45 protein-coding genes (1 of these 45 running past the window's edge) are annotated in these 57,671 nt (G+C 68.6%); 18 read left to right on the top strand and 27 right to left on the bottom strand.

Annotated elements, in window-relative coordinates; genetic code table 11:
• The 4 genes from GON06_RS03730 to GON06_RS03715 form a co-directional block, all read left to right on the top strand.
• Positions 1–264 carry the end of a YhgE/Pip domain-containing protein gene (locus GON06_RS03730; RefSeq protein WP_332837139.1) on the top strand. The gene continues 1,920 nt to the left of window position 1, outside the view, so the window shows 264 of its 2,184 coding nt (coding positions 1,921–2,184); its start codon lies off the left edge, out of view; it ends in the stop codon at positions 262–264.
• A 104-nt stretch (positions 265–368) separates the two neighbouring features.
• The gene (locus tag GON06_RS03725; protein ID WP_157310962.1) at positions 369–3,014 is read left to right on the top strand and encodes a penicillin acylase family protein; all 2,646 of its coding nucleotides are present in this window, start codon (positions 369–371) and stop codon (positions 3,012–3,014) included.
• 9 nt (positions 3,015–3,023) lie between these two features.
• Entirely contained in the window at positions 3,024–3,788 is a 765-nt protein-coding gene (locus tag GON06_RS03720) for an alpha/beta fold hydrolase (RefSeq protein WP_157310961.1), read from the top strand.
• 342 nt (positions 3,789–4,130) lie between these two features.
• The gene (locus GON06_RS03715) at positions 4,131–5,093 is read left to right on the top strand and encodes a Fic family protein (protein ID WP_232528141.1); all 963 of its coding nucleotides are present in this window, start codon (positions 4,131–4,133) and stop codon (positions 5,091–5,093) included.
• Between the two features lie 111 nt (positions 5,094–5,204).
• Here GON06_RS03715 and GON06_RS03710 read toward each other — a convergent pair whose 3' ends face one another.
• From GON06_RS03710 to GON06_RS03680, 7 genes are all read right to left on the bottom strand, one after another.
• Positions 5,205–6,533 carry an MFS transporter gene (locus GON06_RS03710; protein ID WP_332837138.1) on the bottom strand — a complete coding sequence of 443 codons (1,329 nt, stop codon included), beginning with the start codon at positions 6,531–6,533 and terminating at the stop codon, positions 5,205–5,207.
• A 76-nt stretch (positions 6,534–6,609) separates the two neighbouring features.
• The gene (locus GON06_RS03705) at positions 6,610–8,358 is read right to left on the bottom strand and encodes a heparinase II/III domain-containing protein (protein ID WP_157310960.1); all 1,749 of its coding nucleotides are present in this window, start codon (positions 8,356–8,358) and stop codon (positions 6,610–6,612) included.
• A 133-nt stretch (positions 8,359–8,491) separates the two neighbouring features.
• On the bottom strand, positions 8,492–10,147 hold the full coding sequence (locus tag GON06_RS03700; protein ID WP_157310959.1) for a hypothetical protein: 1,656 nt from the start codon (positions 10,145–10,147) through the stop codon (positions 8,492–8,494).
• A 25-nt stretch (positions 10,148–10,172) separates the two neighbouring features.
• The gene (locus tag GON06_RS03695) at positions 10,173–13,310 is read right to left on the bottom strand and encodes a GH92 family glycosyl hydrolase (protein ID WP_157310958.1); all 3,138 of its coding nucleotides are present in this window, start codon (positions 13,308–13,310) and stop codon (positions 10,173–10,175) included.
• Between the two features lie 2 nt (positions 13,311–13,312).
• On the bottom strand, positions 13,313–14,293 hold the full coding sequence (locus GON06_RS03690; protein ID WP_157310957.1) for a carbohydrate ABC transporter permease: 981 nt from the start codon (positions 14,291–14,293) through the stop codon (positions 13,313–13,315).
• Entirely contained in the window at positions 14,293–15,255 is a 963-nt protein-coding gene (locus GON06_RS03685; protein WP_157310956.1) for a carbohydrate ABC transporter permease, read from the bottom strand. The genes GON06_RS03690 and GON06_RS03685 overlap by 1 nt, the downstream gene beginning before the upstream one ends.
• A gap of 73 nt (positions 15,256–15,328) precedes the next feature.
• Positions 15,329–16,699, bottom strand: coding sequence for an ABC transporter substrate-binding protein (locus GON06_RS03680; RefSeq protein WP_157310955.1), 1,371 nt, complete (start codon positions 16,697–16,699; stop codon positions 15,329–15,331).
• Positions 16,700–16,893: 194 nt separating this feature from the next.
• On the opposite strand from GON06_RS03680, the gene GON06_RS03675 reads away from it, so the two are divergent.
• The 3 genes from GON06_RS03675 to GON06_RS03665 all read left to right on the top strand — a co-directional run bounded on the left by GON06_RS03675 (position 16,894) and on the right by GON06_RS03665 (position 23,935).
• A complete protein-coding gene (locus tag GON06_RS03675) occupies positions 16,894–17,961 on the top strand; it encodes a LacI family DNA-binding transcriptional regulator (protein WP_157310954.1) in 1,068 nt (355 codons plus the stop codon).
• Positions 17,962–18,221: 260 nt separating this feature from the next.
• Entirely contained in the window at positions 18,222–21,971 is a 3,750-nt protein-coding gene (locus GON06_RS03670; RefSeq protein ID WP_198346591.1) for an Ig-like domain-containing protein, read from the top strand.
• 68 nt (positions 21,972–22,039) lie between these two features.
• Positions 22,040–23,935, top strand: coding sequence for a hypothetical protein (locus GON06_RS03665; protein WP_157310952.1), 1,896 nt, complete (start codon positions 22,040–22,042; stop codon positions 23,933–23,935).
• A 12-nt stretch (positions 23,936–23,947) separates the two neighbouring features.
• On the opposite strand, the gene GON06_RS03660 is transcribed toward GON06_RS03665, so the two are convergent.
• Genes GON06_RS03660 through GON06_RS03625 form a run of 8 tightly spaced genes read right to left on the bottom strand, consistent with a single transcriptional unit; the run spans position 23,948 to position 34,592 of the window.
• Positions 23,948–26,971 carry a glycoside hydrolase family 2 TIM barrel-domain containing protein gene (locus tag GON06_RS03660; protein ID WP_157310951.1) on the bottom strand — a complete coding sequence of 1,008 codons (3,024 nt, stop codon included), beginning with the start codon at positions 26,969–26,971 and terminating at the stop codon, positions 23,948–23,950.
• Positions 26,971–28,281 carry an FAD-dependent oxidoreductase gene (locus GON06_RS03655; RefSeq protein WP_198346590.1) on the bottom strand — a complete coding sequence of 437 codons (1,311 nt, stop codon included), beginning with the start codon at positions 28,279–28,281 and terminating at the stop codon, positions 26,971–26,973. The genes GON06_RS03660 and GON06_RS03655 overlap by 1 nt, the downstream gene beginning before the upstream one ends.
• Before the next feature lie 46 nt (positions 28,282–28,327).
• Positions 28,328–28,717, bottom strand: coding sequence for a monovalent cation/H(+) antiporter subunit G (mnhG, locus tag GON06_RS03650; RefSeq protein WP_157310950.1), 390 nt, complete (start codon positions 28,715–28,717; stop codon positions 28,328–28,330).
• A complete protein-coding gene (locus GON06_RS03645) occupies positions 28,714–28,983 on the bottom strand; it encodes a monovalent cation/H+ antiporter complex subunit F (protein WP_157310949.1) in 270 nt (89 codons plus the stop codon). Before GON06_RS03645 ends, mnhG begins: the two co-directional genes overlap by 4 nt.
• A complete protein-coding gene (locus GON06_RS03640; protein ID WP_157310948.1) occupies positions 28,980–29,564 on the bottom strand; it encodes a Na+/H+ antiporter subunit E in 585 nt (194 codons plus the stop codon). Before GON06_RS03640 ends, GON06_RS03645 begins: the two co-directional genes overlap by 4 nt.
• Positions 29,561–31,120, bottom strand: coding sequence for a Na+/H+ antiporter subunit D (locus GON06_RS03635; RefSeq protein WP_157310947.1), 1,560 nt, complete (start codon positions 31,118–31,120; stop codon positions 29,561–29,563). The genes GON06_RS03640 and GON06_RS03635 overlap by 4 nt, the downstream gene beginning before the upstream one ends.
• On the bottom strand, positions 31,117–31,665 hold the full coding sequence (locus tag GON06_RS03630) for a Na(+)/H(+) antiporter subunit C (protein ID WP_157310946.1): 549 nt from the start codon (positions 31,663–31,665) through the stop codon (positions 31,117–31,119). Before GON06_RS03630 ends, GON06_RS03635 begins: the two co-directional genes overlap by 4 nt.
• Positions 31,665–34,592: a Na+/H+ antiporter subunit A gene (locus tag GON06_RS03625; protein ID WP_157310945.1), complete on the bottom strand. Its 2,928-nt coding sequence runs from the start codon at positions 34,590–34,592 to the stop codon at positions 31,665–31,667. Before GON06_RS03625 ends, GON06_RS03630 begins: the two co-directional genes overlap by 1 nt.
• A 91-nt stretch (positions 34,593–34,683) precedes the next feature.
• Between GON06_RS03625 and GON06_RS03620 the strand changes: the two genes are divergently transcribed.
• Positions 34,684–36,171: a hypothetical protein gene (locus GON06_RS03620; protein WP_332837137.1), complete on the top strand. Its 1,488-nt coding sequence runs from the start codon at positions 34,684–34,686 to the stop codon at positions 36,169–36,171.
• Between the two features lie 68 nt (positions 36,172–36,239).
• Here GON06_RS03620 and GON06_RS03615 read toward each other — a convergent pair whose 3' ends face one another.
• Positions 36,240–37,298 (bottom strand): LacI family DNA-binding transcriptional regulator, encoded by a 1,059-nt coding sequence (locus GON06_RS03615; RefSeq protein WP_157310944.1) that lies wholly within the window; start codon positions 37,296–37,298, stop codon positions 36,240–36,242.
• Positions 37,299–37,357: 59 nt separating this feature from the next.
• On the opposite strand from GON06_RS03615, the gene GON06_RS03610 reads away from it, so the two are divergent.
• On the top strand, positions 37,358–38,590 hold the full coding sequence (locus GON06_RS03610; RefSeq protein WP_157310943.1) for an MFS transporter: 1,233 nt from the start codon (positions 37,358–37,360) through the stop codon (positions 38,588–38,590).
• 42 nt (positions 38,591–38,632) lie between these two features.
• On the opposite strand, the gene GON06_RS03605 is transcribed toward GON06_RS03610, so the two are convergent.
• The 3 genes from GON06_RS03605 to GON06_RS03595 all read right to left on the bottom strand — a co-directional run bounded on the left by GON06_RS03605 (position 38,633) and on the right by GON06_RS03595 (position 42,263).
• Entirely contained in the window at positions 38,633–40,282 is a 1,650-nt protein-coding gene (locus GON06_RS03605; RefSeq protein WP_157310942.1) for an ABC transporter substrate-binding protein, read from the bottom strand.
• A 62-nt stretch (positions 40,283–40,344) separates the two neighbouring features.
• A complete protein-coding gene (locus GON06_RS03600; protein WP_157310941.1) occupies positions 40,345–41,298 on the bottom strand; it encodes a carbohydrate ABC transporter permease in 954 nt (317 codons plus the stop codon).
• The gene (locus GON06_RS03595) at positions 41,292–42,263 is read right to left on the bottom strand and encodes an ABC transporter permease (protein WP_198346589.1); all 972 of its coding nucleotides are present in this window, start codon (positions 42,261–42,263) and stop codon (positions 41,292–41,294) included. Before GON06_RS03595 ends, GON06_RS03600 begins: the two co-directional genes overlap by 7 nt.
• A 237-nt stretch (positions 42,264–42,500) precedes the next feature.
• Between GON06_RS03595 and GON06_RS03590 the strand changes: the two genes are divergently transcribed.
• Genes GON06_RS03590 through nucS form a run of 3 tightly spaced genes read left to right on the top strand, consistent with a single transcriptional unit; the run spans position 42,501 to position 45,608 of the window.
• On the top strand, positions 42,501–43,529 hold the full coding sequence (locus GON06_RS03590) for a LacI family DNA-binding transcriptional regulator (RefSeq protein WP_157310939.1): 1,029 nt from the start codon (positions 42,501–42,503) through the stop codon (positions 43,527–43,529).
• Positions 43,530–43,542: 13 nt separating this feature from the next.
• Positions 43,543–44,889 carry a serine hydrolase domain-containing protein gene (locus GON06_RS03585; protein WP_157310938.1) on the top strand — a complete coding sequence of 449 codons (1,347 nt, stop codon included), beginning with the start codon at positions 43,543–43,545 and terminating at the stop codon, positions 44,887–44,889.
• Positions 44,890–44,912: 23 nt separating this feature from the next.
• Positions 44,913–45,608 (top strand): endonuclease NucS, encoded by a 696-nt coding sequence (gene nucS, locus GON06_RS03580; RefSeq protein ID WP_332837136.1) that lies wholly within the window; start codon positions 44,913–44,915, stop codon positions 45,606–45,608.
• On the opposite strand, the gene GON06_RS03575 is transcribed toward nucS, so the two are convergent.
• Entirely contained in the window at positions 45,605–46,768 is a 1,164-nt protein-coding gene (locus tag GON06_RS03575; protein ID WP_157310937.1) for an AI-2E family transporter, read from the bottom strand. The genes nucS and GON06_RS03575 overlap by 4 nt on opposite strands.
• A gap of 142 nt (positions 46,769–46,910) precedes the next feature.
• On the opposite strand from GON06_RS03575, the gene GON06_RS03570 reads away from it, so the two are divergent.
• The 4 genes from GON06_RS03570 to GON06_RS03555 all read left to right on the top strand — a co-directional run bounded on the left by GON06_RS03570 (position 46,911) and on the right by GON06_RS03555 (position 50,471).
• A complete protein-coding gene (locus GON06_RS03570; RefSeq protein WP_157310936.1) occupies positions 46,911–47,891 on the top strand; it encodes a DUF389 domain-containing protein in 981 nt (326 codons plus the stop codon).
• A 19-nt stretch (positions 47,892–47,910) separates the two neighbouring features.
• Complete coding sequence (locus GON06_RS03565; protein ID WP_157310935.1) at positions 47,911–48,624, top strand: HAD hydrolase-like protein; 714 nt, start codon at positions 47,911–47,913, stop codon at positions 48,622–48,624.
• Between the two features lie 87 nt (positions 48,625–48,711).
• On the top strand, positions 48,712–49,101 hold the full coding sequence (locus tag GON06_RS03560; RefSeq protein ID WP_157310934.1) for a hypothetical protein: 390 nt from the start codon (positions 48,712–48,714) through the stop codon (positions 49,099–49,101).
• Positions 49,102–49,148: 47 nt separating this feature from the next.
• Positions 49,149–50,471, top strand: coding sequence for a hypothetical protein (locus tag GON06_RS03555; protein ID WP_157310933.1), 1,323 nt, complete (start codon positions 49,149–49,151; stop codon positions 50,469–50,471).
• A gap of 69 nt (positions 50,472–50,540) precedes the next feature.
• Here the strand turns inward: GON06_RS03555 and GON06_RS03550 are convergent, their stop codons facing one another.
• Positions 50,541–50,747, bottom strand: a complete 207-nt coding sequence (locus GON06_RS03550; protein WP_157310932.1) for a cold-shock protein — start codon at positions 50,745–50,747, stop codon at positions 50,541–50,543.
• 572 nt (positions 50,748–51,319) lie between these two features.
• Between GON06_RS03550 and GON06_RS03545 the strand changes: the two genes are divergently transcribed.
• Positions 51,320–52,876, top strand: a complete 1,557-nt coding sequence (locus tag GON06_RS03545) for an SLC13 family permease (RefSeq protein WP_332837135.1) — start codon at positions 51,320–51,322, stop codon at positions 52,874–52,876.
• Between the two features lie 31 nt (positions 52,877–52,907).
• On the opposite strand, the gene GON06_RS03540 is transcribed toward GON06_RS03545, so the two are convergent.
• From GON06_RS03540 to GON06_RS03515, 6 genes are all read right to left on the bottom strand, one after another.
• Positions 52,908–53,726 carry a hypothetical protein gene (locus GON06_RS03540; protein ID WP_157310931.1) on the bottom strand — a complete coding sequence of 273 codons (819 nt, stop codon included), beginning with the start codon at positions 53,724–53,726 and terminating at the stop codon, positions 52,908–52,910.
• On the bottom strand, positions 53,723–54,418 hold the full coding sequence (locus GON06_RS03535) for an ABC transporter ATP-binding protein (RefSeq protein WP_157310930.1): 696 nt from the start codon (positions 54,416–54,418) through the stop codon (positions 53,723–53,725). The genes GON06_RS03540 and GON06_RS03535 overlap by 4 nt, the downstream gene beginning before the upstream one ends.
• Positions 54,415–54,813, bottom strand: coding sequence for a GntR family transcriptional regulator (locus GON06_RS03530; RefSeq protein WP_157310929.1), 399 nt, complete (start codon positions 54,811–54,813; stop codon positions 54,415–54,417). The genes GON06_RS03535 and GON06_RS03530 overlap by 4 nt, the downstream gene beginning before the upstream one ends.
• A 98-nt stretch (positions 54,814–54,911) precedes the next feature.
• The gene (locus GON06_RS03525; protein WP_157310928.1) at positions 54,912–55,286 is read right to left on the bottom strand and encodes an SHOCT domain-containing protein; all 375 of its coding nucleotides are present in this window, start codon (positions 55,284–55,286) and stop codon (positions 54,912–54,914) included.
• 70 nt (positions 55,287–55,356) lie between these two features.
• A complete protein-coding gene (locus GON06_RS03520) occupies positions 55,357–55,818 on the bottom strand; it encodes an ASCH domain-containing protein (protein ID WP_332837134.1) in 462 nt (153 codons plus the stop codon).
• Between the two features lie 9 nt (positions 55,819–55,827).
• Positions 55,828–56,259, bottom strand: a complete 432-nt coding sequence (locus GON06_RS03515) for a VanZ family protein (protein WP_157310927.1) — start codon at positions 56,257–56,259, stop codon at positions 55,828–55,830.
• A 162-nt stretch (positions 56,260–56,421) separates the two neighbouring features.
• Here GON06_RS03515 and GON06_RS03510 point away from each other — a divergent pair, with 162 nt between their 5' ends.
• Positions 56,422–57,363 (top strand): capsular polysaccharide synthesis protein, encoded by a 942-nt coding sequence (locus GON06_RS03510; RefSeq protein WP_157310926.1) that lies wholly within the window; start codon positions 56,422–56,424, stop codon positions 57,361–57,363.
• Positions 57,364–57,671: the final 308 nt, after the last annotated feature.

The raw sequence follows: 57,671 nt of genomic DNA, 5'->3' as shown, positions 1-57,671 counted from the left end.
ATCTCCAGCTCTGGTGGTGCCTACCCGCTGCAGGTGCTGCCGCAGTGGTTCCAGAACATCAGCCCGTGGCTGCCCGCCACGCACGCGGTGAGTGCGATGCGCGCGGCGATCGCCGGCATCTACCGGAACGACTACTGGGTGCAGCTGGGCTGGCTGGCGCTGTTCGCCGTGCCGGCGCTGCTGCTCGGGCTGCTGCTGCGCCTGCCACTCATCCACGGCAACCAGAAGATGCTGCGCGCGCTGGAGTCCACCAAGCTGATGTGACCAGGGTTAGGATGCCAGGGCAAGCGTCTTCCCCCGGGACGCAGCCCCGATCGCGTGAGCCCCCGACTCACCTCCCCGACCTGTATCGAGAGTGTGCTCCTCTGATGACCGCAGAGACCCCGGCATCCGCCGTACGCCCGTCCGCCGGCGCCCGCTTCGGGCGCGTCGTGTTCGTGATCCTGGCGATCATCCTGGTGATCGCCACCGCCGCAGCGTTCTTCCTCGCATGGACCGTGCAGCGGTCGTTCCCGCAGACCGAGGGTCAGACCTCGCTTGCGGGCCTGCAGTCGGAAGTTCTGGTGCAGCGCGACGATCGCGGCATCCCGACGATCACGGCGAACTCGACCGACGACCTGTTCTTCGCCGAGGGATACACGCACGCCCAGGACCGGTTCTTCGAGATGGACTTCCGCCGGCACACCACCGCCGGGCGCCTGTCCGAGATGTTCGGCGAGTCCCAGGCCGGCACCGACGCCTTCCTGCGCACGCTGGGCTGGCGCAAGGTCGCCGAGAAGGAGGTCGAGAACCTCGACGAGACCACCCTCGGCTACTACGAGGCGTATGCGAAGGGCGTGAACGCCTACCTCGACTCCCGCAGCGGTGCTGAGCTCTCGCTCGAGTACGCCGTCCTCGGCATCCAGAACCCGGATTACAAGCCGGAGCCGTGGGAGCCCGCAGACTCCGTGGCCTGGCTCAAGGCGATGGCCTGGGACCTCCGCACCAACATCGAGGACGAGACCACGCGCGCCCAGCTCGCCGCGACGCTGGACCCTGCCGAGGCGAAGCAGACGCTGGAGCAGCTGTATCCGTCGTACCCGTTCGACCGGAACCCGGTGATCGTTCCCACGATCTCGAAGGTGCCCGCCCTCGCCACGACCGCCGACACGGCGGCGTTCACCGCGAGCGAGGGGCAGGATGCCGCGCAGGCGCTGGACTCGGTGGAGTGGCAGCAGGCCGACAGCGTGATCGAGGCGGCGAGCATGCTGCTCGGCAATGTCGGCGAGGGCATCGGCTCGAACTCGTGGGTCGTCTCGGGCCAGCTCACCGAGACCGGCCAGCCGCTCCTCGCGAACGACCCGCACCTCGGCGCCGCGCTGCCCTCGGTCTGGTACCAGGTGCAGCTCAAGTGCGCGAAGGTCTCGGAGGCCTGCCCGTTCGACGTCGGCGGCTACTCGTTCTCGGGACTGCCCGGCATCGTGATCGGCCACAACGCGAAGATCGCCTGGGGCTTCACCAATCTGACCACCGACGTGACCGACCTGTACGTCGAGAAGGTCGAGGGCGACCAGTACTGGCGTGACGGCGCGCTCGTGCCGATGGACGTGCGCGAGGAGACCATCAAGGTCGCGGGCGGCAAGGACATCCCGCTGACGATCCGGTCCACCGTGCACGGGCCGATCATCTCCGGCCTGACGCCAGACTTCACCGGCATCGCCGAGAGGCCCGAGCTGGAACAGGGCAAGGTGACGACGGATGCCGGCACGGTGGTGCCCGGCAACCAGGCCGGTGCTCCCGCGACCGGTGACTACGCGGTCAGCCTGCGCTGGACGGCACTGGATGCGGGCACCACGGCGAGCGCGATCTTCGCGCTGTCCGAGGCGCAGGACTTCGACCAGTTCCGCTATGCGGCATCCCTCTTCGACGTGCCGGCGCAGAACCTCATCTACGCCGACAAGAAGGGCAACATCGGCTACCAGGCTCCTGGTCGCCTGCCGATCCGCGGCGCCGGCGACGGCTGGCTGCCGCAGCCGGGCTGGGACAGCAGCTACGACTGGGTCGGGTACATCCCGTTCGAGAAGCTGCCCGTGTCGTACAACCCGGCCTCCGGGTACATCGTCACCGCGAACAACGCGATCGTCACCGACGACTACGAGTACTTCCTCTCCAAGGACTGGGACTACGGCTACCGAGCCGCGCGCATCGCGCACCTGATCGAGCGGAAGTCGGCGGCCGGCCCGCTGTCGGCGCAGGACCTGCGCGACATCCACATGGATGACGAGATGTGGATCGGCAAGCAGCTGACCATCGCGATGCAGGACGTGACCGTCGACGGCAAGGGGCCGAAGGCCGCGGTGAAGCTGCTGCGCACCTGGGACGCGCAGAACACCGCCGACTCCTCCGCCGCGGCGTACGCCAACGTGCTGTGGTCGAACCTGGTGCAGAACATCTTCGCCGAGCGCGAGGACCCGCTGCCGATCACCGGCCAGGGCCGCCTGTTCACCGTCGTCGGCGCGATGCTCGAGAACCCGGACGACCCGCTGTGGACCAACAAGAAGCTCCGGGTGAACAGCATGGATGAGATGCTCGCCTTCTCGGCAGAGCAGGCATATGACGAGCTGGCGAAGCTGCAGGGTGAGAACATCGCCCGCTGGAACTGGGGCAGCCTGCACGCGCTGACGCTGCGCAGCGCGACGCTGGGCAAGTCGGGCATCGCCCCGATCGAGATGCTCTTCAACCGCGGCCCGTACACCGTCAGCGGCGGAGCTTCCGTCGTGAACGCGACCGGCTGGAACCTCGGCGAGTCGTACGAGACGACCACCGTCCCCTCGATGCGAATGGTCGTCGACCTGTCTGACTTCGACCGCTCGAGCTGGATCCACCTGACCGGCGCCAGCGGGCACGCCTTCAACGAGCACTACACCGACCAGACCGAGGACTGGGCGGCGGGCCGTCAGGACCGCTGGGCGTTCTCGAAGAAGGCCGTGGCGAAGGCGTCCGTCGACACGCTGGTGCTCACGCCGAAGGGCTAGATTCGCGGTATGCCGGAACGCCTGCTCGCGCCAGAGGAAACGCCCGCGACGATCACGGAGTTCTCGTACGGCGGCGCCGATCTGATCGCCGAGGACTTCGGCGAGGGCTCCGGGCCGTTCGTGCTGCTGCACGGGATCGGGATGGGCCGCAGCGTCTACGTGGACCTGGTCGCGCGGCTGCGCGGCCGGGTGATCGGCCTCGACCTGCCGGGGTTCGGTGAGGCGCCCGAGCCGAAGCGCACGCTCACGATGGAGCGTCACGCCGACCTCGTGGCCGCGTTCCTGCGCGATCGCGGCATCATGGATGCCGTGCTGATCGGTCACTCCATGGGCAGCCAGATCGCCGCCGAGGTCGCCGCCCGGCATCCACAGCTCGTCGCCGGCCTGGTGCTGGCCGGCCCCACCGTGGACAGCGCCTCACGCAGCATCCGGGTGCAGGCGCGGTACCTGTTCGTCGATCTGCTCGGCGAGAAGCCGCTCGTGCTCTGGCGAGGTGCGCGGGAGTACCTGCGCGGCGGGCCCAACCTGGTGCGCAAGATGCGCGCCACCGTCGTGCACCAGCCCGAGAGGGCCTACGCCAGGGTGACGTGCCCGACGCTCGTCATCCGCGGCGAGCGCGACCCGCTCGCGCCGGTCTCGTGGTGCCGTCAGATCCTCGAGGCGATCCCGGATGCGAGCCTCGTGGAGATCCCGGATCACGGGCACGGCACGCTGATCAGCGACTCGGAGCTCGCCGCGTCCGCGATCACGGCATTCGCGGATGGCCTGCGCTGAGTCGCGGCAAACCCGAGTTTCGCATCCGATACTCGTGTTTAAACACCCTAAACCTTAGTAACGAGTGTAATACTCGTGGTTATGGCGCACTCCGCGAACGCGACCGCTTGGCACGACTGGCCCGCGCAGGGCAGCGAGACTCTGCCATGGCGCCAGCAAGTGCGCGGCGGCACGAGAGAGGACCGGATGCTGTCGTCGGTTGACGCCGCCGTTCCGCCCATGATCGCCACTCTCGACTACACATCCCCAAAGGAAGCTGTCGTCGCTTCAGAGTCGGCCCTGCTTTCCGTCGCGCAGGCCGACACAGACGCAGAGGGGCATTCGGCAGCGATGAGCCGATTCATGATGCGGACGGAGTCTGTCGCGTCGTCGAAGATCGAGCGCATCACGGCATCGGCGGTCGACTACGCCAAAGCCCTCGCAGGAAGCAGGTCGAACAGCTCGGCCACCAGCATGGTGGCAGCCAGCACTGCCCTGCACGACCTCGTCATCGGCGTCTCCGACCGAGGACGCATCGAGCTGGACGATCTTCTGGCCGCGCACCAAGCACTCATGAAGGACGATCCCGTCGAGGCGGACTACGCCGGTCGGCTGCGAGACATGCAGAACTGGATCGGTGGCAGCGACTACTCCCCGCGGAACGCGCTCTACGTGCCGCCCGCGCCGACCCGCGTTCCCGCCCTGATGGGCGATCTCATCGAGTACCTCAACCGAGACGATGTCCCCGTGATGGTTCAGGCGGCGATAGGACATGCACAGTTCGAGACGATCCACGCGTTCACCGACGGGAACGGGCGCATCGGCCGCGCACTGGTCTCTGCGGTGTTCAGGCGCCGCGGTGTCACCCGAAATGCCGTCGTACCGCTGGCGAGCGGCTTGCTCGCCGAACGCGAGGACTACTTCGCAGCGCTGGGCTCCTACCGGCAGGGGGACCCGGCACCGTTGATCCTCTTGTTCGCCCGGTCTGCGCGTGCTGCGGCAGTCTGCTCACGGGACTCGATCAGCCGCATCAAGGCGCTTCCCGAGGAATGGAGTGCGGAACTGCGCCCACGAGCCGGGTCGGCTGTCGCCGCGCTGATCCCCGCGTTCTACGATCACCCCGTCATGACCGCCGCCGAGATCGAAGAACGTTCCGGGTCCTCCGAGCAGCAGACCTACAAGGCCATCACGCGGCTCGGCGAGGCAGGATTCATCCAGGAGATCACCGGCCGCAAGCGCGACCGCGTCTGGGTCGCCGCGGAACTGCTCGCGGAACTCGATGACCTCGACCGGCGGATTCAGCACGAGATGGTGCGTCAGTCCTGATCCGGTCCGGCGCAGGCCGATGCCCGAGGGCACGAGGCCCCGGGCATCCGTCGGTCAGCCGAGCCTCAGCCGCAGACGCCGAGTGACTCCGCATCCGTGATCTCCGCGACATCATGCGGCGACGGGGGCGACCGCCGTGCTCGCGCGCCGCGCGATCAGCCAGATGCCGGCCGCCGCGCCGAGGAAGATCAGCCCGAGCGCCACCCAGCCGGCGAAGCCGAAGGTGATCGCAGTGGCATTGACGACGATCGGCGCGCCGAGGGCGCCCAGCGAGAAGCCCATCCCGAACACGCCCTGATACGCGCCGGCGCGCACCGGATCGGCCAGCTCGAAGCTGAGCCCCCAAGCGCCGGCCTGGGAGAGGATCTCCGCGAAGGTGTGCGTGATCGTGGCGACCAACAGCACCACGATCGCCGTCCACGCCGGCAGGCCCGCGGCGAGCGCGTAGATCACGCAGGATGCTGCCATCAGCCAGCCCGCGATCATCGTGACCCGGCCCGCCACCCGAACGTCATGGGTGCCGCGCGATGCCCGCACCTGGAACAGCACGACCAGGGTGGTGTTCACCACCACGAGCACGGCGACCAGCACGGTCGGCGCGTTCGTGTCGCGCGTGATCCACAGCGGCACGCCCAGCTCGGCGACGCCGAACTGCATCCCGAACACAGCCGACAGCGCGCTCAGCAGAAGGTAGCGCGGATCGCGCCACGGCGAGCGCCGGTGCCAGTCCCTGCGCTCAGCCACAGCCGCGGCGGTCGCCTCCGTGTTGATCGATCCGGTCACCGTGCGCACCGTGTCGGTCGTGGGCCGCGGCGGAGCATCCACCGCCGGCGACAGGCGCAGCAGCGGCACGGATCCGGCGGCGCAGAGCAGGCCCGCGAGGGCGATCACGATCCGGTACGACTCCGGAGTGCCCAGCGCCAGGGCGATCGCTCCGATGCCCGCACCGAGCGCGATCGACAGGTTGGTCACGGTGCGCAGCACCGCGCGCGCGTGCACCCGCCGTTCGGGCGCGAAGCCGCGGGCGATGATCGCCGACCGCGCGGAGTGGCTCATCGAGTCGAAGAACCCCGAGAGCGAGGCCAGCACCAGCGCTGTGACGAAGTCTCCGGCGAAGGCGTAGCCGGCCAGCAGCAGACCGCCGAGCGCCTCGAAGGCGAACGTCAGACGGCGAGCGCTCCAGCGGTCGGCGAGCCAGCCTCCGAGGAACGACGCGACGACACCGCATCCGCTCGACACGGCCAGCACGACGGCCGCCTCTCCGGCGCCGAGACCGAGGATCTGCGTGAAGAACAGCACGGTGACGGCGAAGAACACCCCGCGCCCGACGCGGGAGACGACGGTGGACAGCACCAGTGCGCGCAGCACCGGGTCGTCGAGACTCGCGGCGATCCGCGTAAGGAGGGAGGGCTTCTGCGCGGTGTCGGGGGCGGAGGTCACCCTCAATCCTGACATGCGGCAGCCGGCGACGATGCGACGGCTAACCCGCTCCGGGTGGCGCCGTCCCGGTGGCGCGTCAGTGCACGGGCACTGCCGAGATGGTGCATCGCGCGGACGACGCCGTCCGCTCGAGGTCCAGGAAGTGGGCTGTCGCGGCATCGCCGGCGTGTGTGAGGAATCCTGCACTGCGCAGTCGGGGGATCCACCCCTCCGACCAGGTCACCTGCAGCGCGCCGTCGTCGCCGCGGATCACCGCGCCGTGCTCGGTGACCTGGATCGGGAACAGCGAGACGAGGCGATCGACGATCTCGACCGGTTCGTCGGCGGCGAAGTCGTCATCGATGGTGAGAGTGCCGCCCGCGAACGTGAAGGTGCGGCGGACAAGCTGCAGACCGCCCAGATCGTAGGCTGACGTCAGATCGAGTGTCAGGCGTCCCGCTTCCTCCGACACCTCTTCCACCACGGCTGCCGCTCCACGCCCATGATGCTGCCGCACTCCCGCGATCATCGGCACGCTGTGACCCTGCGCTCCCGCCGAATAGGTCTCGTACCGTGTCTCGGGCAGGAAGTAGAAGCCGTCGTAATACCCCATGCCCAGTTCGCTCAACAGGGGATCGCCGTTCACCGCGAGCACGAACGAGCCGAGGTCGTTGTGGTTGTGCGGTTCGTCATTGTCACCGCCCTTGGCTGCAAAGCCCACCTCGTCGGCACCGGATCGGGCGCGCGCCGTGAACCACGCGGCGTCTCCGAACCACGTCGCCGGCGTTTCCGTGTCAGTCACCTCGTCGGCGGCATCGCGGGCCCAGGCGAACTGACGGACCACCGGGCCCCAGTTGTGGTCCCACCCGGCGGCGGCCCAGAATTCGCGCGGCACCGCGTTCGACGGGTCGAACCGCTCGGTGAGCGCCGCCAGCGCGGGCGTGACCATGCCGTACGGTTCGGCATCCGAGAATGCGGCCACTGCACGCCCGCCCAGCGCGACGTTGCGCGGGTACCGGGTGATCGCCGTCAGCTTCTCGTGATCCTTACCCGCCCACAGGTCGACGCCGGTGCGCTGACGCAGCGCCTCGGCGTAGTACGCGAAGTGCCCGAACCCGTAGTTCCAGTAGTTCAGGCCCTCGATGCAGATGCCGTCGTCGCCGTAGCCCGCGAGCAGCGCATCCATCGCCGCGGTGCATCGGTCCAGGATCCCCTCGAGCCCGTCCGTCTCCAGGTACATCGCGGCGATGCCGACGCTCGCGGCGCACACGGAGGACCAGTTCGTCTCGACGGTCTCCCAGAACCAGGCCCGATCGCGGAACGGGCCGAGCACGCGGCGCTCGATCTCGCGGTGGGCCCTGGCGACGAGGAGCGGATGCAGTCGTTCACCCAGCAGCGCGATGATCTCGGCGAGAGCGAAGGCGGTCTCCGCCGAGAAGAGATCGATGATCTCGTCGTGCGGGATCTCGGGCCGCGGCGACGAGAGCTCGGGGATGTGCGCGGGAAGTGCCCAGGTGTACTCGTCGCAGATCGCCCAGATGAGGTCCTCTGTCGCCGAGATCGGCACCTCGTCGCTGAGCAGTGCACCGATCGCGGCGGCGAAGAGCCGACGGCGGATGCCGAAGTAGACGTCGCTGTGCTCGGTACGGTCGCCGTCCACGTCGTACCGGTGATGCACCCGGAAGCCCGGGGATGCGATCGGCGTGCTCGCCTCGGCGAGCGCGCGATCGACGAACGCCTGCGCCTGCTGGGCGATCCGGCGATTTCGGATGGGCTCTCGCCAGCGCTGCGGATCACGTGCCTCGGCGAACACGGCCTCAAGGGTTCCGCCGTCCAGGGTCGTCATCACCGGCTCCGTTCGTCGCGGTAAACGCATTCCTTCTCATCCTGTCAGCTCGAACACGACGGCTGTCGAAGGCGATCAGACTCGATCACCTCACTGCTCGATGATGAGCAACGTGCCCGCTTGGGATCCACGCTCACTTCCATGCCTGCGCAGCCTCGATACGGATGCGGTGATCGACCGGCGTCACGAGCGCGATCACGATCCGGGCGCATCCGGGTGCGATCGGCGGCGCCTCACGCAACTGCCACGCCCGGTGGGCACGCGCTCCGCCGGTGATCCGCGCTGCATGCGTCTCGGCACGCAGCACCAGAGACTCGCCCTCGAAGAAGAGCTCCTGTCCGGCCTCGAGCCGGATGGTGAGATCACCTGATTCTGCGACCAGACCGGCGTCCACGTCGATCAGCAGCTCGGCGAGCGCGCCCGCCGGCCCCGACGCCGCCACGTGCACGTCTATCGCTGCATCGCCGAGATCGACCTGCGCCCCCACATCGAGCGGCTCCAGCCGACGCAGGCCTCGTCGCTCGACGGCGGTATCCCATCCGTCGGGCGCCACGGGCTCGCCGAGCGGCAGCTCGTAACCGGGCCTCCGCCCTCGCGGTCCTCGTGATGCGACCAGGATCCTTCCCTCGCCGAACTCCGCCGACTTCGGGAGGAATTCGCCCACGCCCTGCACGGCCTGGAAGAACCGGACGGCGTGCAGGCCGACATCGCCGAACTGCGCCCCCAGGAACGCGGCATCCTTACGCACGGTCGCGGTCAGGTCCCCGGAGCGGAACCGGGCAGCCTGCTTCCTCGGGAACACCGCCCAGAACCGGTTGTCCCGCGGGTCGTCCGCATCGTCGTCGAACTCGCATTCGAAGTACGCCTGCGCCCAGGCCTGCCAGAACACCACCGCGGGCTCGCGGGGACCATCCGCAGCGGCCAGGGCGCCGGCCAGCTGCGTCAGCACCCCGTCGCCGGAGAGCGCTCCGGCGGCGAGGCACACGTCCGCGAGCGACACCGGCACCACGCGCATCCCACGGTCCTGTCGGCTGGACAGACCGGTGTCGGCACGCAGCCGGGAGTCCAACAGGAGCATGTCCGTGGCCAGGCTGGCCAGAACCGCCTCCAGCGCACCGGGGGTTCCGCGCGTCAGATGCAGCAGCAGCAGCGCACGGTTGGTCACGGCGTCGTAGACGACGACACTGCGTTCGGGGTAGAAGCCCTCAGAATCGATGTCCAGACCCTCGTCGAGGATCGCCCGCATCGCGGGCTCCCATCCCGCGGCGGCCTCCGGCAGCAGCGCGCCCGCGAGCGCCGCCGCCGAGGCGATCACCCAGCGGTGGTTCGGCGTGTGAAACCCCGCGGTGAGTAGCACCGGAACCGTCTCCTCGAGCAGGCGCAGCACGCAGCGCTCCCACTCGACGAGCTCGGGCGGCATGCCGTCCCGGCGCAGCAGCAGGAGAGCCGCGGCGAACAGCTGCAGGGCGAATGCAGTGTCCGGCGCCGAATCCGGATTGCAGTGCACGAGATCGATCAGTCCCGATCCGCGCCGCGCCCGCAGCTCGTAGCGCGCGGCCGCTGTCGCGCGGTCGGCCAGTTCCGCCCGGCGCTCCGCACTGAGCGAGGAATCCAGCAGCAGCAGGGCGGCTCCGCTGGAGAGCGCCGCAGTGGCGTTGACCGCCGCATCGGCTATGCCGAGCCGCGGGTTGTGGCACGCGCCGTCATCGATACGGGACGGATCGCGCACCTGCAGGTACGACTGCTGCCGGACCTGAGCCGCCAGCTGACGGAACATCCGAGCTGTCATCGCCTTCTCCTTCCGCGTCACGTGCTCAGCGCACGAACGTCGCCGGATGCAGGAACTCCAGCTGCCTCAGGTCGAGGGCGTCGTCGAGTGCCGTGAATCGCAGCGCCTGCACCGCACGATCCTCTCCGCAGATGAACGGTCGGGTCTGCACATTCCATCGGAACTGCTCCCCGCGCCGCTCGTCGAGCAGAGTCCATTCGCCGTCGACGAGACCGTCGAGCCGCCAACCGGCCCGCCCCGCTGCGCCTGTGGTCACGGTGTAGAGCACTCCGACCGCCGTGGTGTCGAACCTGCACTCGACGCTCTCACCGGAGCAGAGCAGGACGCCATCATCCGAGGAATCGTCGAAGGGGATGCCGGCGTCGACCGGCGTCGCATCGACGAGCTGCTCCGGGAGCGCCCCGGGCGGGGACAGGGAGAACGGACCCTCGCTGGCCCAGGCGACGGGTTCCGGTCCGAGATCGATGTCGATACGGATGCCGCGGCGCAGCATCTCGATCGGAACCGACGCCCTCCGCCAGACCTCGCCGTCGATGCGCACCGCCTGGATGTGCACGTTCTCCGGCGCGAGATCCGACACGGAGATGACCGTGCTCCCTCCGCAGGCCGGGCGGAGCTCGGCGCGGGGCACCGACGGCGAGGTGATCAGGTACTCCCCGGAAGCGGGGGTGAGCGGATACAGGCCGATGCTCGCGAACAGATGCCAGGCGGCCATCTCGCCGTTGTCCTCGTCGCCGGGGAATCCCTGGCCGATCTCGGAACCGAGGAACATGCGACGCACGCTCTCCCGCACGACCGCGTCCGCCTTGTGCGGTGCGCGCGTGAACGCGTACATGAACGGAATGTGATGCGCCGGCTGATTCGACAGGCCGTACATTCCCATCCGCAGATCACGCGCCTCGGTCATCTCGTGGATGACCCGGCCGTAGGCGCCCTGCACGTCAGCGACGCCGGTCTCCGGCGTGGCGAAGTACGCGTCGAGCGCGGCCTCCAACCCGTCCGGTCCGCCGAGCAGGGTCGCGAGCCCATGGCCGTCGTGCGGCACGCTGAAGCGCATTCCCCAGGCGTTCGTCTCGGTGTAGTCGCCGCCCCAGACCGCAGGATCGAAATCCGCACGATGCCGGCCGCCAGCATCCCGTCCGACGAAGAACCCGCGCGTCTCGTCGAACAGCGCGACATACGACGCAGCTCGTGCAGTGAAGTACCGTGCACCCGCCACGAACTCGGAGTGTCTCGGGTGCCGCGGATCCGCGGCCAGCCGCTCGGCCAGAGCCGCGATGCCGAAGTCGTTGATCGCGCCCTCGAGGGTCCAGCTGAGCCCCTCCGGCGTAGCCGTCGACACGTAACCGCGGAAAGGCGCGGTTGCGCTCTCGGCACGGCCCACCTCCGGACGGACGGAACGCGTGGTCGCGTTGCGCAGCGCCGAGTCATACGCCTCCTCGAGGTCGTTGAGCTCGACTCCCGCGGCGACGGCGTCTGCGAGCACGATGTCGCTGCTCGTGCCCACCATCGCGTTCGCCGGACCGGGCGATGACCACCGCTCCATCCAGCCCGCCGCGCGATAGTGCTCCACGAAACCGTCCAGCATCGCGGCTGCCTGCTCTGGCACGAGGAACGAGTAGGCCGGCCACACGGTGCGATAGGTGTCCCAGAACCCGTTGTTCACGAAGGACTCCCCTTCGCGCACGGCACATCCCGTCATCGCCTCGCCGTGTGGAGCCATCGGCGTGTTCGCGACGTCGGCATGCACCCAGCGTGGGACATCGACGGTGCCGGCGTTCTCACTCGCGCGGTTCGGGTAGAGGAACATCCGGTACAGGTCCGACGCGATCTCGGCCTGCTGCGATCGCTCGCCCTGCACGCGCACCAGGTCGAGCAGGGGCTCCCAGCGGCCGCGGTTCGCCGCCACGATCGCGTCGAAGCTTCGGCTGAAGGGCGCCTCCTGTGCGAGCGTCGCCCTGGCCTGCTCGATGCCGATGAACGAGGTCGCGATGCGCACCTGCACCGCGCCTGAACCCTCCACGCCGACCGACGCCGACACCTGCTCACGTCCCGGGGCGGTGCCCATCGTCACACCCGACAGCGGTCGGTCGACGGCGATCGCGAAGTACATCCGCGGCGCCTGCGCAGCGGCGGGGCGGTGATAGGAGTCGGTCCAGCCCGTGAACGGCACCATCCGGTCGTCCGGATGATGCACGAGCCGGCCGTCGTGATCGATCTGATCGATCACGAAGCCGCCGCCGTCGGGGAGGGTGAGTCGCGCGACGAGAACGCGATCGGTCGTGGTGAGTTCGGCGCGGATGCCGCCGGCGAGGTCCGCCGACCACAGGTGCGGGCCTGCGTGCTCGTCTTCGTGCGTGAACCCCAGGGCGCGGGCCTCGCGGTCAGCGGACGCCGCGGCGCCGAACGCCGTCGGCATGATCTGCACGACCCCACGGTCTCCCATCCACGGGCTCGGCGCATGCGATGTGGCGAGCGCCTGCAATCGCAGCGCGTCACCCGCGTGGTAGCGGTAGGGCCAGGAGTGCGACCCGGCATCCGTCACCGGGATCGCGAACGTGAAGCCGTGCGGCACGGCGACCGCCGGGATCGTGTTGCCCCTCGACGCACGTTCGGCCGAGTGCGTGCCCCGACGCGTGTCCACGAGATCCACTCGCGCAGCCGCGGCGGGCTCATGCTCGATCCGGACGTCGCTGACCCAGCCGCTCGCATCCGTGCCCGAAGAAGACGCACGCAGCCGGATGCCGGTGACCCGCCTGCCCACGATCGGTGCCAGATCGATGCGGCGGATGTTCCACTGGTCGCAGGTGAGGGCTCGCGACTCCCGCTGCCCCGCGGGAGTCGCCGGATATCCCGCCTGATCGACAAGTCCTGGGGCGATCGATCCGTCGTCGAGCTGAAGCTCGACCGCCACGGCTGTGGCCGCGAACGCGGATCCATCGCGCACCTCCGCCGCTCCGCCGCGGAGTTCGGGGAAGACGACATAGGTGAGCAGCTGCCCCGGCTCGATCACGACATCGACGGATCGCAGCGGGATCGTGAGATCCGCGTCGGCATCGGCGTCCTCCAGCCGGTAGCGGATCGCCTCCGCGTCGGTGAGGCCACGTGCCGGACCGGCGGCGGGGGGAGCTTCCGGCCCGCCGCTGAGAATCAATTCCTGCATCGTCAGCCCTTGATCGCTCCGGATTGGCCCGCGCTGCGCAGGAACTGCCGCTGGAAGACCAGGAACAGCACGATCGGAACGATCACCGAGATGAACATTCCCGCCATGAGCAGGCTGATCTCGGTGGTCGCTGAGACCTTGTACAGGCCGACCGAGAGCGGCTGCAGTTTCGGATCCGGCAGCACCAGCAGGGGCCACATGAATTCCTTCCAGGCGCCCACCAGTGTCAGCAGCGACACCACCCCGATGATGGGCCTCGACATCGGCAGCACGATCCGCCAGAACACGGTGAACGATCCGGCGCCGTCCACCTTCGCGGCCTCGAAGACCTCGGCGGGCAACTGAGCGAAGAAGTTGCGCATCAGCAGCACGTTGAACGCGTGAGCGGATGCCGGCAGCCAGACCGCCCAGTACGTGTTGATCAGGTTGACCTGGATCAGAGGCAGGCTGAGGATCGTCAGGTACAGCGACACGAGCGACACGACGCCCGGGATGAACAGCGTCGCCATCACGGCGCCCTCGAGGAACTTCGCGTACCGCGGCCGCAGGATGGCGAGCACGTAGCCGCCGGTGAGCGCGACGAGCAATCCGAAGAACCAGTTGCCTGCGGCGACCCAGACGGTGTTGAACAGGTACTGGCCGATGTCGATGCCGGTCCATGCCTCGGCGAGGTTCTCCCATTGGATGCCGCTCGGCCAGAGCGCGAACGGCTGCGTGACGATGTCACTCGTCGTGGACACCGCGGATTTCGCCAGCCACAGCACCGGTCCGACGGCGATGATCGCGAGGAACGCCAGCACGAGCACCGCGAGCACGGTCAGTGTGAGACGAGTGCGGGGCCTCGCCCGTTCGGCGCCGGAGAGCAGCGTGCGCTCGGCGAGCTCGGCCTCGCGATCCCTGCGGGCCTGTTCCCGTGCCGCACGGCGGCGGCTCTGTCCCCTCTGCGCGGTCGGGGTGAGCACGACGGCTCTGGTCTGGCTCATCACTTCGCCCACTTCCTTGTCAGCCACAGGTACGCGGCGGAGAGCAGGCACAGGAACACCGCGAGCATGAGGCTCAGTGCCGTGGCCTTTCCGTAGTCGCCGGCGATGAACGCGTAGCGGAAGATCAGCATCAGGATCGTGGTGGTGGAGTTGTTCGGTCCGCCGCCGGTCATCACGTACGGTTCGGTGAACACCTGGAAGGTGCCGATCACCTGCAGCAGCAGCATGAAGAGGATGACGGTGCGCAGCTGCGGCAGAGTGATGTGCCAGAACCGGCGCAGCACCTTCGCCCCGTCGACCTCGGCCGCCTCGTAGAGCTCGGGCGGCACGGCCATGAGCGCCGCGAGGTAGATGATCACGGTGCCGCCGAAGCCGGCCCAGGTGGCCTGCACGACGATGGACGGCATCGCCATCAGCGAGCTCTGCAGCCACGGCAACGGCCCGAGCCCGAACCATCCGAGCACCGTGTTGAACAGGCCGTTCTCGCTGGGGTCGTAGAACTGCTTCCAGAGCAGCACCGACACCACCGGCGGAATGATGACGGGAATGTAGGCGAACACGCTCGCGATGGTCCTGGTGCGACGCAGCTCTGCGATGAACACCGCGAGCAGGACGGGCACCGGGAACCCGATGATCATGGCGAGCACGGTGTACCAGATGGTGTTGAGCACCGCGGTGCCGAGCAGCGGATCAGCGAGCACCCGCGTGAAGTTGTCCAGACCGACCCACGTCGCGGGTCCGACGAAGTTCGTCTTCTGCACGCTCAGCAGCAGACTGCGCAGAATCGGCCACCAGCCGAACACTCCGAAGGAGATGACCATGGGAAGGGCGAACAGCAGCATCCCGGGGCCGCCCTTGCTCACCCACCGGTGGAAACGGCTGCGCCGGATGCGCTCCACCGGCGGTCGCGCCGGCTGGGCACCGGTGCTCGGGGCCGGCGGCGCCTCGCTGATCATGGTCATCATCCCTCCTTCGGACGTGCTCGGGGGCGGACGCGTGCGCCCGCCCCCGAGGTGTTGCGTGTTGGTACGGCGCTTACTGCGCCTGGTCGATCAGAGCCTGCGACTCGGTGTTCGCCTGCTTCAGCGTCCCCTCGGTGTCGGTATCCTTCTCGGTCAGCACCTTCTGCACGGCGGCGTCGAGTAGTGCGTAGGTCTCCTGCGCGGCGGTCAGTGGCTCAGGCACGATCTTGAGCTCGGACAGGCTGTCGAAGTAGGGCGCGAACTGCTCCTGGTCGACATCGACGTAGTCGGCGATCCAGCCGAGGTAGGTGTCGTACTGCTCCTGGTTGAAGACGGGGAGCATCGGGGCACCGACAGGCTGGCCTTCCTCGGACCTGGCTTTCGCGGTCTCGATGGCGAAGTCCTTGTCGGTGTAAGCGCGCAAGTACATGAACTTGATCCACTTGACGGCGGCCTCGGCCTCGGCCTCCGTCGCCTTCGGCGAGACGACCTGGATCGTTCCGCCGCCGAGCGTGCCCAGGCCGTCGTCGGACTGCGGGAGCCCTGCGATGCCGAGATCCGCACCGTTCATGCCGCGGTTGCCCACCAGGTCGTTGTAGACGTCGGCGCCGAGCACGGTCTGACCGATCTGCCCCGCGGCGACTGCGGTGCGCATGTCGTCCTGTGTCATCAAGAAGTTCGAGCCTGCGGCGTTGTCATCCCAGCGCACGCCCTGCAGGAAGTCGAGGGCCGCCTGCGGCCCCTCGCTGTCGACCTCGGCCTTGGTGCCTTCCTCGTTCTGAATGCGGCTGCCGAAGCCGTAGCTCATGCCGGTGAGCAGCCAGCCGCCGGAGTTCTGGGTGGTGGCGATCGAGAAGCCGGTCTGCCCAGTCGCCGTGGCGATCTTCTGGGCGTTCTCGGCCACCTCGTCCCAGGTCGTCGGCGGATCGTCGGGATCAAGGCCCGCCTGCGTGTAAAGCGCCCGGTTGTAGACCAGACCGAGCGTGTACGCCGCACTGACGATGCCATAAGTCTTGCCCCCGATGACGGCCTGCGCCTGTACGTCGGGGTTCAACTCGGCGAGCGTCTTGTCGCCATCGATCAGCGAGGAGATGTCGTAGACCTGGCCGTTCTCGGCGAGCTGGCGGATGTTCGTGTAGGGCACGCTCATCGCGGTCGGCAGGGTGCCGCCGGCCACGAGCGCGGAGAACGTGGTCGGGTCCCACGTGGTCTCGGTCGGTTCGATGTCGATGTTCGGGTTCGCCTTCTCGAACAGCTTGATCCGGTCATCCCAGATCTTCCTGCTCTCGGGCTTGTCGCTGGACGGGTAGCCGGAGACCGAGATGGTGACCTTCTGGTCCGCCGACGCGGCGTCACCGCTGTCGCTGGAACAGGCCGACAGGGCGACCGCCGCGATGCCGACGGCCGCCAGGCCGGCGACGACGCGCGTGGTGTGCTGCAACATGGATACTCCTTCGTATGAGTCGCTGATGGTGCGATCAGGCGGGTGCGGGACAAGTTGGGAAACCGCTTGACCAGATTCATCATGCACATCGATCGCGGCTGTGTCAAACGGTATTCCGATGTTTCATGGCCCAGCAACCCATTTCACTGGGAAACCGATAGACTCTCTCGGGACACCGGAGCGCAGGAGGACCCATGGCCCGCAAGGCGACCACACTGGCCGACGTGGCGGCAGCCGCGGGGGTCTCACTCTCGACGGCATCCAAAGTGCTCAACGGCACAGGGCGCGCCTCGGAGGAGACCAGGGCCCGCGTGCGTGAGACCGCAGAGCGCCTGGACTTCCGCCCCAACGCCCTGGCGCGCTCTTTCGCCAGCGGGCAGAGCGAACTCGTGGGGATCCTCATCGAGGATGCCTCCGAGATCTTCTCCAGCATGGTGCTGCGCGGCGCCGAGCGGCGGCTGGCTGCCGCCGGACTCGCCACCCTCATCCTCGACGCCCAGGAGGACCGCCGCCTGCGCAGCCAGCAGGTCCGGGCGCTGGACGCCCGGCGAGTCGACGCCGTGCTCGTGATCGGCTCCGGACCCGACTACCCGTATCCGTCGATCACGCATGAGATCTCGTGCCCGGTCGCCTACGCGTTCTGCACCTCGGATGCGGCGACCGACCGCGCTTTCCTCCCCGATGACCGCGGCGCAGGGCGCATCGCCGCGGAGCATCTGATCTCACTCGGACACACGAGGATCGCCCACATCACCGAGGGCAGCGAGTACGGCTCCGCGGAACGATCGCGGGGGTTCCTCGAGGCGCTCGCCGATGCCGGTCTGCAGCCGGCGACCGGTGCGCCCATCGCGGGCGACTGGTCCAAGGAATGGGGTTTCCGCGCTGCGAGCGACCTCATCGACAGCGGCGCGGAGTTCGACGCCATCTTCTGCGCCAACGACCCCATCGCATACGGGGCGTTCGCGGCACTGCGCTCGCGTGGACTGCGCGTGCCTGAAGATGTCGCCCTGGTCGGCCACGACCACTTCCTCCAGGAACCGAAGTGGCGACGCAGCGAGTTCCTCACCACCATCGACCCCGATCTGACCGGGCTCGGCAGCACGGCAGCCGAGTTCCTCATCGATCCGTCCGCCGCCTCGGACACCGGGACGAGCACGATCACCCCGATGCTGTACGTCGGGCGCACGACCGTCGCCCCGACAGACGGTCCCCCGCGCACGAACGCTGACGACCTTCTCGCCGTGATCGACCACCTGATCTGACCGCGGGAGGGCAATGCGCCACGTCGCCGACGTGTTGATCTTGAAGCAGTCTCAGTCGCTCCGCCGAACGGAACGCGCAGAGGGGCGGGGCAGCGAACTGCGCACCGGCGTCGCGGCTAGGCCATGATCAACCGCTTTCGCATTGCAGAGCGGCACCCCTTGATTAACACTTCCAGGCCCTGCTAGCGTCAGTGCTCGTCAGGTGGGAAAGCGTTAGCCCAAGCGGGCCGACGCCCCGCGTCATGTACGAGGGAGTGCACATGGAACATCAATTGCCGAGCCGTGCCAGACGGCACGGACCCTGGACCGCTCTGTTGGGAGTCGCGGCCATCGCCGCATCCCTTCTCACCCCGCTGTCGGCGACCGCCGGCATCGCGGAATCCGACACCTTCGCCTCCTGGAAGCCGTACGTGAACGGCGGCGCCGATGTCACCAGCACGGCCGACACCGCGACCTTCCACGGCGGAGCGGCCTCGCTGAAGCTCGTCGACACCACCCCCAAGGCCGCGAACGTCTACGGCGGCGTCCTTCAGTCCGTCACCGTCACCCCTTCCACCACGTACGAGTTCTCGGCATGGGTCAGGGCACAGGACGTCCCGACGACGGGCACGCTGCAGTTCGTGCTGAGCCCGGACTGGACGGTCCGGCAGACGTTCCCGGGCGGTACCTACGACTGGACCCGCACCACCTGGACCTACACGACCACCGCGACCCAGACCGCGATCAACTACCGCATCATCCAGCAGAACACCGGCACGTACTGGCTCGACGACCTGTCGATCGTCAAGCAGGGCACCTCCGAGAACCTCGTCGCCAATCCCGGCTTCGAGGACTACACCAGCGTTCCTCCGCAGACGGATCCCACGCTGTCGATCAAGACGGCTGTGATGCTGTTCGACGACCAGGGCACGAACATCCAGGTCGCCAGCAACCGCGCATCCGTGCAGTGGACGCTCTCGGATGCCGCGGGGGCGACGCTCGACTCCGGTGACGTTGCGACCAGCGCGGGCACCGCGACGCTGAACCTCACCGGCCTCGCCCGCGGCTACTACGATCTGCACCTCTCGGTGGACGGCGGCGCGCTGGTGCGCGACACGTCCTTCGCGATTCTCGGCGATCGGGACGGCACGCACGACACAGCGTTCGCGGTGTCGGATCACTTGCAGACGAAGGTCGCCCAGGCGGACGTGTTCGGTGAGCTCGGCGCCGCCAGCGCGCGCTTCGACCTCAGCTGGTCCAGCGTCGAGCAGGTCAAGGGCGAGTACACCTTCGACACCGCCCGTGATGCGAAGATCCAGGCGATCATCGACCAGGGCTCCCGACCGCTGCTGATCCTGAACTACCGCAACAAGTTCTACGACAACAACCTCACGCCATCGACACCCGAGGGCATCGCCGGTTTCGCGGCCTATGCGGCCGCCGTCGCCGAGCACTACGGCACGACAGTCGACTACGAGGTCTATAACGAGTACAACATCGGCTTCAACAACGGCCTGTGCGGTCGCACCGCGGACTGCTACATCCAACTGCTCGCGCCGACGTACGCCGCGATCAAGGCCGCCGTGCCTGAAGCGACTGTCGTCGGCCCCGCTCTCGCCGGTATCGACCTGCCCTGGTTCACCCGCCTCTTCGAACTCGGAGGGCTGGACTACCTCGACGTGGTCTCGGTGCACACTTACGACTACCCGTACGCCCCTGAGGGACGCGGCGAGGCGAAGCAGGCCCAGCTGGCCCAGCTGATCCGGGACTACAACGACGGCAAGGACAAGCCACTGTGGATGACGGAGTTCGGCTGGTCGACGGCCACGGCGATCAACACCGATGCCGAGCAGGCGAAGTACCTCGTGCGCGGCTCCGTGCTGCTGCAGGCCGCGGGCACCGACAAGATGTTCGTGTACGACCTGCTCGAGGACGGCACCGATGATGCGAACCGCGAGCACCGATTCGGGTTGCTGCGCAATGGCGGCGAGGGACTGACATCGCTCGCCCCGAAGCAGGGCTACGTCGCTTACGCGGTGCTGACCCGGATGCTGGACGGGCTGGCGTACGTCGGCCCCGGCGACACCGAGACCGGAGCCTACGCCTACGAGTACTCGGGTGCAGCGGGCTCCACCTGGGTCCTTTGGGCGACGAGTCCGAAGACCGTGCACGTGCACGCCGACCAGGACGTCACCGTGACGTCGATGTTCGGCGCGAGCACCACCTACACCCCGGAGAACGGCATCGTCGAGCTGACCCTCGGCGACCAGCCGGTGTACGTCTCGGGCGGCGGGGTCACAGATGTGACCTCGCCGCTCGCGGCGAGCTTCTCGGCGGACGCACCCGACGTCGTCGCTCTCGCCGAGGGCTTCGGCGTCAAGGTCACCGTCGACAACACCGCTCGCCCCAACGCGTCCACCGACACGATCACCTTCCGCACCGGAACGACCCTGGTGCGCGTCCCCTCGAAGCCGGGCGAGGCGACCTCGGCGACCCTCGTCGCACCGGCCTTCGACTCGGTGGGCACCACGCAGGTGGCGATCGACGTCGAGCGCTCCGGGTCCGCCGTCGCACACATCGACGTGCCGGTGAAGGTCGTCGACAACCAGGCGACCGTGACCGCCAAACCCCATTTCGCCGCGAAGACCGGAACCTCCCAACTGCTCGTCACCATCGAGAACCGCAGCGCGGAGACCCCGCTGGTGGTCGGCCAGCTGACGTGGGAGGTGGGCGACCTGAGCGGAAGCGCACCGACGAACGTGACCATCGCGCCGGCCTCCACCGAGCAGCTGACCTTCGACATCACCGGTTACGCGCAGTGGACGCCGTACGACTACTCGGCATCGGCGACGTTCTCGGATGGCGTGGTGCGCACCGTCACGGGAAAGACGGCCTTCGCCCCCGTCACCCCGGAGGGGTCGGAGCACTCCGCGGCGGACCTCGGCAAGACCGGCACCTTCATCCGGCTCTCGAACGAGACCGAGCCATCGGTCGGCGGCACGATGTGGGTCGGGCGCACGGCTGACGGCATCGTCGTGCACGCAGTGATCACCGATCCCGCGCACGATCCGGCCGGTGCGGCATCGCAGCTCTACAACGGGGACTCGATCCAGCTCTCCCTGGCGCCCGGTCTACCCGAGGCCAACGGCCCCCGCGTCGAGTACGGCGTGGCGCTCCTGGACAGCGGTGTCGGAACGTACCGGTTCTCTTCCCCCGCTGCCCCCGTCGAGCTGCCCGGGACGACGGTCGTGCGCGACGAGAATGCCAAGACCACCACGTACACCGTGCCGATCAGCTGGGCGCAGATGGGCATCGACCCGGCATCCGAGGTGCTCTCATACTCCTTCCTCGTGAACGACGTCGCGAACGACGTGCGGATGGGATACATCGAATGGGCCTCCGGCATCGGCAAGACGAAGGATGTCACCCAGCACCTGCCGCTCGCGTTCGCGGACGCGCCCGAGCCGCAGGTGCCTGCAGCCGAGGCGGTCGAAGTGACCGGTGGCGATGCCGTCGCCGCCGGGGACGACATCGCCCTCGCCGCGACCGTCGGTCCGGCGGGCGCCGTACAGGAGGTCACCTGGACATCGTCGGATCCCGCTGTCGCGACTGTCGACCCGGACGGCACGGTCCACGGCGCCGCCGAGGGGGCGGTCACGATCACGGCAGCCGCTGCGTCGGATGCCACTGTCACCACGAAGCACGCGGTGCGCGTGCTTCCGGTGGCCTGGACCTCGACGTCCTATGAGAAGGGTGCCAGAGTCAGCCACGAGGGCGCCGTGTACGTGGCCCAATGGGCGGCCGGCGCCAAGGACATCCCAGGCGCTTCGGTCAAGGGCCCCTGGGCCGAGGAGGGAGCCCCGACCGAATGCGCCGCCGGCGACGGCGGAGCGTGGACGGCTTCTGGCGTCTACGAAGCCGGGGCCTCCGTGATCTGGAAGGACCACCGCTGGGACGCTCAGTGGCGGTCCAGAGGCGACGAACCCGGCACCGGCAAGAAGAGCCCCTGGAAGGACGCCGGCGCCTGCTGATGCACCGGCTGCGCGCGGGCGGACCTCCACAGGGATCCGCCCGCGCGCACGACAGAATGAGGAACACCATGACGGCAGCAGACGCAGCAGTTCTCGCATCGTCGAGCGGGAGGACGACGGAACACGTGGACGACCTGGTCGAGGCGCTGATCGCCGCGGCCGTCGCCGCGGGGGATGCCGTCTACGATCCGCAGTGGGATCTGCCGCTCGTCGCCGCGCCGTACAACCCGATCCACACGAAGATCATCAGCGGCGAGGCGCACTTCGTGCGCAGCGGTATGGACTACGCGCTCGCGCTGTTCGAAGCAGGGCGCACTGAGCGCGGCGAGCGAGTGCTGAACGCTGTGCTGCGCCTGCAGGACGCCGATCCGACCAGCGCCACATATGGCGTGTGGCCGTACTGGGCCGAGGAGCCGCTCAGCGAGATGTCGCCCCCGGACTGGAACTGGGCGGACTTCATCGGCGAGCTCATCGCACTGGTGCTGTACCGGCACGGCCGGACGCTGACCCACGGCACCGCCGATGCGGCACGGATCGGGCTGCGCAGGGCGGCCGAATCGATCATCCGTCGCAACGTCGACATCGACTACACGAACGTCGCGGCGAAGGGTGCGTTCGTCCTGCTCGCCGCGGGTGAGCTGCTCGCCGACGAGCAGCTCACCGAGCACGCCCGCGACCACCTGGGCCGGCTGCATGCGCGGCTGCAGGAGGGGCGCACCTTCGCGGAGTACAACTCCCCGACGTATTGGCACGTGGTGCAGCAGGCCCTGACGAAGATCCGCCAGTACGTCGGCGACGAACAGGCGGCTGCACAGGCCGCGGCGCTCGAGCGTCTGGCCTGGGAGCACTTCCTCGCCCGCTGGCACCCGGCGACGGGACGGTTGTCCGGCCCGATGGCGCGCTGCTACGACACCGACATCCGGCTCGACAAGGGCGAGCTGCGCCCGCAGGGCGTTCGGATGATCCTGCAGCGCGTCGATCCGGCGCACTGGACGATCGCCGGCAGTTCCGACATCACGCCCGCGATCGGGCGAGCGCACGATGCGGTCGTCGACTACCGCATCCCGGACGACCTGCTCCCGCGTCTGTCCGCCGCGCCCGATGGCATGGTCGTCGAGCGGTTCTCGCAAGTGCACCATCTGGACGAGGAGTTCGCCGGCGTCTCCGCAGCGGATGTCCGGGAGCGGGATGCGGTGACCCTGCCCGCGGTCGGCACGACCTGGTTCGACGGACCGCGCACGCTCGGGACGATCGCGCACAGTGACACCTGGCTGCAGCGACGTCCGCTGCTCGGGTTCTGGGCCGAGCCCGGCGACGACCCGCTCGATCTGCACACGCCGATGCGTTCAGTGACCGCCGAGGCGATCCGTGACGGCCACGCGTTCTCGGCCGGAGTCTTCGGCTCCGCGCAGCGCGACGGAACGGTGCTGTGGACCTTCGGACTGGCCTGCCCCGGCGGCGATGAGCATATCCATCTGGACGGCATCCGTCCCGGAGAGGCCCGTGCCACCACGCGGCTGCTGGTCCGATTCACGATCACCGGTGTCGAGGAGACCGCGACCGTGCTCGTCGACGGAGCGCCGCTCGCCGCCGGGAAAAGCGCCGAAGGGCGCGATGTGGCGGTGCGGACGCCGGCCGTGCAGCTGGACTGGACGCTCGCCGCTGCCGGGTTCCGCGATCAGCGACCGCCTGTCCGGGTGACCCGCGCACTCGACACCGTCCTGATCGACGTCCTCTGGCTCGACGCCGATACCGCGGAGGAACTCGTGTTCAGCGAGCTCGGGACGGCGTTCGCCGCCGGCACGCTGCGCATGGCAGCGCCGGATGCGACGCGCGAACCCGCCGCGGCGGAAGTCATGACCGACGGCGACGTGATGCGTCTGGCTCACGTCGAGCTCGCTCTCGCGGCGAGGACGACGGTCGGCACCCATCGCGATCACGCGCTCGCGCGGCGAGGTCGCTGACCACCGCGTGCATCACTCAGGCAACGCCGAGAACGCGAGCAGTGTCCGCAGGGTGTGCGGCCGGAGGGCGTGCTCCGGCCGCACGTCGGGTCCGCACGACCGTGTGCCGATGCCGTGCATGCCGAGCTCGATGCTGAGATGAGCCGCGCGCGGCGGGGGAAGCAGATGCGGATGCGACGCCGCAGCCAGCTCCTGTGCATCCCAGCGCCGCAGCGAGAAACCTGGATCGCCCGCCAGCACGTCGATCCGCAGGCCAGAGCGGCCGGGAGCCGTCAGCAGCAGGCGCCGAAGGCCGCTGCGGTGCCCCGACTCCTGCGGGCGCGCGACGTTCGGCGCCAGGTCGTCGATCGATGCGCTCCAGCGGCCGAGTCGCACCCCGTCCATGAGGTCGGGGTACGACTCCCCCGGTCCCAGGCCGTACCACTCGGCCATCCAGTCGTCATCGGGAAGCTGCAGCCGCCAGGCTGCGCGGGGCCAGATTCCATCGTTGCTCGGGTGGACGGGACGCAGCGTGACGTCGCAGAGCGCGATATCGCCCTCCATCGACCACACGAACTCGGCGTCGACGCCCTCGCCTGTCCCGGCCGGCATCCACCGGTCGATCGTGTGCGCGCCCGTTTCAGTGCCTTCCCGCAGGACCGTGCGCCTCTGCAGTCGGTCGAGACCGCGCCAGCGCCACCGCTCAGCAGCGGACACCCCATGCACGCCGGAGCCCTCGCCGACGTTGCCGGGCGACGGCGGAACCGTCTCGTACTCCAGCGGTCCGCGCCCCAGATCGTTGTCGGTCGGCGCGCGCCACAGCTCGATGACGGACGCCGTGACGGGCACGCCGCCGATGTCGAGCGGATCGCCGGTGGACGCATCGAGCCGAACTGGCGCCGGCGGCTCACCAGAGAACGTGCTGCGCGGCGCAGCGGGCGCCGTCGAGCGGACCGCCTGCTGCCACCACGAGATCACGTGTCCTGCGGGCGCCCACGGAACATCCTCTGCCAGGACGACCTCGAGCGTCACCGTGAGTTCGCCAGCGCGCCGTTCCTCCTCCAGCAGCCGGGTCAGCTCGCCGGGCTCCTCGACGGTCAGGCGGTCGCCGGCCGGGACGGGCGGAGCAGACACCGTCCCCCGTCCGATCTCATCGCCGTCGAGCGCGACCGACCACTGCACGCGGAGATCCGACGTGTCCGTGAACACGCGCTGCGAGCGAATCTCGATCCCGGCATCCGTGCATTCCGCGGTGACTGGAGCGAACACCTGAGCGTACGCGACCAGCCCTGCCCGCACCCTGTCGTCGCCCGCGACCAGACCGTCGGCGCAGAAGTTGCCGTCGTGCACCTCCTCGCCGAAGTCCCCGCCGTACGCCGGGAACGCCGTGCCGTCCTCGGCTGTGGCTCGAAGGGTGTGATCGCGCCACTCCCACACGAAGCCGCCGAGGATGCGGTCATCGGCGAGAATTCGGTCGGCGTAGCCGGCGAGCCCGCCCGGCCCCGTTCCCATCGCGTGTGCGTACTCGATCAGGAGATACGGCAGCGTGCGCGCACGATGCTCTTGATCCGCAGTGATGCGGGACGCGGGATGCGAGGCGACGCCGACGGGTCCGGTCTCGGCGAGGGCGGCGTCGATCTCCTCGTACGTCGGGTACATGCGGGCGTAGATCTGGGTGTGCTCTGTGGAGTAGTCGCCCTCGTAGACGACAGGCCGGCCGGGATCACGACGCTTCGTCCAGTCGATCATCGCCGCGATGTTCTGACCCGTGCCGCTCTCGTTCCCAGGCGACCAGATGATGATGCTGGGGTGGTTCTTGTCGCGCTCGACGGTGCGCTGCATGCGATCCAGCAGATCGTCGGCCCACGCCGGGTCGTCGACCGGATTGCCGCCCCATTCCGGCTCCGCGTGCAGGAACGCATGCGTCTCGAGGTCGCACTCGAGCAGGACCCATAGTCCCAGCTCGTCGGCGAGATCGAGCAGACGTGGATGCGGCGGGTAATGCGAAGTGCGGATCCCGTCGACATTGTGCTGCTTCATCAGAATCAGATCGCGGCGAGCGCGTTCCTCGTCGAACACGCGCCCGTGGTCGGTGTCGACCTCATGCCTGTTCACCCCGCGGATCGTGATCGGCCGCCCGTTCACCTCGAGCACCCGTCCGCGGATGCGCACCGTCCGAAATCCCAGTCGCAGCCGGACCGTCTCCGCTCGCGAGACGACATCCGCGTCGTACAGGAACGGCACTTCCGCAGACCAGGGCTGCACGGCACCGACGCGCAACGGACGGACGGACGCCGCATCCGCCCAGGTCTCCTCGACACCCAGCTCAGGGATACGGAGCGTGATCGGCCACGCGTCCGGCCCGGCCACGATCTCCGGGTCGATGGTTCCGGTGCCGCTCCCGTGGTCGAACCCGGCACGCAGCCAGACGTCGTCGATGCACCCGGAAGGGCGGTGCAGCAGCACGATCTCGCGGAAGATCCCCGGCATCCACCACTGGTCCTGATCCTCGAGATAGGTGGCACTCGACCACTGCCGCACGCGGGCGACGACGAGGTTCTCCCCCGGCCGCAGCAGGTCGGTGGCGTCGAACTCGTGCGCGAGACGCGAACCGGTGCACGCTCCCAACCGCTGGCCGTTGATCCAGATCGTCGCCTCGGACTCGATCCCCTCGGTGCGCACGATCACGCGGCCGCCGTCGAACCAGGCGGCGTCCAGCACGAAGGTGCGCCGGTAGGTGCCAGTCGGGTTGTGATCGGGCACGTGCGGCGGGTCGAGCGGTATGGGCAGCACGACGTTGGTGTATTGCGGTCGCCCGTACGCGCCGTCGCCGGAGAGCACCCAGTGAGACGGCACGGCGATACGATCCCAGCCCCCATCGTCGAAGTCCACCGCGGGCGACCCTGCAGGGCTCTCCCCATCGGTCCGGAGCGCGAACGCCCAGGTGCCGCTGAGGTCGATGCGGGCAGTATCACTGGCGAACCATGCGCGTGCCGGCAGCAGCCGCTCAACTGCCTGCGAACGACCGTCAGGCAGGGACTGTTCAAGTGTCGTCATCACCTTGCCGCGCCTTCAGGCTCGGGAACGATCGCCCCGTGCCTGCGCAGCAGCGCCCGCAGGTCGTCAACGGGCACGTCGTCGATCGCCACCCCGCGTGCGGCGGCGAGCGCCGCGGCGGCACCGGCCGCCTGACCCGTGGCCATGGCGCTGGCTTGCACGCGGTAGGCGGAGTTCGCCTCCTGGTCACCCGCGATGCAACGGCCGGCGACGACGATGTTCCTGTTCTCCTTCGGGATCATCGCCGACAGCGGGATCGTCGCGACGCGACCCTCGGCGAGATAGGTCTTGGCGATCCCGTTGCCGTCGGGCCGGTGGATGTCGATCGGGTAGTAGCTGAAGCACACCGCGTCGTCCCAGACCTCGCCGCTGAGATACTCGGCGCCGGTGAGACGGCGGATGCCGTCGATCGTGCAGGTCTCCCGGATGCCGACCTCCGTCGCTCCGTATGACACGGTCAGGCCCTCCAGGCCCGGGAGTGGCTTGAGGAAGCGGAAGATGCGCAGCAGCGCCGCGCGGCCGGCGGTCTCCGCCTCGGTGCGGCCGGCAGACGTCGACCCGTCGATCCCCGTGAGGTGGATCGCATTGTCGCCCTTCTTCCGCATGAACGGCTCCAGCACTCGTCCGTGCGCGCCGAAGTCACTCGGCAGGATCCGCCCTTCGGCGATGGCCCGGTCGTACTCCTCGTTCAGCACGTCGTAGTCCAGGGCATCCGCGTCGTAGCCGTCCAGGAGGATCGCCATCGTCCCCGGCTGCTTGGCATCGTTGCGCAGGCGCGTGAGACCGGCGAGCCCGACCGCATCCGCGTCGCCTGAGCAGTCCACCACTCGCGCCACCCGAATGCGCTGCAGGCCCTCCTTCCCCGCCAGCACGGCATCCCAGCCGCCGCCTCGCCAGCTGAGCCCGGCGAGCATGGTGTGCAGGCGCAGGTCGACACCGGACGCCGCGACAGTCTCGCTCTGGATCGCCGCGTACAGCGGAGCATTCACCCGAAGCTGCAGGCGCCAGTGCGGCAGGTCGGTGCGGGAGAAGTCGGGCAGCTCCGCCCCTTCGAGCTCCATCGTGGCCAGGACCATCTCCCAGCCGATCCCGGCGATGACCTGCTCCCCCCAGGCGTGGAACAGCCCGGGGAAGTTGATGCCGGCGGTGGTCGTCGTACCGCCCAGCATCCCGTTCTTCTCGATCAGGACGGTCCGCGCACCTGACCGCGCCGCCTGGATCGCGGCGCTGACTCCTGCAGGACCCCCGCCGACGACGAGGACGTCGGCGTCCGCGTCGACGTCCTCGATTGAAACGTTTGAATCATTCACGAAACCAGCCTATGGCCGCGTGAGGGAAACCGCTATCCCTTTTTCCTCAGCCCGCGCCCGGCGGCGTCGTCTTCGACTCGGCGTACTCGTCGACCACGAGCTCGCGCTCATCGACCGATCCGTTGCGGTAGGCCTGCCGGCCCACCATATGCGCCGACAGCGGCGCCGTCGCGAACTGCATCAGCACCACCGGGGCGACGATCACCAGCCCGATCAGGATGCCGCCGACGCTGCGCTGCGACAGCGCGATCGCGATGCAGATCACCAGCAGCCCGAGCACCTGCGGCTTGGTCGCCGCGTGCAGGCGTGACGGGACGCCCCGGAAGTGCAGCAACCCGACCGCCGCCGACAGGCACAGGAGTGCTCCGATGAGGATCAGCACCAGCACGACGACGTCGAGGACGGCGTCGGGGATCTCGAGTCCGAACACGTTCATGAGGGGGTGTTGTCCCTTCGTGCCACGAACCGCGCCACCGCGATCGATCCGAACACGCCGATCATCGCGATCACCAGCAGCACGGGGATGTTGCGCGTGTGCCCATTGATCGCCATCTCGGCGCCCAGCACGCACATCACCTCGGTGAGCAGCACGTCACTCGCGACGGCGCGGTCGAGGATCGACGGGCCCCGCACGATGCGGATCAGCGTGAGGACGGCGGCGACCCCGAAGACCACCAGGATGATGCCCAGAAGGATGTTCATCGGCGAGCTCCTTCCCCGACGCGCGTCGCCTCGTCCGCCTTCAGCGCACGGTACTGCGCCGGCGTCCCGAGCGCGCGCACGATCCGTCGCTCCCAGCGGAGCACCTCGGCCCGGAACTCCTCGACATCCGCCTTCGTGTGCACGCCGATGACGTGCAGATAGAGGATGCCGCGGTCGCGGTCGGCCTCGATCACGAGCGACCCGGGGATCAGCGACGACGTGACCGACACGTGCGTCATGATCAGGTCGTCGGCGTACCGCAGCGGCACCGCGATGATCGCGGCGCCCGGCTGGCGGCGGAAGTCGAACACCTGGATGGTGACGCTCAGCGCGCCCATCACCACGGCCCACAGGAACTGGACGACGAACAGGAACGCGTACCAGACGTTGATCCGGCCGGACAGCTCCACCGTCGGCAGCCGGAACACCCGGGTCACGAAGACCGCCACGACCAGGCCCGTCACGAAGGCCAGTGGCGTGAACTGGTGCCAGAGCAGCATCCAGAGCACGACGAGCCAGGCGAGGAAGGGCAGCTGAACCCAGATGTCGTGGGCGAGGCCGCGGCGCGATTCGGGACTCATCCGCTCGCCTCCTCATCCAGCTGCACGAGGGTCACCGGCTGCAGCAGGCCGGTGCCGATGCGGTCGCACAGCGCGTACAGCGGGCCGGCGAAGATCGTCAGTACCAGTGTCACCCCGACCATGCCTCCGGTCGCGATCGTCATGATCGCGGGGATGCGGCGGCGCTCCTGCTGCTCGTCGGCCGCCGGTGCGCCGGCGAGGTAGCCGTGCCTGCTCTCGCCCTCTTCTGCCGCGTCGTCGTCCTCGCGCCAGAAGGCGAGGTTCCAGGCGCGCATCAGCGCGTAGAGCGTCAGCAGCGAGGTCAGGATGCCGCCGCCGATCAGCACGTAGAGCAGTGGCGTGCCGACATCCGCCGCTGCCTGGAACAGGCCGATCTTGCCGATGAAGCCCGAGAACGGCGGCAGGCCGCCGAGGTTGATCGCCGGCACGAAGTACAGCACGGCGAGCACCGGCGCCGCCTTCATCAGGCCCTTCACCCGCAGGATGCTGGTGCTGCCCGCTCTGCGCTCGATGAGACCGACCGCGAGGAACAGCGTCGTCTGCACGACGATGTGGTGCACGATGTAGTACACCGTTGCGCCCACGCCCGCCTCGGTCGCGATCGCGAGGCCGAAGATCATGTAGCCGACATGGCTGACCAGCGTGAACGACAGGATCCTCTTCAGCTCTGCCTGCGCGACCGCGCCGAGGATGCCGATGATCATCGTCGCGAGGCCCACGATCATCAGCAGCGTGTCGATGCTGTTCTGCGCGAACAGCTGCGTCTCGGTGCGGATCAGCGCGTACACGCCGACCTTCGTCAGCAGGCCGGCGAACACCGCGGTCACCGGGGCCGGAGCGGTCGGATACGAGTCGGGCAGCCAGAACGACACCGGGAAGATCGCCGCCTTGATGCCGAACGCGATCACCAGCATGAGGTGCAGCACCAGCTGGGTGTCCTGCGGCAGCTGCGCCACCCGCTCGGCGACCTGCGCCATGTTCACCGTGCCGACGGCGCCGTAGATCGCCGCGATCGCGGCGAGGAACAGGATCGACGACACCAGCGAGACGACGATGTACACCGACCCGGTGCGGATGCGGGACTCGGTGCTGCCCAGGGTGATCAGCACGTACGAGGCGACCAGCAGGATCTCGAATCCCACGTAGAGGTTGAACAGGTCGCCCGCGATGAACGCGTTGAAGATGCCGGCGGCGAGGATCAGGTACGACGGGTTGAAGATCGAGGTCGGGGTGTCCTCCGCGCCGTCCGCGGCGCCCTGGCCGATCGAGAACAGCAGCACCGCGAGCAGCACGATCGCCGAGGTGAGCACGAGCAGGGCCGCGAACCGGTCGACGTAGAGCACGATGCCGAACGGGATCGGCCAGCCGCCCACCGAGACGGCGATCGGCGTGCCGCTGCGGTCGACGACGACCAGCAGGATCGCCGCGATCACCGAGACGGATGCCAGGGTGATCGCCGACACCAGCACCTGCAGCCGCGGACTGCGCCCGAAGACGAGCGTGATCGCGGCGCCCAGCAGCGGCAGGGCGACGAGCAGCGGGACGAGCGCGGTCATGTGCGGTCCCCCTCGTCGTCTCGGCGCGCGTCGAGCGGCGCAGCATCCGCCATGTCCACCGGAGCGTCGTCCCGGATGCCGGGCACGTCGCGCATGTGCAGCACCGTGATCGGCGCGGTCTGCTCGCCGACGAAGTCGGTGGTCGCGTCGTCGTCGCCGATGTCGGACTCGTCGTCGAAGACCTCCTCCTCCGAGATCGTGCGCTCGCGGATGGCGATGTCCTCCTCGTCGTCCTCGACGGTGTCTGCCTGGCCGAGCTGCCAGGAGCGGTAGATCAGTGCGAGCAGGAACGCCGATACGGCGAACGTGATCACGATCGCCGTCAGGGTCAGCGCCTGCGGCAGCGGATCGCTGAGGTCGCCGTCCTCGCCGAAGAACGGAGCCTTGCCCGGCACGCCCATCACGATCAGCAGCAGCAGGTTCACGGCGTTGCCGAGCAGCAGGAATCCGATCAGCACGCGGGTCAGGCTGCGCTCCATCATCGCGTAGACGCCGCAGGCGAACAGCACGGCCATCACGATGATCAGGGTGAGCGACACGTCCATCAGATGTGCACCCCCCGCTCGCGCATCAGAGCCGTCTGCCGGTCGACCTCGGCGCCGAGGCTGCGCAGCACGTCCAGCACCAGACCGATGACCACCAGGTAGACGCCGATGTCGAAGATCGTCGACGAGACGAACTCCAGGTGGCCCAGCACCGGGACATCCGCCTCCCACACCACGCTCTGCAGCGGTGCGAGACCGAACAGCAGCGGAACCACGGCATCGCCGACGGCGAGGATCAGGCCGGCGCCGAGCAGGCGGCCGGCATCCGTCGGCGCGGCGGCGCCCAGCTCCCAGCGTCCGCCGGCGATGTACCGCATGACGAGCGCCATGCCGGCGACCAGGCCGCCCGCGAAACCGCCGCCCGGCCCGTTGTGTCCGGCGAAGAGGAGGTAGATCGACACGACGATGACCGTGTGGAACAGGATGCGCACGATCACCTCGAGCAGGATCGAGCGGTTCTCCGGCTTCTGCTGCTGGCTGCCGATCAGCCAGGCGCGGTTGCCGGAGCGGTTCTCCGGGGTCTGGAAGCGCGGCCCGTCGACGGTCTCGATGAGGGGACGGCGGTCGCCCCGGCGGCGCGACGTCGCCGGCAGCGCGCGCGTGCTGGAGAGCAGATCCGCGCGGTGCGAGACGAACACGAGGGATGCCACGCCGGTGGCCGCGAGCACGAGGACGCTGAGCTCGCCCATCGTGTCCCACCCGCGCAGGTCGACCAGGGCGACGTTGACCACGTTCTTGCCGTGACCGAGCTCGTATGCGAGCTGCGGGAAGGCGACCGAGATCGGCCCGGTGATCCGCGCCTGAGGGGCGACGATCGCGACCAGCGCCATCGTCGCGCCGGCGCCGACGGCGAGCAGGGCACGGGGCAGCCGGCCGACCGACGCATTGTGCTCCCCCATCCGCGACGGCAGACGGCGCAGCACCAAGGCGAACGTGACCATCGTCACCGTCTCGACGAGGATCTGCGTGAGCGCGAGGTCGGGGGCTCCGCTGGTTGCGAAGAGCACGACCATGCCGAGGCCGGTCACCGAGACCAGGACGACGCCGGTGTAGCGCTTGCGTGCGCGCACCGCGACGACGCCGGCGGCCGCCATGATCGGGGCCACGACGATCTGCGCGGGCGTGTGCCATGCCGAGAGCTGCATGGCCTGCGGAGTGCCGGACATGACCAGTGCGGTCGCCTCGGCGGCGATGAAGACCACGAAGATCGTGCCGACGTAGATCGGCAGCGAACCGCGCTGGGTGAGCGTGGTGGTCAGCACCGAGAGCCGGTCGACGCCGCGCATGACCAGGTAGTAGACGTCGGCGGCGGTGAAGCGCAGCAGACGCGGCTTCGCGTCCCAGCCGGTGCGGCGGGTGAGCAGGAAGACGCCGATGCCGATCAGGATCGACAGGATCGAGATGCCCAGAGCCGGTTCGAAGCCGTGCCAGAGCGCGAGATGACCGGGGCCGTGACCGTCGTCCGGCGCGGTGATCGCGTAGCCCTGCACCATGATGTCCAGCGCCGGGGCGGCTATGCCGACGCCGATGGTCGCACCGGCGAGGATGATCGGCGCGGAGAGGAAGCCCACCGGCGGGTCTGGCCAGGCCGTGTCCGGCAGCCGATCGCCTCTCTTGTCGCGCTTCGTCCAGAACGCGCCCCAGAGGAAGCGGGTGCCGTATGCCGCCGTCAGCATGGAACCGAGGATGACGCCGATCAGCGCCACCAGGCCCCAGGGCTCCCCCGCCTGAGCGGCATCCAGCAGGGCCGTCAGCGACGACTCCTTCGCGACGAATCCGATCGTGGGCGCGATGCCCATCATCGACGCGATCGAGATGAACGCGGTCGTCGCCATGACGGGCGCCTGACGGCCGACACCGGACAGCTCACGGATGTCACGGGTGGAGAGCTGGCGGTCGATCACGCCGACGATCAGGAAGAGCGCCGACTTGAACAGCGCGTGGCCGATGACGAGTGCGAGGCCGCCGAGCGCGGCCGCCTGGGTGCCGAAGCCGATCACCACGGCGAAGAAGCCCAGCTGGCTTACCGTGCCGAACGCGAGGATGCGCTTCAGGTCGGTCTCGCGCAGGGCCTGGACGCCGCCGAGCAGCATGGTGAACACACCCAGCGAGACGACGATCGGCCGCCATGGACCTGCCTGCGCGAAGACCGGCGCGAACAGGGCGATCAGGTAGATGCCCGCCTTCACCATCGCCGCGGCGTGCAGATACGCGCTGACCGGCGTCGGCGCTGCCATCGCGCCGGGCAGCCAGAAGTGGAACGGGAAGATCGCCGACTTGCTGATGGCGCCGACCAGCAGCATCACGATCGCGGCGTTCACCAGGGCGCCCGACGGCGGGTCGGCGAGGAGCGCGGTGATGCTCGACGTCCCGGCATCCACGGTCAGGACGATCGCGCCGACGAAGAGCACCAGACCGCCGAGCGTCGTGACCAGCAGGGCCTGCAGCGCGGCACGACGGCTCGCCGCGCGGCGACGGTAGTGGCCGATCAGGAGGTAGGACAGGATGCTGGTGATCTCCCAGAAGATCACGAGCATGATCAGGTCATCGGTGAGGACGAGGCCGTACATCGCGCCCGCGAAACCGAGCAGCACACCGGCGAACTGGCCGACCTCACGGCCCTCGTCGAAGAAGTACCAGCGGCAGTAGAACAGCACCAGCGCACCGACGCCGGTCACGATCAGCGTCATGACCCAGCTCAGCGGCGTCATGCGCATGGAGAGGTTCAGGCCCAGCTGCGGGATCCACGGGTAGGTCTCGAACGGGATGGTCGCCGGATCGAGCACCTGCGGGGTGAGCACGAGCGCGTGGACGAAGGCGGCCGCGGGGATGAGGGCTCCGACGGCGAACGCCTGGGCTCCCAGCCATCGGATCAGAGCGGGAAGCAGAAGAGAGCCCGCAAGGAACACGGCGAGGAGCAACGTCATAAGCGGCTCCTCACGCTCGTCGGGCCTTCCGGCCTAGGCGGGCTGTACTTTCCCAGTGTACCGACCGGCCGGGTCGTGCGAGAGTGGTCAGGTGCGCGGGGGATGGCGTGAAGCGGCGGGATGGGCTGCCGCACTGGGTATGGCGGTGTTCGTCGCGGCTGAGATGGCCGCATCCGCCCGGTCGGAACTGCTGTTCCGCGACGGCGACTCCCTGGTCGTCGCGCTGTTCGCCCGTTCGGTGCTGGAAGGGCAGCCGCAGGACTGGGCGTTCTCCAGCGTTCTGTTCATGCCGGAGTCGGCATGCTTCGCGCTGCTCGGCCTGGCCCTCCCCTGGCTCAGCCCCGACGCGCTGTTCGCGGTGAACGCCGTCGTGAATCTGGCGGCGCTCTACGGCGCTCTGCGCCTGGCAGCCGGGCGCCGAGGCGAAGGACGCTCGCCCGTGGTGTGGACGCTCTTCGCGTTCGCGGCCTTCTGCCTCCTCGCGTCGCTCGAGACGTCGCCCTCGCGCGATGCGCTGGAACCGGCGTCCCTGCTGCTGATCACCACCTACTACTCCGCGACCGTGATCGCCGTGGTCGTCGCCGTCGGGCTGATCCGTCGTCACGTCGATGGAGGCTGGGCGGGCATCCCGTACCTCCTCGGTCTCGTGGCCGCGGTCTCGACCCTGTCGAATCCGCTGTTCGCGGCATGGGCGACGGCACCGCTCGGGCTGCTACTCGGCTTGGGCGCACTGCGCCGGCGGGAACGCGCGCTCGTGCCGCTCCTCGCGCTCGTCGCGGGGACCGTGGCCGGCTTCCTGGCACGCATTCCGTTCTCGGAATGGATCGCCAACACCGGCGCCGGATACGCCCAGCCGCCTGAGTGGATGCAGTCGCTGCAGTACTACGCGAGGCTCGCAGGCGAGCGACTCACCGCCCCCGGTGGCGTCGCGGCGGCGCTCATCTTCGTGGGACTTCTGGCGTTCTGCGTGCGTCGTACGCTGCGTTGCAGCGGCGGGGCCCGCATCGTCGGCACGGCGGGCTGGCTGATCCCCGTGCTCGTCGTCATCGGAGCGGTCGCGCTCGGCACGCACGCGGCCCGGTACCTGCAGCCGATCGCGTTCGCGCCGGTGCTCTCCCTGGTCGCCCTCCCCCGCAGCATCCGGATGCCGCGGATCGCCGCCCGCATCGCGATCGCCGCATCCGCCGTGGTTCTGCTCGTCCTCGCCGTCGTCTCGACGCCGCGGCTGGCGTCGGCGGCGAATGCGGACGACCGCGATCTGCGCTGTGTGACGGACTGGGTCGATCAGTCGGGTCGCACCGGCGCCGGGCAGTTCTGGACGGTGCGGCTGCCCAAGCTGCATCTGAAGGATCCGGCGCGGTTGGTGCAGGTCGACCACACGCTGCGCGGCTACGCCTGGCTGGTGAATCGCACCGACTTCGAGGTCTCGGCGGTCACGTTCCTGGTCGAGGACGCCCAGAGCCAGGCATGGGAGCTGCCCCCGCCCGGCGTCGTGCCCGACGCCGTCGTGCCCTGCGGCCGGTACACGATCCTCGACTTCGCCCGGCATCCGCTGCCCCTCGGCCCGCAGCGCTCCTGACCCCTCTGAGGAATGTCGCAATATGCCGCATCAGCGCGCCGGATGCGGCAAACAGGGACACTCCCGAGTCAGGGGCGGGCGGGCGGAGCCGCGGTCGTCGACCCGGCGCGGAAGCGGCAGGTGAGGTGCACCGTCTCCCCCGGCTCGCCGTCGAGCATGCGCACGATCTGCTCGCCGGCGGCACGGCCCTTGCGCACGGCCGGCTGCACCGCGGTCGTCAGGCGGTAGTCGCCGAGTCCGTCCACGGCGATGCCGTCGAACCCGGCCACGCTGACGTCCTCCGGCACGCGCAGCCCCAGTTCCTCGGCCGCGCGGATCACGCCGACCGCCAGCAGGTCGCTCTGGGCCAGCACGGCGGTGGGCCGGTGCGCCGGGTCCGTGAGCAGCGCCCGTCCCGCGATCATCCCCTCATCGATCAGGCTGCCGGCCGCGCTGATCGCCGGAGCATCCGGGAACACCTCGCGCGCACCTGCGAGCCGATCGAGCGTCACGTCGACGGTCGCCGCCGCGATGTGCTCCGGGGTGACGACCCCGCGTCGACGTTCGGCGTCCAATCCCAGCGTCACCAGCGCGACATCCCTATGCCCCAGCTGGAATACATGCCGGGCGACCTCCGCCGACGCCTCGCGGTTGTCCAGCGTGACCTGGGGAATCCCCTCCCCTGCATCGCCCTCGATCACGACGACCGGCAGCCCCCGCCCGCGCACGATCTCGAGCGCCTCGCGCGAGCGCGCCGAGCATCCGATCAGCACGACGGCGTCCACCGGGGCCTCGGTGACGGGGTGCGCACTCTCGCTCTGCGGGTCGTCGCGCAGCAGCAGCAGACCAGCGCTGGCCTCGGCCAGCGCGTCGGTCAGACCGTCCATCATCGCCGTCGTCACCGGGTCGAGGAAGGCGTGCCGCAGGTGCCCGCCGAGCACGACCGCGACGATCCCGCTGCGGCCGAGGCGCAGCGACGCGGCCCGCGGATCGGGACCGGTGTAGCCGAGTTCGGATGCCGCGGCGAGCACCTTCTCGCGGGTCGCCTCGGCCACGTTGACCTTTCCGCTGAACACCACGGACGCCGTGGACGTCGACACCCCGGCGGCGTGCGCCACGTCGGCGAGGGTGGGACGGCGGTCGTTCATGCCTCCGAGCATAACCCGGTGGTTCCGTTGCTTCGAATCGATTCGATACGATGGGGGACATGGACTCCGCCCTCACTCGCTCGCAGTTCGTGCGCTGGCGCGCCGCGATCTTCGCCATCTTCCTCGCCAGCGGCCTGTCGATCGCGACCTGGGCGTCCCGCGTGCCCGACATCAAGATCGCGCTCGACATCGACAAGGCGCAGGTCGGTCTGCTGCTGCTGGCCGCCGGCATCGCCTCGATCATCGGCATCTCCACGAGCCCCGCGATGATGGCGCGCACCGGAGCACGCCGGGGTATGCTGGTGATGATGCTGATCTTCGGCGTCGGCGTCGCCCTCATCGGCCTCGGCACGAATGTCTTCGGCTCCGTGCCGATGGTCATCGCCGGCCTCGCGATGTTCGGCTACGGCAACGGCAACCTCGACGTCATGATGAACGTCGAGGCGACGGCGATCGAGCAGCAGATGGGCAGGACGGTCCTGCCGGTGTTCCACGCGTTCTTCAGCCTCGGCACCGTGCTCGGCGCCGGCGCCGGCGCATTGGCCGTCAGCATCGGCGCCGATGTCGCCTCGCACGGGGTCACGATGGGCGCGGTCATCGTCGTCGCCGCGGTGGTCTGCTACCTCAACGTCCCGAACCGCGACGCCGCGCTCGACCCGGAGCCGCAGGAGAAGCCGCACTGGCGCGAGCGGATGCACGTCGCGCTGTCCGCCTGGCGCGAGCCGCGCACCTACGCGCTCGGCGTCGTCATGCTCGGCATGTCCTTCGCCGAGGGCGGGGCGAACGACTGGCTGGCGCTCGGCACGGCCGAGGACCACGGTGCCGGTCCTGCCGCGGGTGCGGCGGCCCTCGCGGTGTTCTCGGTCGCGATGACCGTCGTGCGCGTGTTCGGCGGCCCGCTGGTCGACCGCTTCGGCCGCGTGGTCGTCCTGCGCGTGCTCGCGGTCACCGCCGCCGGCGGCATCCTGCTCTTCATCCTCGCCCCGAACACCCCGCTGGTGTTCGTCGCGGCCGCGCTGTGGGGGATCGGCGCCTCGCTCGGCTTCCCGCTCGGGATGTCCGCGGCGGCCGACGACCCCGCGAAGGCGGCCGCCCGCGTGAGTGCGGCGGCGACCATCGGGTACATCGCCTTCCTCGGCGGCCCTCCGGTGCTCGGGTTCATCGCCAACCACGTCGGCCTGCTGAACACGCTCTACGTGCTCGTGGTGCTCGCCGTGCTCTCCGGCCTGTTCTCCGGAGCGGCCCGCCCGCTCCGCGAGGACGAGATGACCGCCACCGCCGCACGGCGGTAGACGAAGTGGCCGGGAGCCCGAGGCTCCCGGCCACCCGCGGGTTCACTCCGACTTCGCGAGCGCGCTGTTGATCGTGTCGATCAGCTGATCGGAGCCGAGGCCCTTGATCTCAGAGACGTACGCGTCCCAGTCGTCGAGCGAGCGCTGACCCGTGATGAACGCCGCCGTCGCCGACTTGACGGCATCCTTCAGCGACGTGTCGAGAAGCGAGGTCTGCTCCAGCTCCATCTCGTCGAGCTGAGCCGGCGGAGCGATCGGCAGCACCGTCTTCTCCTTGAGCTGCGCGGCTGTCCAGTCGGCGATCTCGGGGGTCATCATCGACTGCGTCAGCTCGGCCGAAGAGCCGTTCGCCATCAGGAACACGCCGTTGCTGTAGCCGTAGTCGGCGTTGAGCTTCTTCTCGGAGGTGGGGTTGATCGGCCCCCATCCGAGATCGTCGTTCAGCACGCGGGTGTCGCCGTCACGGGTGAAGGTCTCGGCCTCGACGCCCCACTGGGCGAACTCGATGCCCTCATCCGAGTAGTACAGCCAGTCGATGAACTGCAGCATCGCCTTGAAGTACGGCTTGTCCGCGGCATCCGCGCCGATCATGATGCCGGGGCCGAGGCGTCCGCCGGGCAGGTTCGACCCCGCCGGCCCGCCGGGGATGTCGATGAGCCGCAGCTTGCCGTCCATGCCGGCGTCCGCGAGCTTCTTGCGGTACTCCTCGAGCGACTGCGTGTTGCCCGAGATCGCAGCCGACTTGCCCGAGGTGAACTTCTCGGCGGCCTGGTCGTCGCTCTGCGTGATCTCCGGATCGAGCAGTCCCTCGGAGATCAGATCGGAGGCGTAGGTCACCACCTGCTTGTACTCGTCCGTGGTGCCCGTGAAGACGTACTTGCCGGCGTCCTGGTCGTAGTAGGTGTTCGCGTAGCCCCACCCCGCGGCCGTGCCGTAGTTCGGCGCCATCACGTTGAGGAACGATCCGAGCGGGTCGGAATCGGTCCACCGATCGGACATCGGGTATGCCAGCGACGGGTTGGCGTCCTTCACCTTCTTCAGCTGGTCGGCGAAGTCGTCCCACGTCTTCGGGTCGTCGGTGATGCCGGCCTTCTCCCAGAGGTCCTCGCGGATGAGCACGCTGTACTGCACATCGGGCTTCTCGCGCAGACCGGGCAGCAGATAGACCTTCCCGTTCTCCTGCTTGCGGGCGTCGATCTCGTCCTGCAGATCCCAGTCCTTGACCTTCTGCTCGAAGTTGGGAAGGTAGTCGAAGTAGTCCGACACCGGAAGCAGGGCCCCGCCGGAGACGAACTGCGTCTCGGCACCGGGATAGGTCACCGAGATGATGTCGCCGGCCTCTCCGCTCCCGATGAGCAGCGACTTCTTCTGATCGAGGTCGGCGGCGGGGATGTCGGTGCGGTTGAAGGTGACGTTGCGATCCTCGTCGAGGTGCGTGAAGACCGACCAGTCGTTCTTGACCGGATAGGCGGTCATGTCGCGGTACATCAGGTCGAACTTCACGGGCTCGGTGGCCTTGAAACTGGTTCCGGCCGCGAAGTCCTTCATCGCTCCGACGGAGTGCGCCTTGTCGATGGTGACCTTGTCGCTGCCCGCGTCGTCGGGCGTGGCGCTGCTGGTGCATGCCGTGAGCGCGATGGCGGCCACCGCGAGACCCGCCAGCGACACCAGGCGGATACGGTTCTGGGACATGTTCTCTCTTCCTGTGATTCGTGATGAACGTCGTCGTTCGACGTGCAGGGGGGAGGCGGCGGTCAGCCCTTGACGGAGCCGAGCATCACGCCGGATACGAAGTACCGCTGGATGAAGGGGTAGAGGCAGACGATCGGCAGCACCGTGAGCAGCATGGTCACCGACTGGATGTTGGCGGCGACCTGCGTGGTCTCCGCGGCCGTCCCGGCGAGGTCGGTCGTGCCGGTCGCGCTCGCGATCAGGTTGCGCAGGTAGACGGTCACGGGGAACAGGTTCTTGTCGTCGAGGTACAGGAACGCGCCGAACCAGGAGTTCCACATGCCGACGGCGTAGAACAGCGTCATCGTCGCGAGCACCGCCTTCGACAGCGGGAGGACGATGCGGAAGAACACGCCGTACGTGGACATGCCGTCGATCGCCGCCGCCTCTTCCAGCTCGGCCGGGAAGTTCTCGAAGAACGACTTCATCACCAGCAGGTTGAACACGCTCAGCGCGCCGGGCACGACCACGGCCCAGATGCTGTTGCGCCAGCCGAGCCAGCTCGCCACGAGGATGTAGTTCGGGATCAGCCCGCCACTGAAGAACATGGTGAACACGGCCACGCCGATGAAGAAGGTGCGGCCCTTGAGGTTCTGCCGGCTGATCGCGTAGGCGTACGTGGTGGTGAGGAACATCGAGATCGCGGTCGCCACCACCGTGTAGATGATCGTGTTGCCGTAGTTGGTCCAGAACAGACCGTCGCCGAGCACGGCCTTGAACGTCTCGATGTTGAACCCGCGCGGGATCAGGTTGACCTCGCCAGCCGCGATGTACCCCTCCGACGAGAAGGCCTTGGCGACGAGGTTGATGAACGGATAGAGGGTGACCGCGCAGATGAGCAGCAGCGCGACCACGTTCGCCACCTGGAAGATGCGGTATCCGACCGACTCCTTGATCACGCCGTTCTCGGCGCGCACATGGGACAGATCCGGCTCGGAGGACAGGACGTCGGCTTCGGACGTGGCTGCGGTCACCATAGCGAGGTACCCACCAATCGACGGGAGATGTAGTTGGCGCCGAGCACGAGCGTGAGGCCGATGAGGGCTTCGAACAGACCGATCGCGGTGGCGTAGGAGAACTGGGCGGACTGGATGCCGACGCGGTACAGGTAGGTCGAGATCACGTCGGCGGTGGGGTAGATGAGCGGATTCTGCAGCAGCAGGACCTTCTCGAATCCGACGGCCATGAACGAGCCGATGTTCAGGATGAGCAGGACCACCATGGTGGGCCGGATGCCCGGCAGCGTGATGTGCCAGGTCTGCTGCCAGCGGTTCGCGCCGTCGATGCGTGCCGCTTCGTAGAGCTGGTCGTCGATCGTGGTCAGTGCGGCGAGGTAGAGGATCGTCCCCCAGCCGACCGTCTGCCACGCCTCGGATGAGACGTAGATGCTGCGGAACCACTGCGGCTGCTGCATGAACGGGATCGGATCGGCGCCGAACGCCTCGACGATCTGGTTGATCGTGCCGGTGAGCGAGGTCAGCTGCAGCACGAGACCGGCGACGATGACCACCGACATGAAATGCGGCAGGTACGAGATGGTCTGCACGACGCGTTTGAATCGCCGCGACCGCAGCTCGTTGAGCATGAGGGCGAGGATGATCGGCAGCGGGAAGCAGATGACCAGGGTGAACGTGCCGAGGATGACGGTGTTCCAGAACACCTGCCAGAACTGCGCGTTGTGTATGAACGCCTCGAAGTAGTAGAAGCCGACCCATTCATCACCGAAGATCGATCCGCCCGGCCGGAACCGGCGGAAGGCGATCACATTGCCCAGCATGGGGATGTACCGGAAGATCAGCAGGAACAGCAGCGGGAGGATCAGGAACGTGTAGAGGCGCCAGTCGCGTGTGAGTGCGCGCCGCCAGGTCTGTTTCCCGGTACGCGGCGCCCGGCGGCGGCCGCGCGGAGCCGGTACGGTGACGAGCGCTCTGGTATCGCTCATCCGGGGATCCGGACCGGCAGGCAGCGCGGTGCGCGGCGGGGAGGAATCGAGCATGATCTCACTTCGTTGTGCGGGTTACGTATCTCGAAACTTTCGGAATCTGTTCCGATATGTTGCTGGCGGCAACACTATGCATTCCGCGGACACTTCGTCAATGCCTCGGCGCGGATTCATGGTTCGCGGGTGACAACACCCCTGCATCCCGACTACGCTGATCGATAGTTTCGAGGGGGAATCATGGCCAAGGGGCGTTCCACGATCGCGGAGATCGCGGCGGAGGTAGGGGTGTCGGCACCGACGGTGTCGAAGGTGCTGAACGGGCGGGCCGACGTCGCGGAGGCGACGCGGCTGCGCATCGAGGCCGCGCTCTCGGCGCATGAGTACCGCAAGCCCGTCGCGGTGCGACCAGACGGCACGCGCAGCGCCGGACCGCGGCTGCTCGAGGTGGTGTTCCACGAGTCCGACAACCTGTGGGCGCTGGAGATCATCTCCGGAGTGGAGCGCATCGCGGGGCCGGCGCGCATCGGCGTCGTGCTGTCCGAGCTGGGTGGCTCGCACCGACCCAACCAGGAGTGGATCGACGATGTGATGGCGCGGCGTCCGCTCGGCGTCCTGCTGGTGCTCTCCGACCTCGACCCGACGCAGCGGCATCAGCTCAGCTCGCGTTCGATCCCGTTCGTCGTGCTCGACACGCAGGGCAAGCCGCCCACCGACGTGCCGACCGTCGGCTCGAACAACTGGAACGGCGGCCTCATCGCCACCCAGCATCTGCTCGCCCTCGGGCACACCAGGATCGCGGTGGTGATGGGTCCCGCCGACGTGCTGTGCTCGCGCGCCCGCGTGGACGGGTTCCGCAGCGCGCACGATTCGGCCGGTGTCCCCTGGGACCCCGCGCTGGTGCGCTGGGGCGCGTTCAACGCGGCATCCGGCTACCAGCACGCTCTCGATCTGCTCTCCCGCCCCGATCGTCCCACCGCGATCTTCGCCGGCTCCGACTACATCGCCTTCGGCATCGCCAGGGCGGCCCGGGAATGCGGGCTGCGGGTCCCCGACGACCTGTCCCTCGTCGGCTACGACAACCTGCCGATCACGGAATGGCTGAACCCGCCGCTCACAACGGTGAATCAGCCGCTGCGGGAGATGGGCGGCCTCGCGGCGCAGATGCTGATCGCCTCGGCGGACGGCCAGCCGCCGACCTCGATGCGGATGGACCTGATGACCGAGCTCGTCGTCCGCGAATCCACCGCCGCCCCCGCGGCCATCTGACAGGAGCGTCACAATGCTCACGACCGATCTGCTTCCCGCCTGCGCGCCCGAGCTCGCCGGCCTGCCCTCCGCCGCACTGATCCGACTGATCGACGAACTCGAGCAGGGCGGACTCGACCCGCACGCCCTTGTCGTCGTCCGCGACGGTCAGGTGCTGTTCCGCACGTCCTGGGCGCCGTGGTCGGCCGCGCAGCCTGCCCTGGTGTACTCGGTGTCGAAGACCTTCACCGCGTTCGCGATCGGATTGCTCGAGGCCGACGGCGCTCTCGACCTCGACCTCCCCGTGGAGCACTACCTGGGCGGGGAGAATCCGAGCGGGATCACCGTGCGGCACCTGCTCACCATGAACACGGGGCACAGCCGGGAGCAGACGCTGAGCCTGCCGTTCTCTGTGCCCGGCCTGCTCACGACGCCTCCGGCGGCGCCGCCGGGCAGCTCGTTCGCGTACAACTCGCCGGCAAGCTACGCGCTGTCCGCGATCGTCCAGGCCGTCAGCGGGCAGTCGCTGACCGCCCTGCTCCGCGAGCGGGTGCTCGACCCGCTGGGCATCGGGCAGCGCTGGTGGATTCCTCTGGACGGGATCGACCAGGGATTCTCCGGTCTGCACCTCGACATCGACGACCTGACCAGGACCGGGATCATGCTCGCCGCCGGCGGACGGTTCGAGGGTCGTCAGGTCATCCCCGAGGCCTTCGTCGAGGCGATGGCGCAGCCCTGGTCCGACAATCGTGACGAGGACGGCGATGCGGACGGGGACTGGGCCCGCGGTTACGGCTTCCAGGTCTGGCGCAGCCGGCACGGGTTCCGTCTGGACGGCGCCTACGGCCAGTTCGTGCTCGTCATGCCCGAGACCGGCATCGTGATCGCCTATCAGGGCGCCACGACGATCGCGCACGAGACGCTGAACGCCTTCTGGCGGCTGGTCGAGGCGTTCCAGGACGGAGAGGTCGCGCGCTCCGACGCGGATTCCGCCCGCCTCGCCGAGCGTACGGCGCTGGACTCATGGTCTTCCCGGCACACACTGCAGCCGACCGACCCGATGCCCGACGCGGACTCCTGGCGGCTGGTCGACGTCGCCGACGGCGGCTGGCTGCTCACGACGCCGCTCGGCGACGTCACCGTGCCGCAGCAGGAGTGGTCGCACGCCGTGCTCGGCGCCGGCGAGCAGTCGCTGGCCGTGGCGGCCCGCGGCGAGCGCGAAGGCGACGAAGTGCTGGTGCACCTGGTCGTCCCGACCTCGCCGCATCGCGTGATCGTCCGCCGCGAGTCCGGCGCCCTGTCCGTGGTCTGGCACACGACACCGCTGTGGCATCCGTCACTCGGCACGCTCGTCGTGCCCGAGCCCTTCACGCGTCCCTGATCGCCCACGGGTAGGCTCTTCGGGTGCGTCTCGTCATCGCCCGCTGTGCCGTCGACTACTCCGGCCGCCTCAACGCCCATCTGCCCCCGGCCACCCGTGTGCTGATGCACAAGGGCGACGGCAGCCTGCTCGTGCACTCCGACGGCGGCAGCTACAAGCCGCTGAACTGGATGAGCCCGCCGTGCTCGCTCACCACGGAGAATCCCGGTGAGGAAGAGGCATCAGCGGGCGTCGTGGAGGTCTGGCGCGTCACCCACAAGAAGACCGGTGATGCGCTGCGCGTGCAGATCTACGAGATCCTGCACGACTCGAACCACGACCTCGGCATCGACCCCGGCCTGCAGAAGGACGGCGTCGAGGCCGACCTGCAGCGCCTGCTGGCCGAGCAGGTCGACCTGATCAGCGAGGGCGCGACGCTGGTGCGCCGCGAGTTCCCGACGGCGATCGGCCCGGTGGATCTCATGGTGCGGGATGCCGGGGGAGCGGCCATCGCGGTCGAGGTGAAGCGCCGCGGTGACATCGACGGCGTCGAGCAGCTCACCAGGTACCTCGAGCTGCTGGGGCGCGACCCGCACCTCGCGCCCGTCACCGGCGTTTTCGCCGCGCAGGAGATCAAGCCCCAGGCCCGGGTGCTCGCCGAGGACCGCGGCATCCGCTGCCTCGTCCTCGACTACGAGGACATGAAGGGCATCGAGTCGGGCGCTCCGCGCCTGTTCTAACCGACGTCCGGTGCGATCGTCTTCGCGTCCTGCGCGGGGATCGTCACCTGACGGATGATGATCAGCACCGAGGCCGTGATCGGGATTGCGACCAGCGCGCCGAGCAGCCCCATCAGGGCAGCTCCCGTCATCGCGCCGATGATCACGAGGATGCCGGGCACCGCGACGGCCTTGCCCATCACGCGCGGGGTGACGTAGTAGGCCTCGATCTGGATGTACACCAGGTAGCCGACCAGGAAGATGACCGCTTGCCACGGCCCGACGAACAGTGCGGCGACCGTGCCGACCACGAGGTAGATCATCGAGCCGATCATCGGCACCAGCGTGATGAAGAACGCGCCGATGGCGAGCAGCAGCGCGATGTTCGAGCCGATCGCGAGCTGCAGCACCAGCACGACGGCGGCGTTGATCGCCGAGAGGGTGACGCCGCCGGCCACGAAGCCGCCCACGGATGCCGTGATCTGGTCGGTCAGGTCGGAGAAGGTCTTGCGCCGGTACTGCGGCACCAGCGTGGCCAGCGCCCGCTTCATGGTCTCGAGCGAGGCGATGAAGTAGAGCGTCAGCACGACCACCAGGACCGTGCTGGAGATGCCGGCGACGATGCCTCCTGCGGCCTTGAGCACACCGCCCGAGATCGCCAGGAACGACGAGATGCTCGTGATCGATGCCACGCCCTGCGCGATCACCGCGTCGAGGTCGACCCCCAGCGCGGATTCGATGTTCTGGAACCAGTCCGTGGTCTGCGCATGGGCGTACCACTCCGGCGCGCTCTCGATGATGTGCACGAACTGCTTCACCATGTTCGGGACGAGCACCAGCACGATCACCACGGCGAGCGCGAGCACCACGACGGCGACGGTCGTGATCGCCCACGGCCGCTTCATGCCTGTGCGCTGCAGCTGCCGCACGGCCGGATCGAGGCCCAGCGCGATGAACAGCGCGAGGAACAGCGACATCAGCACCGAGGACAGCGAGACGAAGACCAGGGCGAGGGCGATCGCCAGCAGAACGCCGATCGACACCAGGAAGCCGGAGCGCAGCGGCGCGGCGGGCAGGATGCGCCGCGGACGCGACGATCTCGACGCTCGCTGCGCGGGCGTCTCGTCGCCGATGTCCGCCCCGACGGCGGTCTGCTCCTGGTCGCCCTGTGCACTGCTCACTCCCGCACAGTATCCCGGCCTGCGCGGCCGCGTCACGGGACTCGCCCGGCGGGGATGACCTGCTTGCGCACGGAGACCTCCGAGTGTCAGGATTCCGCCACCCGGAGGCGGACCGCGCCTCCTGTCACCCGCAGGAGGGGCCATGAACACTCTCGCCGCCATGCGCGAATCCGTGTTCTTCGAAGGACCGGATGCCCGGCATCGCGACTCCCGGTTCTGGATGCTGCTCGTGCTGGCGAGCATCATCGCCAGCGCCGGCGTCGTCGGGGACTCGACGGCCACGGTGATCGGCGCGATGATCGTCGCGCCGCTGATGACCCCCATCCTCGGCATCGTCCTGGCGACGGTGCTGGGCAGCCGGCGCAATCTCGTCCGCTGCTGGATCCTGGTCATCACCGGCGCGCTGTGCGCGATCGCGATCGGCTACCTGGTCGGCCTGTTCGTGCAGTCGCCGATCATCGCGCAGACGAACTCCCAGGTCGCCGGACGCATCTCGCCGCATCTCATCGACCTGCTCGCCGCGCTGGCCACCGGAGTCGTCGGTGCGGTCGCCCTGGTCCGCAAGGACATCTCGGACACGCTGCCGGGCGTCGCGATCGCCATCTCGCTGGTGCCGCCGCTCTGCGTGGTCGGGCTCACGATGGAATCCGGGGCCTGGAACGAGGCCGGGGGAGCGCTGCTGCTGTTCGCGACGAACGTCGCCGCGATCCTCGGCTCCGGCATCGTCGTCCTCGCTCCCCTGCGCGCGAAGTGGGAGGGGATCGCCGCGGAGGATGCCGCGACACCAGCACGCCCGTACCGCGCACTGATCTCGATCATCGTGTCTCTGGCGATCATCGCGATCCCCCTCGCCAGCACCTCGGTGCGGTTCACGACGGACGCGGTGCTCGAGTCGCGGGTGCGCGCGGCCGCCGAGCCGTGGGCGGACCAGGCCGGATGGCAGATCGACGCCCTCACCGTCAGCGGCGGGCGTGCCGAGCTGACGCTGACCGGCGCGCCGCCGCTGCCCGGCACTGACGAACTCACGCAGACCCTGCTGGAGGCCGGCGTGGATACCGCCGACGTCGCCGTGGAGTTCATTCCCGCGTATCGCGTGAATCTCGGCGACGAGCCCTCCGACTGAGCGCCCATAGTCTGGAGGCATGCCCGACGCTTCGACAAGCTCAGCGACCCACCCGACAAGCTCAGCGACCCACCGACCCTTCACCTGCATCCTCTGGGACGTCGACGGCGTGATCGCCGACGCGTCCGCCGGCATCCTTCCGCGTCTGCGCGAGGTCTTCACCTCGTACGACATGCAGCCGCCGGCCGCCGAGGAGCTCTCGCGCTGGATCGGACCGCCCATGTACGAGTCCTTCCAGCGCTCGGGCATGAGCGTCGAGCAGTCGCTCGAGGCCGTCGCGCGCTACCGCGAGCTCGCCGCACGCGACGGGTATGCGGCATCTGTCGCGATCTATCCCGGGGTCGCGGACGTGCTGCGCGCCGTGCGGGATGCCGGCATCCCGCAGTCCACGGCCAGCTCGAAGCCCGAGAACCAGGTGCTCGCGATCCTGGACCACTACGAGCTGACCGGTCTGCTCACGACCGTCGCCGGCTCGCTGCCCGATCCCCGGACCGGCGGGAACGAGGACAAGGCGACCGTGATCGGGCGCGCGCTGACGCTGCTCGAGGCCGCGGGGGCGGACGTGTCGCGCCCCGTGCTGATTGGTGACCGGGTGCACGACATCGAAGGAGCCGGACAGCACGGCATCCCGGTGATCTTCGCGGAATGGGGCTTCGGCGAGCCGGGGGAGTCGGAGGGTTCGATCCTGCAGGTCGGGAGCACGACCGAGCTGAGACAGGCTCTGATCGGCTGACGGACAGCAGGGTACTGTACCGTGATCTAGGGCGTGTCGCCGTTTTGTCGTGCGATCCGGAGCGCTGTCAGAGACGAAGGAGCAGCAGTGGCTGAAGTGCCATCCACTCGGAAGGTGCAGATCACCGTCCCCGTCGCCGACACCAGCGTGATCGAATGGCTCGATCTGCAGTACTCCGCCTCCGACTCGTTCCGCCGCCTGGTGCGCGAGGCGATCGCCCGCGAGGGCTTCGTCGACGTGGCGAACCGCCCCGTCAGGCCGCCGTCGGAGCCGGTCTACGTCGCGGAGATCTTCCCCGCCGACGAGCCGGCACCCACTGCCGTCGCCGCGCCCGCGGCTGCGGCATCCGCACCGGATGTCGACGAGCCGGAGGCTCCGGAGCCGGATGCCCCGGCGCCGAAGGCCCCCGCGCAGAAGGCCCCCGCCCCCAAGGCGGACGCCGCGTCGGCGACCATCGACGATCTCCTCGGCCTGTAACCACTTCCCCCATCTCACCCCGACACTCGGAACGAAAGGTCTCCCCCATGAGTTCGGACATCATCAACCTCACCGGCGGCATCGACGTCGGCAACGGCTACGTCAAGGGCATGATCCTCAACACGGACACCGGTCTGCGGGATCGCATCGACCTGCCGAGCGCGATCGTGGCCACCCCGCGGCAGTCGCCGAAGGTGCCTCTCGAGGATGCCGAGGCCGCGCAGACCATGAACGACGCCGAGGAGGACTTCTACAACCGCCTCGACGCATCGTTCTCGTCGCCGCTGGTCTCGGACAGCGACCGCCGCATCTTCGGCCGCTCCGCGCTCAGCGTGCGCGGCTCGGTGTTCAGCGAGTTCGAGGTGCACGACGGACACGCCAGCAAGGCCGACCAGCAGCTGAGCAAGATCCTCGTGCTGGGCGTGTACGCGGCGAAGGCGCTGCGCGACTACGTGCGCGAGCACGACGCGCTGCCCGACCACGAGCTGCGTGTGAAGGTGCGCACCGGTCTCGCCCTGCCGATCAGCGAGTTCGTCGCCCGCCGCTACGGCTACGCCGGCGAGTTCATCGGCTCGAAGGGCTCGGCCGTGCACCTCGTCACGATCAAGAACTTCAACACCCCGGTCAGCATCCGCCTCGAGTTCGTCGACGTGCAGGTGGTCGCCGAGGGCGCCTCGGCGCAGTACGCGATCTCGGACAAGGGCGAGCCCCTGGCAGACGCGCTGCTCACCGACCTGCGCTCGCGCGAGGCGGACATGCTCCCCGGTGTCACCGGTGCCGACCTGGTCGCCGCGCAGAACACCATCGGCATCGACGTGGGCGAGGGCACCGTGAACTTCCCGGTGTTCACGAACGGGCGCTTCAACGCCGAGGCCGCGTCGACCCTCGACATGGGCTACGGCACGATCCTGGAGAACGCGCTCGACCGTCAGGACGAGGCCGACCTGCGCTTCACCAGCCGCAAGCAGCTCGCCGACTTCCTGCAGTCGACGCCCTCGGTGCTGCAGCGCAACCGCCACCAGCGCGCACAGACCCTGGTCGAGCCCGACGTGAAGCACCTCGTAGAGCAGATCCGCCGCTCGTTCAGCGAGACGCTCAGCCAGTCGGGTGAGTCCACCGAGGTCGTGTACGTCTACGGCGGCGGCTCCGGCCCCATCAAGGACGAGCTCTACCCCGAGCTGATCCGCGCTGCCGGCGACGTGCCGGTGCTGTACCTCGACGCCCGGTACTCGCGCCACCTCAACCGTGAGGGCCTGTTCCTCGCGGCGCGTGCCGCTGAGGAGGCCGCCGACGCCGCAGCCGCCGCGGTCGAGCAGGTCGCCGAGAACAGCCGTCGCTCCAGCCGGAAGTCCGAGAAGGCATCCGCCTGATCCGCACCCGAATACGCAAGAACCCCGCCGCGCTGCGAACAGCTGCCGGCGGGGTTCTTCGCTTCCGCCTCAGATGGCGCGGATGTTCTCCGCCTGCAGGCCCTTGGGACCCTGCGCGATGTCGAACTCGACGCGCTGGTTCTCCTCAAGAGTGCGGTAGCCGGAAGACTCGATTGCGGAGTAGTGCGCGAACACGTCGGCGCCACCCTCATCAGGGGAGATGAAGCCGAAGCCCTTCTCCGAGTTGAACCATTTGACTGTGCCCTGGGTGCTCATGTACTGCCGTTCTGCTTGTTACGAAGCCGACGCGGGCTGCACCGACTGAAGCTAACGCTAGCCGAGGCAGGGTATCAGTGGACATCCCCTTGTCGAAGGTGACGAAAATGTTGCATCCGGGGTCTTGACGGCCGCGGGGCCCGCGTGCTGCCGCAGAAAGTGATGGCCCTCATCGCGGGGGGAGCGATGAGGGCCGAAGACGACCGGAGGGTGCGTCAGATACAGCGTACAGCCTTTGTCCCCCTTTTGGGGGACTTTTGTCCCCCAAAAGGGGGACAAAATCGGAAGATCGGTGGCATCATTGAGTAACGACCTTCTCGGCTGGTCCAGTGGGGACTGGGGCGCAGAGCAGATCGTAGGGGATTCCCGCTCTTGTTTCTGGGGAACAAGCCCATCTTCTGGGGAGATGGGAAGACGTCTTCTGGGGAAGGCGACGAAGCACAGAGGAATCCGGGAGGCGGAAGAAGCCGGGGGAGGGACCCGACACGACCGCAGACACAACGAAGGCCGGGAGAGATCTCCCGGCCTTCGATGTCTCCGGCCGCGGCGGCGGCGAGCGGTACTGTGGCCTCGTGGACCCGCTGATCACCACCTTCGTCGTGCTGGGCGCGGCGATCGTCGTCTTCATCTCGAACCGCCTGCCGGCGCCGCTCGTGGCCCTGCTGGTCGCCCTCGCACTGTACGCGACCGGGGTGGTGACCTTCGAGCAGACGATCGCCGGGTTCGGCGACCCGATCGTGGTGTACCTGGCCGGGCTGTTCGTGGTGAGCGAATCGCTCGAGGCCACCGGGGTGACGGCGTGGGCGGGGCAGCAGCTGACGAAGCGGGTCGGCGACCGGAAGTCGGCGGTGCTCATCGCCCTGATGCTGCTGTCGGCGCTGCTGACGGCGCTGATCAGCGTGAACGGCGCGGTGGCCGCACTGGTGCCGGTCGCCGTCGCCCTCGCCGCGCGGATCAAGCAGCCGCCGTCGCAGATGCTGATGACGGTCGCGTTCGCCGCGCACGCCGGGTCGCTGCTGACCATGCTGGGCACGCCGATCAACGTGCTGGTCTCCGAGCTGTCGGTGAACGCCGGCGACCGGGCTTTCGGCTTCTTCGAGTTCGCCGTCGTCGGCGTGCCGCTGCTGGTCGGCGTGATCATCATCTGCGCGCTGCTCGGCCCCAGGCTGCTGCCGCACCGGACCCCCGCGAACGCGCCGTCGGATCTCAGCGACTACGCGGCGACGATCGCCACGCAGTACGGGCTGGACCCGAAGGTGGCCGTCGCGGGCGCGGAGTACGGGCTCGCCGAGATCGTGATCCCGCCGCGGTCGCCGTTCATCGGCGACCACGTCTTCCCCGGCATGCGGATGGAGTCGGCGAACCTCATGATCGAGGCGGTGCAGCGCGGCGGATCGCACGTCGAGGCGACCGATCTGCGGGCGGGTGACGTGCTGGTGGTGCGCGGCGCGTGGGACGAACTCGGCCGCGGCGCGACGCAGCGCGGCGTCGTCAGCGTGGAGGACCCCGACCGGCTGCGCCGCAGCACGGTCGCGTGGAACCCGCGGGCGACCGTTGCGGTGTCGATCCTGGCCGCGATGTGCGTGCTGCTGGCCACCGGCCTGGTGCCGCCCGCGATCGCCGTGATGGGCGCCGGCGCGCTGCTGATCGGCCTGCGGGTGATCACGGTCGGGCAGGCGCAGCGCTCGATCTCGCTCACCACGCTGGTGGTCGTGGCCGGGATGATCCCGCTGTCCACCGCGATCCAGACCAGCGGCGCCGCGGATCTGATCTCGGACACGCTGCTGTCATGGTTCGGACAGGGCTCACCGACGGTGCTGCTCGCCGGCATCGTGGTGGTGGTGATGGTGCTCGGTCAGTTCATCAGCAACCTCGCCACGGTGCTGATCGTCGCGCCGATCGCGATCGCCGTCGCGGAGTCGGCGCAGGTGTCCCCGCTGCCGATGATGATGGCGATCACGGTCGCGGGTGCGGCATCCTTCCTCACCCCCGTCGCGACGCCGGGCAACCTGATGGTGCAGGAACCCGGCGGCTACCGGTTCGGCGACTACTGGCGGCTCGGCCTGCCGTGCCTGCTGCTGTTCGCCGTCGTCGCGATCTTCGTGGTGCCCCTGATCTGGCCGTTCTGAGCCGGCCCCGCAGGGCCGGCTCAGAACGCGCTCAGCGCAGGGACGTGTGCCGCTCGACCGACCGCCCGCCCCACCAGGCCAGCAGCACCATCGTGGCGATGGTCGTGAAGACGAAGCCGAGACCCAGCACATCCGGCTGGCTGGCGGGATCGGCGATGGCGGCCATCACGCCGTCGAGCATGCCCTGGGGCACCAGCTCGCCGGCATCCGGTCCGGTCAGGCGGATGCCGAGCGGGATGAACAGGATGCCGATGAACGTGACCACCTGCATGACGAGGTACAGCGCCACCGCGCCGATGACCGGCGCGCCGAAGCCGAGGTGGTTGAAGCGGCCCTCGGCGCCGATGGTCATCAGAGCCGAGCCGGCGACGACGAGGTAGGCGACCTGCAGGACGGTGGTGGACACTCCGAGCCACACCATCCACGGCTGGATGTCGGCGAGGCCGTCGCCGATGAACGTCCACGGATCCTTGTGCAGCGACAGGGCGAAGGCGAAGGCGGCGCCCAGCAGGCCGACCGCCGTGACGATCATCGCGACCACCGAGATGAGCAGCCCGTAGACCAGCTTCGCGGTGAACAGCGTGCGGCCGCGCACCGGGATGACCATCGTGAAGTACCCCTCACGCCCGTACATCGTGCGCCAGTAGCTCTCCGCCAGCAGGCAGAGGATGACGGGCACCAGCACGATGAAGCCGGCGATCCCGAGGAACAGGCCGAGTGAGCCGAGCACGGGGACGTTCAGGGCGGCGAAGACCAGCGAGACGGCGGCCACGAGCACGACCGTGCCGGTGGCGGCGACCAGGCTCTTCTTCGTGGCCCGGAACTCCTGGGCGAACAGCGTGCCGATCATGATGCGTACACCTTTCGGAAGAGGGCGTCGAGGCTGACGCCGTGCTCGGCGCGCAGCTCGTCGGCGCCGCCCTGCAGCAGCACGGCACCCCCGCGCAGGAAGAGGACCGAGTCGACGATCTGCTCGACGTCCTGGATCAGATGGGTGGAGATGAGCATGAGGGCGTCCTCATCGAAGTTCGACAGGATGCCGCGCAGGATCACGTCGCGGGAGGCCGGGTCGACACCGGAGATCGGTTCGTCGAGCAGGTAGACCTTCGCGCGGCGCGACATCGCCAGCGAGATCTGCAGCTTCTCGCGCATGCCCTTCGACATCTCCTTGAGCGTGCGATCCCACGGCAGGCCGAAGAAGTCGACCATCTGCCGGGCCTTAGCCTCGTCGAAGTCGGCGAAGAACCGGGCGAACTGCGCGATCGAGTCGGCCGGCTTGTGCGTGTCCGGCAGGAACGAGGCATCCGGCAGGAACGACACCAGCGCCTTGGATTCCGGTCCGGGAATATGTCCGGCCACGCGTACCTCGCCCTGCCACTCGGCGAGCACGCCGGCGAGGATCTTCAGCAGGGTGGTCTTGCCAGAGCCGTTGTCTCCCATCAGGCCGACGATCTGGCCGGGCGCGAGGGAGAGCGAGAGGTCCTGCAGTGCGGGGCGTCCGCGATAGGCCTTGGTCAGGCCCGTGATCTCGATCGCGTTCATCGGGCGTCCTTTCCGTTGATGTCGTGGGTGTCTGCCTCGCTCTGCGTCCAGCGCAGGGCGAGCAGATCGGATGCCTCGGCGAGGGTCATCCCGATGCCGCGTGCCGCGGCGACGAAGCCGTCGGCGGTGGAGGCGGCGAGCGCGGCGCGTCCGTCCGCGACCGCATGCTCGTCACGGGTGACGAAGCGGCCGGCGGTGCGCTCTGTGGTGGTCAGCCCGAGGCGGTCCACCTCGCCGAGCGCCTTCTGCACGGTGTTGGGATTGACACCGAGCTCGAGGGCGAGTTCCCGCACCGACGGCACCTTGGCCCCGGGCATCCATTCGCCCGCGGCGATGCGCCGGCGGAACTCGTCGACCAGCTGTGCCCATATCGGACGGGACTCGTCGATCTGCATGTGTCTTACTGTATTACAACACTAATACAGATGCAAACAGCTGGACATGAAAAGACCTGCCGCCGCCGGATGCCCGGTCGGCGGCAGGTCGCAGGTCGTCAGGCGAGAGCCTTGGCCTTCAGCTGCTCGTACTCCTCGGTGGTGATGGTGCCCGCGGCGAGCAGCTTCGCCGCATCCGCGATCTCATCCGCGGCGCTCTTGCCTGCCGCCTGACGGATGTACGCGTCGGTGGCCTGCTGCGCCTGTCGTGCCTGCGCAGCGCTGCGCTCGGCCATGCCCTTGCCGCGGGCGATCAGGTAGACCAGCGCGGTGAGCCACGGCACGAAGATCAGGAAGATGATCCACACCGCCTTCCACCAGCCGTTGAGTTCACGGTCGCGGAACAGGTCGCTGAAGATGGTGAACAGCACCATCAGCAGCGCGATGAAGATGAACATCTCGAAGAAGATCCAGAGCCAGTCCCAGAAGTTCATGTCGATCCCTTTCGTCGGTGGAACCCGTTGTCTCGAACGTTAGTGGTTCCGGGCTGCGATGTGGGGTAGTTCAGCTCGGGTGCACCACTCGGAAGATCTCGCAGACGACGGGCATGTCGGGCTCGTAGCCGCGCGGGTTCTCGGAGTTCTCGCGCCAGTACTGCTCATGGATGTCGCGCCAGGCCTGCAGGGTGCGGTCGCCCTCGCCCTCGGCGCGCGCGTGGTCTGCGCCCACCTGATCGAACGGGACGATCCGGACGGACGTGGTCTGGATGACCGCCCGCGGAGTGCCGGCGCCGTCCAGGATGATGCTGCACTCGCCCTCCTGCGGGAGCGGATCGCCGGTCGCCTCGTAGTCCCAGAGGGATGAGGCGGTGCCGGTCTTCACGCCGGCGAGCACGAGTTCGAGCAGGCTGTCGGCGTGCTCGGGGGTGGCGCCGAAACCCCACGCCTCGGGTGCGGCATCCGGCAGTTCGGGGTGAGCGGCGCGCACAGCGCGCCAGTACGCGTCGATCTCGGGGTTCTCAGGCACAGGACGACTCTACGGATGCCTGGCATGCCGCATTGCATCGCCGACGAGACGGATGAGGCCGGCCAGTGCCGCGCCGACGAACGCTCCGACGGTGTTCCAGAGGACGTCGTCGATGTCGGGCACTCGTCCGGGGATGCGGTTCTGGATCGTCTCCACGCCGAACGAGATCGCGAACGCGATCAGCGGTGCGAGGATCCACCAGCGCCTGCTCAGAAGCAGCGCGAGTGCGGCGCCGAGAGGTACGAAAAGCAGGGCATTGAGCGTGCTCTCCACCTGCAGGAAGGTCATCGGCTCGATGACCGGCCCTGCCCAGACGTGTGCGAGCTGCATGAAGACTCCTCGTGCCGGCGCCACGATCCATCGCGGCGAGAAGGTGAGTGCGAGGACCGCGACGACCGCCGCGAGCGCGACGAGGATGCGCGGTCCGAGGGATGTGCTCATGCATCCACTCCAGCCGATCGGATGTTGCGTGGGCGTATGCGTTTCGAGCTCCGGTGGCACCGGTGTCCGACAGCACTAGGCTCAGACCGAACGACGGAGCCTCGGCCGCACAGCACCGCGAGACGGTCGCGCCCGTCGCGCAGGCCGACTGAGGGACCGGGTATGTCCGAACACGCGAGCGAAGTCACGCCGGAGAGTATCCTCACCGGTCTGGAGGCGCAGTGGCAGCGCGCTGGACGGTTCGTCGACACCATCGACCCTGTCGCCGCGTTGAAGACCTACGACCGGCTCATCGACCTGCTCAGGCCTCGGCTCGCCTCGCTCCGCGTCGCCGCCGGCCTGCCGCAGGATCCCCCAGCCTGGGCGAGCTGGCGTGCGAGAGAGGATCACCGCTACCGCAACCTTCCGGCGCCCTCCGATCGCGTCTTCACCTACTGGGACAAGCCGGTCCACACCGCGCCGCCCCTCGTGCAGGCCTGCATCGCACAGCTGCGCACCGTCTATCCCGCACTGCGGGTTCTCGATGGCGCATCGGTCAGGGAGCTCATCACCGTTCCGCAACGCGTCGAGCAGCTGCTGGAGAAGGAGCGCCCCGCGCACTTCTCCGACTACATCCGGACCAGGCTGCTGGAGGTGCACGGAGGGATCTGGGTCGATGCCACCGCCTGGGTCGGACGCAGCCTCGACGAGGAGCTGGAGGGGAAGTACCTGCGGAGCGGCACGGTCTTCCCGCGCTGGACGAGGCGGGCCATCGCGAACTGGTTCATCGCCTCGCATCCCGGTTCGCCGCTGATCGCGATGCAGCGCATGGCGCTGGAGACCTGGTGGGACGAGAACGACGACCTGCCGGAGTACTTCCTCTATCACCGCGTGTTCGAGGTGCTCCAGGCCCTGGTACCCGAGCTGCGCGGACAGTGGAGCGCCACACCGTTCCTGTCCGCCGCCGACGCGCACCTGCTGCAGCTGGAGATGATGCAGCCGTGGCGGCCGCAGACGCTGGAGACGATCGTGAGCATCGCCCCGCTGCAGAAGCTGAGCTACAAGTACGACACTGTTCCGGAGGGATCCGTCCTGGAGCACCTCACGCGGGACTATCTGGGGTGAGCCTCGGACGTCGTGGGGCCTTGATCGTCAGGGTGCCGTCGCTCGTACGCTGAAACGGCGAGAGCCCCGAGTCATTGACCCGGGGCTCTCGCCGTTCTGTGGTGTGTTTAGCTTTCTCGTGCAGCCCCAAAGGTTCTAGGCCTCGGCCGCGCGATCGCGGTGGACATTCCCCAGCGCTCCACTTGTATTTCCCCGACTACCAACTCGAGTTTCCCAACTGCCGATGACGAGGAATCTGAGGCCAATACGGCTCATCGCATTTGAGCGTGTAGGACTGGTCTGAAGCCGCCGGCCTCGAGTAGCGATCG

This window comes from Microbacterium sp. MAH-37, from assembly GCF_009758255.1.
Lineage (GTDB): Bacteria > Actinomycetota > Actinomycetes > Actinomycetales > Microbacteriaceae > Microbacterium.
This window is presented reverse-complemented; position numbering and strand designations above follow the sequence as displayed.

Coding starts and splice junctions, on each gene's coding strand:
- GON06_RS03725 (WP_157310962.1), top strand. CDS start 369: ATGACCGCAGAGACCCCGGCATCCGCCGTACGCCCGTCCGCCGGCGCC.
- GON06_RS03720 (WP_157310961.1), top strand. CDS start 3,024: ATGCCGGAACGCCTGCTCGCGCCAGAGGAAACGCCCGCGACGATCACG.
- GON06_RS03715 (WP_232528141.1), top strand. CDS start 4,131: ATGATGCGGACGGAGTCTGTCGCGTCGTCGAAGATCGAGCGCATCACG.
- GON06_RS03705 (WP_157310960.1), bottom strand. CDS start 8,358: ATGACGACCCTGGACGGCGGAACCCTTGAGGCCGTGTTCGCCGAGGCA.
- GON06_RS03700 (WP_157310959.1), bottom strand. CDS start 10,147: ATGACAGCTCGGATGTTCCGTCAGCTGGCGGCTCAGGTCCGGCAGCAG.
- GON06_RS03695 (WP_157310958.1), bottom strand. CDS start 13,310: ATGCAGGAATTGATTCTCAGCGGCGGGCCGGAAGCTCCCCCCGCCGCC.
- GON06_RS03690 (WP_157310957.1), bottom strand. CDS start 14,293: ATGAGCCAGACCAGAGCCGTCGTGCTCACCCCGACCGCGCAGAGGGGA.
- GON06_RS03685 (WP_157310956.1), bottom strand. CDS start 15,255: ATGACCATGATCAGCGAGGCGCCGCCGGCCCCGAGCACCGGTGCCCAG.
- GON06_RS03680 (WP_157310955.1), bottom strand. CDS start 16,699: ATGTTGCAGCACACCACGCGCGTCGTCGCCGGCCTGGCGGCCGTCGGC.
- GON06_RS03675 (WP_157310954.1), top strand. CDS start 16,894: ATGGCCCGCAAGGCGACCACACTGGCCGACGTGGCGGCAGCCGCGGGG.
- GON06_RS03670 (WP_198346591.1), top strand. CDS start 18,222: ATGGAACATCAATTGCCGAGCCGTGCCAGACGGCACGGACCCTGGACC.
- GON06_RS03665 (WP_157310952.1), top strand. CDS start 22,040: ATGACGGCAGCAGACGCAGCAGTTCTCGCATCGTCGAGCGGGAGGACG.
- GON06_RS03660 (WP_157310951.1), bottom strand. CDS start 26,971: ATGACGACACTTGAACAGTCCCTGCCTGACGGTCGTTCGCAGGCAGTT.
- mnhG (WP_157310950.1), bottom strand. CDS start 28,717: ATGAACGTGTTCGGACTCGAGATCCCCGACGCCGTCCTCGACGTCGTC.
- GON06_RS03645 (WP_157310949.1), bottom strand. CDS start 28,983: ATGAACATCCTTCTGGGCATCATCCTGGTGGTCTTCGGGGTCGCCGCC.
- GON06_RS03640 (WP_157310948.1), bottom strand. CDS start 29,564: ATGAGTCCCGAATCGCGCCGCGGCCTCGCCCACGACATCTGGGTTCAG.
- GON06_RS03635 (WP_157310947.1), bottom strand. CDS start 31,120: ATGACCGCGCTCGTCCCGCTGCTCGTCGCCCTGCCGCTGCTGGGCGCC.
- GON06_RS03630 (WP_157310946.1), bottom strand. CDS start 31,665: ATGGACGTGTCGCTCACCCTGATCATCGTGATGGCCGTGCTGTTCGCC.
- GON06_RS03625 (WP_157310945.1), bottom strand. CDS start 34,592: ATGACGTTGCTCCTCGCCGTGTTCCTTGCGGGCTCTCTTCTGCTTCCC.
- GON06_RS03615 (WP_157310944.1), bottom strand. CDS start 37,298: ATGAACGACCGCCGTCCCACCCTCGCCGACGTGGCGCACGCCGCCGGG.
- GON06_RS03610 (WP_157310943.1), top strand. CDS start 37,358: ATGGACTCCGCCCTCACTCGCTCGCAGTTCGTGCGCTGGCGCGCCGCG.
- GON06_RS03605 (WP_157310942.1), bottom strand. CDS start 40,282: ATGTCCCAGAACCGTATCCGCCTGGTGTCGCTGGCGGGTCTCGCGGTG.
- GON06_RS03600 (WP_157310941.1), bottom strand. CDS start 41,298: ATGGTGACCGCAGCCACGTCCGAAGCCGACGTCCTGTCCTCCGAGCCG.
- GON06_RS03595 (WP_198346589.1), bottom strand. CDS start 42,263: ATGAGCGATACCAGAGCGCTCGTCACCGTACCGGCTCCGCGCGGCCGC.
- GON06_RS03590 (WP_157310939.1), top strand. CDS start 42,501: ATGGCCAAGGGGCGTTCCACGATCGCGGAGATCGCGGCGGAGGTAGGG.
- GON06_RS03585 (WP_157310938.1), top strand. CDS start 43,543: ATGCTCACGACCGATCTGCTTCCCGCCTGCGCGCCCGAGCTCGCCGGC.
- GON06_RS03570 (WP_157310936.1), top strand. CDS start 46,911: ATGAACACTCTCGCCGCCATGCGCGAATCCGTGTTCTTCGAAGGACCG.
- GON06_RS03565 (WP_157310935.1), top strand. CDS start 47,911: ATGCCCGACGCTTCGACAAGCTCAGCGACCCACCCGACAAGCTCAGCG.
- GON06_RS03555 (WP_157310933.1), top strand. CDS start 49,149: ATGAGTTCGGACATCATCAACCTCACCGGCGGCATCGACGTCGGCAAC.
- GON06_RS03550 (WP_157310932.1), bottom strand. CDS start 50,747: ATGAGCACCCAGGGCACAGTCAAATGGTTCAACTCGGAGAAGGGCTTC.
- GON06_RS03540 (WP_157310931.1), bottom strand. CDS start 53,726: ATGATCGGCACGCTGTTCGCCCAGGAGTTCCGGGCCACGAAGAAGAGC.
- GON06_RS03535 (WP_157310930.1), bottom strand. CDS start 54,418: ATGAACGCGATCGAGATCACGGGCCTGACCAAGGCCTATCGCGGACGC.
- GON06_RS03530 (WP_157310929.1), bottom strand. CDS start 54,813: ATGCAGATCGACGAGTCCCGTCCGATATGGGCACAGCTGGTCGACGAG.
- GON06_RS03525 (WP_157310928.1), bottom strand. CDS start 55,286: ATGAACTTCTGGGACTGGCTCTGGATCTTCTTCGAGATGTTCATCTTC.
- GON06_RS03515 (WP_157310927.1), bottom strand. CDS start 56,259: ATGAGCACATCCCTCGGACCGCGCATCCTCGTCGCGCTCGCGGCGGTC.
- GON06_RS03510 (WP_157310926.1), top strand. CDS start 56,422: ATGTCCGAACACGCGAGCGAAGTCACGCCGGAGAGTATCCTCACCGGT.